Origin of the sequence: Heliomicrobium undosum (assembly GCF_009877425.1) — a bacterium.
In the GTDB taxonomy this organism is placed as follows: Bacteria; Bacillota; Desulfitobacteriia; order Heliobacteriales; family Heliobacteriaceae; genus Heliomicrobium; species Heliomicrobium undosum.
In genome coordinates, this window is record NZ_WXEY01000009.1 from 1 (window position 1) to 57,671 (window position 57,671).

General features: G+C 53.9%; 48 protein-coding genes and 1 riboswitch (1 of these 49 running past the window's edge). Of the genes, 26 read left to right on the top strand and 22 right to left on the bottom strand.

The annotated features are described in order from the left end of the window. Window positions 1-358: 358 nt before the first annotated feature. Entirely contained in the window at window positions 359-1,126 is a 768-nt protein-coding gene (locus tag GTO91_RS09795) for a GDSL-type esterase/lipase family protein (protein WP_161258481.1), read from the top strand. A gap of 64 nt (window positions 1,127-1,190) precedes the next feature. On the opposite strand, the gene GTO91_RS09800 is transcribed toward GTO91_RS09795, so the two are convergent. Then, window positions 1,191-2,390 (bottom strand): 4Fe-4S binding protein, encoded by a 1,200-nt coding sequence (locus GTO91_RS09800; RefSeq protein WP_161258484.1) that lies wholly within the window; start codon window positions 2,388-2,390, stop codon window positions 1,191-1,193. A 286-nt stretch (window positions 2,391-2,676) separates the two neighbouring features. Here GTO91_RS09800 and GTO91_RS09805 point away from each other — a divergent pair, with 286 nt between their 5' ends. Continuing rightward, a complete protein-coding gene (locus GTO91_RS09805) occupies window positions 2,677-2,835 on the top strand; it encodes a hypothetical protein (RefSeq protein WP_161258487.1) in 159 nt (52 codons plus the stop codon). Window positions 2,836-2,917: 82 nt separating this feature from the next. Here GTO91_RS09805 and GTO91_RS18130 read toward each other — a convergent pair whose 3' ends face one another. Beyond that, on the bottom strand, window positions 2,918-3,418 hold the full coding sequence (locus tag GTO91_RS18130; RefSeq protein WP_328793768.1) for an SDR family NAD(P)-dependent oxidoreductase: 501 nt from the start codon (window positions 3,416-3,418) through the stop codon (window positions 2,918-2,920). A gap of 6 nt (window positions 3,419-3,424) precedes the next feature. Between GTO91_RS18130 and GTO91_RS09815 the strand changes: the two genes are divergently transcribed. The 7 genes from GTO91_RS09815 to GTO91_RS09845 all read left to right on the top strand — a co-directional run bounded on the left by GTO91_RS09815 (window position 3,425) and on the right by GTO91_RS09845 (window position 10,791). Further along, window positions 3,425-3,658, top strand: coding sequence for a SpoVG family protein (locus tag GTO91_RS09815; protein WP_328793769.1), 234 nt, complete (start codon window positions 3,425-3,427; stop codon window positions 3,656-3,658). Between the two features lie 736 nt (window positions 3,659-4,394). Next, window positions 4,395-4,739 carry a cupin domain-containing protein gene (locus GTO91_RS09820; protein ID WP_161258493.1) on the top strand — a complete coding sequence of 115 codons (345 nt, stop codon included), beginning with the start codon at window positions 4,395-4,397 and terminating at the stop codon, window positions 4,737-4,739. Between the two features lie 167 nt (window positions 4,740-4,906). Next, the gene (locus tag GTO91_RS09825; RefSeq protein ID WP_161258495.1) at window positions 4,907-5,335 is read left to right on the top strand and encodes a MarR family winged helix-turn-helix transcriptional regulator; all 429 of its coding nucleotides are present in this window, start codon (window positions 4,907-4,909) and stop codon (window positions 5,333-5,335) included. Window positions 5,336-5,501: 166 nt separating this feature from the next. Next, on the top strand, window positions 5,502-5,915 hold the full coding sequence (locus GTO91_RS09830) for a hypothetical protein (protein WP_235919477.1): 414 nt from the start codon (window positions 5,502-5,504) through the stop codon (window positions 5,913-5,915). A gap of 146 nt (window positions 5,916-6,061) precedes the next feature. After that, window positions 6,062-8,725, top strand: a complete 2,664-nt coding sequence (locus GTO91_RS09835) for a hybrid sensor histidine kinase/response regulator (RefSeq protein ID WP_161258501.1) — start codon at window positions 6,062-6,064, stop codon at window positions 8,723-8,725. Window positions 8,726-9,055: 330 nt separating this feature from the next. After that, a complete protein-coding gene (locus GTO91_RS18645) occupies window positions 9,056-10,183 on the top strand; it encodes a HAMP domain-containing protein (RefSeq protein WP_161258505.1) in 1,128 nt (375 codons plus the stop codon). An 8-nt stretch (window positions 10,184-10,191) separates the two neighbouring features. After that, window positions 10,192-10,791, top strand: coding sequence for a methyl-accepting chemotaxis protein (locus GTO91_RS09845; protein WP_407929522.1), 600 nt, complete (start codon window positions 10,192-10,194; stop codon window positions 10,789-10,791). Between the two features lie 131 nt (window positions 10,792-10,922). On the opposite strand, the gene GTO91_RS09850 is transcribed toward GTO91_RS09845, so the two are convergent. After that, window positions 10,923-11,387 carry a pyridoxamine 5'-phosphate oxidase family protein gene (locus GTO91_RS09850; RefSeq protein ID WP_161258512.1) on the bottom strand — a complete coding sequence of 155 codons (465 nt, stop codon included), beginning with the start codon at window positions 11,385-11,387 and terminating at the stop codon, window positions 10,923-10,925. Window positions 11,388-11,563: 176 nt separating this feature from the next. Here GTO91_RS09850 and GTO91_RS09855 point away from each other — a divergent pair, with 176 nt between their 5' ends. Beyond that, on the top strand, window positions 11,564-11,974 hold the full coding sequence (locus tag GTO91_RS09855) for a GNAT family N-acetyltransferase (protein ID WP_161258515.1): 411 nt from the start codon (window positions 11,564-11,566) through the stop codon (window positions 11,972-11,974). 212 nt (window positions 11,975-12,186) lie between these two features. After that, entirely contained in the window at window positions 12,187-12,459 is a 273-nt protein-coding gene (locus GTO91_RS09860; RefSeq protein ID WP_161258518.1) for a hypothetical protein, read from the top strand. A gap of 131 nt (window positions 12,460-12,590) precedes the next feature. Here GTO91_RS09860 and GTO91_RS09865 read toward each other — a convergent pair whose 3' ends face one another. Continuing rightward, window positions 12,591-13,151 (bottom strand): nitroreductase family protein, encoded by a 561-nt coding sequence (locus GTO91_RS09865; protein WP_161258521.1) that lies wholly within the window; start codon window positions 13,149-13,151, stop codon window positions 12,591-12,593. Window positions 13,152-13,369: 218 nt separating this feature from the next. Between GTO91_RS09865 and GTO91_RS09870 the strand changes: the two genes are divergently transcribed. From GTO91_RS09870 to GTO91_RS09885, 4 genes are all read left to right on the top strand, one after another. Then, on the top strand, window positions 13,370-13,711 hold the full coding sequence (locus tag GTO91_RS09870; protein WP_161258524.1) for a PadR family transcriptional regulator: 342 nt from the start codon (window positions 13,370-13,372) through the stop codon (window positions 13,709-13,711). 11 nt (window positions 13,712-13,722) lie between these two features. Beyond that, window positions 13,723-14,199, top strand: a complete 477-nt coding sequence (locus tag GTO91_RS09875) for a permease (RefSeq protein WP_161258527.1) — start codon at window positions 13,723-13,725, stop codon at window positions 14,197-14,199. 10 nt (window positions 14,200-14,209) lie between these two features. Continuing rightward, window positions 14,210-14,731, top strand: coding sequence for a permease (locus tag GTO91_RS09880; protein ID WP_170294190.1), 522 nt, complete (start codon window positions 14,210-14,212; stop codon window positions 14,729-14,731). A 232-nt stretch (window positions 14,732-14,963) separates the two neighbouring features. Next, entirely contained in the window at window positions 14,964-16,688 is a 1,725-nt protein-coding gene (locus GTO91_RS09885; RefSeq protein ID WP_161258533.1) for a methyl-accepting chemotaxis protein, read from the top strand. Between the two features lie 253 nt (window positions 16,689-16,941). Here the strand turns inward: GTO91_RS09885 and GTO91_RS09890 are convergent, their stop codons facing one another. The 3 genes from GTO91_RS09890 to GTO91_RS09900 form a co-directional block, all read right to left on the bottom strand. After that, entirely contained in the window at window positions 16,942-18,102 is a 1,161-nt protein-coding gene (locus tag GTO91_RS09890; protein ID WP_161258536.1) for an ATP-grasp domain-containing protein, read from the bottom strand. Between the two features lie 112 nt (window positions 18,103-18,214). After that, window positions 18,215-20,155 carry a molybdopterin biosynthesis protein gene (locus tag GTO91_RS09895; RefSeq protein WP_161258538.1) on the bottom strand — a complete coding sequence of 647 codons (1,941 nt, stop codon included), beginning with the start codon at window positions 20,153-20,155 and terminating at the stop codon, window positions 18,215-18,217. Between the two features lie 19 nt (window positions 20,156-20,174). Then, window positions 20,175-21,419, bottom strand: coding sequence for a molybdopterin molybdotransferase MoeA (locus GTO91_RS09900; protein WP_161258541.1), 1,245 nt, complete (start codon window positions 21,417-21,419; stop codon window positions 20,175-20,177). Window positions 21,420-21,604: 185 nt separating this feature from the next. Between GTO91_RS09900 and GTO91_RS09905 the strand changes: the two genes are divergently transcribed. Then, entirely contained in the window at window positions 21,605-22,303 is a 699-nt protein-coding gene (locus tag GTO91_RS09905; RefSeq protein ID WP_328793770.1) for a class I SAM-dependent methyltransferase, read from the top strand. A gap of 75 nt (window positions 22,304-22,378) precedes the next feature. Here GTO91_RS09905 and GTO91_RS18415 read toward each other — a convergent pair whose 3' ends face one another. Further along, a complete protein-coding gene (locus GTO91_RS18415) occupies window positions 22,379-22,507 on the bottom strand; it encodes a hypothetical protein (protein ID WP_268894847.1) in 129 nt (42 codons plus the stop codon). A 39-nt stretch (window positions 22,508-22,546) separates the two neighbouring features. Beyond that, complete coding sequence (locus GTO91_RS18420) at window positions 22,547-22,672, bottom strand: hypothetical protein (protein ID WP_268894848.1); 126 nt, start codon at window positions 22,670-22,672, stop codon at window positions 22,547-22,549. A 221-nt stretch (window positions 22,673-22,893) separates the two neighbouring features. Here GTO91_RS18420 and GTO91_RS09910 point away from each other — a divergent pair, with 221 nt between their 5' ends. Further along, window positions 22,894-24,702: a YcdB/YcdC domain-containing protein gene (locus tag GTO91_RS09910; protein WP_161258544.1), complete on the top strand. Its 1,809-nt coding sequence runs from the start codon at window positions 22,894-22,896 to the stop codon at window positions 24,700-24,702. Between the two features lie 71 nt (window positions 24,703-24,773). On the opposite strand, the gene GTO91_RS09915 is transcribed toward GTO91_RS09910, so the two are convergent. The 3 genes from GTO91_RS09915 to GTO91_RS09925 form a co-directional block, all read right to left on the bottom strand. Next, window positions 24,774-25,934: an iron-containing alcohol dehydrogenase gene (locus GTO91_RS09915; protein ID WP_161258547.1), complete on the bottom strand. Its 1,161-nt coding sequence runs from the start codon at window positions 25,932-25,934 to the stop codon at window positions 24,774-24,776. Window positions 25,935-26,160: 226 nt separating this feature from the next. Then, the gene (locus GTO91_RS09920; RefSeq protein ID WP_161258550.1) at window positions 26,161-27,438 is read right to left on the bottom strand and encodes a hypothetical protein; all 1,278 of its coding nucleotides are present in this window, start codon (window positions 27,436-27,438) and stop codon (window positions 26,161-26,163) included. Beyond that, the gene (locus GTO91_RS09925; RefSeq protein WP_161258552.1) at window positions 27,422-33,031 is read right to left on the bottom strand and encodes a hypothetical protein; all 5,610 of its coding nucleotides are present in this window, start codon (window positions 33,029-33,031) and stop codon (window positions 27,422-27,424) included. Before GTO91_RS09925 ends, GTO91_RS09920 begins: the two co-directional genes overlap by 17 nt. 247 nt (window positions 33,032-33,278) lie before the next feature. On the opposite strand from GTO91_RS09925, the gene GTO91_RS09930 reads away from it, so the two are divergent. Continuing rightward, window positions 33,279-34,124 carry an SPFH domain-containing protein gene (locus GTO91_RS09930; RefSeq protein ID WP_161258553.1) on the top strand — a complete coding sequence of 282 codons (846 nt, stop codon included), beginning with the start codon at window positions 33,279-33,281 and terminating at the stop codon, window positions 34,122-34,124. A 10-nt stretch (window positions 34,125-34,134) separates the two neighbouring features. Then, entirely contained in the window at window positions 34,135-34,329 is a 195-nt protein-coding gene (locus tag GTO91_RS09935) for a hypothetical protein (RefSeq protein WP_161258554.1), read from the top strand. 67 nt (window positions 34,330-34,396) lie between these two features. Here the strand turns inward: GTO91_RS09935 and GTO91_RS09940 are convergent, their stop codons facing one another. Both GTO91_RS09940 and GTO91_RS09945 read right to left on the bottom strand, forming a co-directional pair. Beyond that, the gene (locus GTO91_RS09940; protein ID WP_161258555.1) at window positions 34,397-34,714 is read right to left on the bottom strand and encodes an AzlD domain-containing protein; all 318 of its coding nucleotides are present in this window, start codon (window positions 34,712-34,714) and stop codon (window positions 34,397-34,399) included. Next, on the bottom strand, window positions 34,704-35,435 hold the full coding sequence (locus GTO91_RS09945) for an AzlC family ABC transporter permease (protein WP_161258556.1): 732 nt from the start codon (window positions 35,433-35,435) through the stop codon (window positions 34,704-34,706). Before GTO91_RS09945 ends, GTO91_RS09940 begins: the two co-directional genes overlap by 11 nt. 120 nt (window positions 35,436-35,555) lie before the next feature. Here GTO91_RS09945 and pdxR point away from each other — a divergent pair, with 120 nt between their 5' ends. From pdxR to GTO91_RS09975, 6 genes are all read left to right on the top strand, one after another. Then, window positions 35,556-37,094, top strand: a complete 1,539-nt coding sequence (gene pdxR, locus GTO91_RS09950) for a MocR-like pyridoxine biosynthesis transcription factor PdxR (protein WP_328793771.1) — start codon at window positions 35,556-35,558, stop codon at window positions 37,092-37,094. Window positions 37,095-37,196: 102 nt separating this feature from the next. After that, entirely contained in the window at window positions 37,197-38,987 is a 1,791-nt protein-coding gene (locus GTO91_RS09955; protein ID WP_268894851.1) for a sensor histidine kinase, read from the top strand. Continuing rightward, the gene (locus GTO91_RS09960; protein ID WP_161258560.1) at window positions 38,947-39,672 is read left to right on the top strand and encodes a LytR/AlgR family response regulator transcription factor; all 726 of its coding nucleotides are present in this window, start codon (window positions 38,947-38,949) and stop codon (window positions 39,670-39,672) included. Before GTO91_RS09955 ends, GTO91_RS09960 begins: the two co-directional genes overlap by 41 nt. Before the next feature lie 411 nt (window positions 39,673-40,083). Continuing rightward, complete coding sequence (locus GTO91_RS09965) at window positions 40,084-40,464, top strand: DUF485 domain-containing protein (RefSeq protein ID WP_161258562.1); 381 nt, start codon at window positions 40,084-40,086, stop codon at window positions 40,462-40,464. Further along, window positions 40,461-41,990, top strand: a complete 1,530-nt coding sequence (locus GTO91_RS09970) for a solute symporter family protein (RefSeq protein ID WP_161258564.1) — start codon at window positions 40,461-40,463, stop codon at window positions 41,988-41,990. The genes GTO91_RS09965 and GTO91_RS09970 overlap by 4 nt, the downstream gene beginning before the upstream one ends. Window positions 41,991-42,236: 246 nt before the next feature. Then, a riboswitch (cyclic di-AMP (ydaO/yuaA leader) is annotated at window positions 42,237-42,374 on the top strand. A 124-nt stretch (window positions 42,375-42,498) separates the two neighbouring features. Next, complete coding sequence (locus GTO91_RS09975; RefSeq protein ID WP_328793774.1) at window positions 42,499-44,334, top strand: APC family permease; 1,836 nt, start codon at window positions 42,499-42,501, stop codon at window positions 44,332-44,334. A 199-nt stretch (window positions 44,335-44,533) separates the two neighbouring features. On the opposite strand, the gene GTO91_RS09980 is transcribed toward GTO91_RS09975, so the two are convergent. The 8 genes from GTO91_RS09980 to ygfK all read right to left on the bottom strand — a co-directional run bounded on the left by GTO91_RS09980 (window position 44,534) and on the right by ygfK (window position 55,633). Beyond that, window positions 44,534-45,196 carry an acetate uptake transporter gene (locus GTO91_RS09980; protein WP_161258567.1) on the bottom strand — a complete coding sequence of 221 codons (663 nt, stop codon included), beginning with the start codon at window positions 45,194-45,196 and terminating at the stop codon, window positions 44,534-44,536. A gap of 463 nt (window positions 45,197-45,659) precedes the next feature. Beyond that, on the bottom strand, window positions 45,660-47,273 hold the full coding sequence (locus GTO91_RS09985; protein ID WP_161258568.1) for an ABC-F family ATP-binding cassette domain-containing protein: 1,614 nt from the start codon (window positions 47,271-47,273) through the stop codon (window positions 45,660-45,662). 88 nt (window positions 47,274-47,361) lie between these two features. Next, window positions 47,362-47,667, bottom strand: a complete 306-nt coding sequence (locus tag GTO91_RS09990; RefSeq protein WP_161258569.1) for a zinc-ribbon domain containing protein — start codon at window positions 47,665-47,667, stop codon at window positions 47,362-47,364. A 451-nt stretch (window positions 47,668-48,118) separates the two neighbouring features. Further along, a complete protein-coding gene (locus GTO91_RS09995; RefSeq protein WP_161258570.1) occupies window positions 48,119-48,775 on the bottom strand; it encodes an acetate uptake transporter in 657 nt (218 codons plus the stop codon). A gap of 202 nt (window positions 48,776-48,977) precedes the next feature. Beyond that, complete coding sequence (locus GTO91_RS10000) at window positions 48,978-49,784, bottom strand: hypothetical protein (RefSeq protein WP_161258572.1); 807 nt, start codon at window positions 49,782-49,784, stop codon at window positions 48,978-48,980. A gap of 269 nt (window positions 49,785-50,053) precedes the next feature. After that, entirely contained in the window at window positions 50,054-50,683 is a 630-nt protein-coding gene (locus GTO91_RS10005; protein ID WP_170294187.1) for a gamma carbonic anhydrase family protein, read from the bottom strand. Between the two features lie 281 nt (window positions 50,684-50,964). After that, window positions 50,965-52,296 (bottom strand): putative aminohydrolase SsnA, encoded by a 1,332-nt coding sequence (ssnA, locus tag GTO91_RS10010; protein ID WP_161258573.1) that lies wholly within the window; start codon window positions 52,294-52,296, stop codon window positions 50,965-50,967. Between the two features lie 169 nt (window positions 52,297-52,465). Continuing rightward, complete coding sequence (gene ygfK / locus GTO91_RS10015; protein ID WP_161258575.1) at window positions 52,466-55,633, bottom strand: putative selenate reductase subunit YgfK; 3,168 nt, start codon at window positions 55,631-55,633, stop codon at window positions 52,466-52,468. A 359-nt stretch (window positions 55,634-55,992) separates the two neighbouring features. Between ygfK and GTO91_RS10020 the strand changes: the two genes are divergently transcribed. After that, window positions 55,993-57,671: the 5' portion of a sigma-54-dependent Fis family transcriptional regulator gene (locus GTO91_RS10020; protein WP_161258577.1), read on the top strand. 85 nt of this gene lie beyond the right edge of the window; 1,679 of the gene's 1,764 nt are visible here — the first part of the coding sequence; its start codon is at window positions 55,993-55,995; the stop codon falls past the right edge of the window.

The following is a 57,671-nucleotide window of genomic DNA, read 5'->3' on the forward strand; positions in this document are numbered from 1 at the left end:
GAAGACAACCGCGATGACCTCGACGGTTGTCTTCCTTCGTTTTCCTCGTAGTATTTTACTCGCTACCCATGAACCAGTTCACGGTGACTAACGTTTTTTGCTGTAATTCCGTCTACGTAATAGATGGAACGAAAGTCTGTGCTTTTTACATAAAGTGATAGCAGACGCCGCGTTCGCGACGTTCATCAAAGTGCCGCTGGAACAAACGGTTACTACTTGATGATAAAAAATCAGCGGTCTTTTTGTAAGCTTCCGGTGTATCCGCTTTCTACACAGAAAGCCTGCCAACCAATGCATATGGGGTCTTGACTTTGTGGGGCTCTGCCAATCAAGCGTGATTGAAAGGAAGCAGATGATTTTGAAAGGAAAACAAACAAATGACGTTATTTTTCTCTTTTTGTTGATCTGTATTTTCGGAATACTTGGTCAAGGATGGTGGCTTGGGAACGGTTTTCTTGAAAAGAACATGAATACGGATACATCCCGATTTGAAAAAACAAATGCTGACAAAGCTCCCTTTGTGATTGTAGCTATGGGGGATTCGCTGACAAAAGGAACGGGAGATTCTTCGGGCAAAGGATATGTCGGTTATCTGGTGGACCGCATACAAGAGAGCGCGAATCGAAGGGTCGCCCTCTCGAACATCGCGGTGAACGGAGAAAAGTCGGGCCAGTTGCTTGGAAAGCTAAAACACCCGTCAGTGCGTAAACAGGTGGAGGCGGCCGATGTCATCGTCATGACGATCGGAGCCAATGACCTTTTAACCGGAGAAACCATAAAAAATATAAATTTTGCTCAACTCCAAAAGAATAAGGCCGAATACGTAAGAAACCTCAGGGCTATTCTTTCTCATATTCGTTCCCAAAATACAAAAGCGAACATTTTTTATCTAGGCTTGTACAATCCCTTCAGCAACGTAGAAAATGCGGCCTTAACCTCATCGGTGATACAAAACTGGAATGCAACCAGCGCCAGGGTCTGTGCAGGTTTCCCAAAAACCGCCTTTGTTCCCACCTTTGACTTGTTTTCAGCGATGGTTAAAAACTACCTGTCGAATGACATGTTTCATCCAAATGCCCGGGGATACCGATTGATGGCCGAACGGTTGGCGCAATACATTTTGTAGATAACGATTCCTAGAGAAATACATACGCTTTTAATCATATGGGTTAGTTATGGATGCAAGCCGCTCACTGGGGGCGTTGAAAATGAGATATGTTATGGTCACCAATACTCGATTGATTCTTTTTGTTATTGCCAGATCTCGAAGAGAATTCCATCGCCTGATGAGGACAGGATGCTATACAATCACCACAAGCGAAACAATCGGGTGATAATTTTTTGCCTTCTAGCATAGGACCTGCGTGACCTGACGGACAAACGTTTGTACAGACTTTGCAGTTCGTGCATTTTTCAGGGTTAGGATGTATACGCATCCAGGCAAAACGCTCGAATAACCATGCGAGCGTGCCAAATGGGCAAGCTAAGGTGCACCATGGACGATAGATAAACAGCGATAGGAATAATACGATTAAGATAGAACCGAGAAGAATCGGTGTCCACTTGGCAGGAGCAAACACAGAAAAGGGATCAATGGAACCTATTAAATTGGTTGCCCATCCCACAGCGGCCACCGCGCTAATCATGAATACAGCGAATCGTATACCAAGAGCAAGGTTAAAGGGAATCTTTATTCCGGCTCCTATTTTTTTACCGAATCCGATCTGTTGACGAAACCGAAACAAGGTCTCTTGCAGCCCGCCAAGTTGACAACCCCATCCGCAGATAAAACGGACAGCAATGAGGCTTAAGATAAGGAATATAACGAATGCGATGAGCCGTGGAGGAAATATCGCCCCAGTCTGTCCGTACAAGACAAACGCGTCGTTGACCGTGCCCATGGGGTTGGGGTCGCTGCCCAAAACAACACCAAAAATAAGAGCAGCGAGAATATTTGCAGAAATACGGATGAATCGCCACTTCGTTTTTAAACGAGTAGCACGTTGCAACAGATAACCGGATCCAATTAAGGCGATCATCCAAAGGGCAAACTTTGTGGCGATTAGTTTCCAGTCTTTGCTTTTTTCAGTGGTGGTCAACCCGATTTCTTTTTTAATGAGGTCAGTAGTCCTTTGAGGATCGAGACCCAGTTGAGCGAGAGTAGCGGCTTCGTCCACGGGCTCCTGAATTTGTAACACTTGAAATAGTTTTTCCCGATCCAGGTGACTTTGCTGCTCTAACTCAATAATTGTAGTTTGCTCAGTGACATGAATTTCAGGTACGCCCACCTCGGCCAACGCCGGTGAAGAGTTTAACATAAGATTCAGAAATAGAAAGACTACAGGGATTAGGCGTAGAATCCTCGTACGACGGTAAAGGAAAGATTGCATGCTGGCTCCCTCCGTTTCCTTTGCATCATACGTTAAGAATACAATAGCTATGTCACATCTTCTTGTCACTATTGTTACAATTTGGTCACAAATGAACAGATTCAAGATGAGCCCAACCTAGCCGCCATGATTGCATCATGATTCAGATGATATATTTCCTCGTCAAGTCCATTCTGCATGAATGTTTTCGATGTTTTTGCTGTAACGCGAAGAATCAATCGGCCGATTCGTTTCATCGAAGTATTTCCCGGTCACTGACGCTGCTTCCGGGGAAGTCGCTAAGTAGGTGTACGTCCTGGCCATCTCTTCCGGGGAGATGGAAAACCTGCTTTTGATCGAATACATGAATTTCATCGTCTTTGACAAGTTGGGATACCTTCGGATGTCGATTTTCACGTTGGTGACCCGGACGCAGTTCACGGTGATGGGCGTATCTTTCAATTGATCGGCGAGCCAATAGGTCCTGGGCCAGCTTCGACTGATAATAGGCCTTTTCGACACTGAAATTTCCTTTTTTGAATTCAGGGTCATCGAAGTGAATTCAGGTCTGTCAGCAGAACCGGACCGATGTGGTTTGTGGCCCATACGGTTTCGATGTTCTCTTCCGAAAACACCGGTCTTTTCCTGCTGATATCAAAGTCAGCGGCGTTATGAATGAGCACATCCAGCCGATCGTATGTCGATTTGAATGTTGCGACGGCCGCCTTGATCGAGCGTTGAGAGCTCATGTCGACAACCAACAGGTCAACGTCGTGGCTATTGCTTCCCTCGCGGATCTCACGTAATGCCGCCAAGCCTCGTTCTTCGTGTCGGCAACCGATCAAAACGTGCATCCCGATTTTGGCCAGTTGAATGGCTGCTGCTTGATTAAGCGGCATGACCATTAATTGATTAGTTAAATTATTTATGTTCCATTGTGATCGTTCGTCAAAAGTTATACAATGATGGTAAGGTAGTTTTTGGCGGGAGTAGGGGAGATGTTTTGAACGAAAATTACAGAAGTAAGATTCAATCAGGTTAACCTCCATGGCGCCGTGAAAGCATTGGTCTCTGTAACGATTGACGATTCCTTTGCGGTTCACGAGATTAAAGTGATCGAAGGAAAAAATGGATTGTTTATCGCGATGCCGAGTCAGGTCTTGCCCGATGGAACGTATCAGGACATCGTCCACCCGCTTACCCAGGAAACTCGTGATTATATTTCAAACATTCTGCTCGAAGCGTTCAATTCGATGGTAGAAGAAATGAATACGATGAAACGAACGTAGTTGACCCCGGCTCGTAAGGCTGGGGTTTTTTTATTACAGCTTTCAACCTTATACATGTTTAAGGTTTTTGTTGTGCTAGTTCCAAACATGTGATAAGCTGTGAATGACATAATCCTAAGCTGCTTTGCCGCAAAGGTTAAGCACCCCTGCCCTTTAGAACTTGTTTCTAGGGGCATTTCTTTTTTTGGAACAGCTCCAGACATCAAAAAGCCTCGGGGTTTGATGATGCTTTTGAACATACATGGAAAATTGATTCGAATACCAGGTATATCGATAACCAATGGTTTTTCGATCTGAGTATCACAAGTATCGGAGATTGCCTATTTCATTATTTCTAACTCCTACGAGTAGATAGCCCTATGAAAAAACCCAGTCCAAGCCCCACAAAGATCGGCCTAATTTCAGGAGTTGCATGGAAGAACAAGTTCAGAATCAAATAAACCGTATTAATGCCTACCATCGCGAAAAAGCCTACCGCAAATCTTTTTCTTTCTTGCACATATGGATGGGCCTTGCGACTTAACCAGAATGCAAGGGCAGACGAAAAAATCGATAAAGCAAATTGGACGGGTAGGGACACAGCAATCACCTCATTGAAATGTTCTTCATCGTCCCATTCATTCGTCACAACTGTCTTGCAAACCCTGCATCAATAAAAAAATAAGAATTAACGCTTTAGGAGGTTATTGAATATTTACATCGAATGATCGTTCTATAAAAAAGCAGGAGGGTGCTTATGTCGAATCATACGATCAGCCCTAGCGTCTACCAGCAAACCGAAGAAGGATACATCACAGCAGTGGACGGCATTTCTCGAAAGACGCTCGTTTACGGCGAAAAAACGCTGCTGGCGGAATTCCGCCTACAAAAAGGCAACCCCCTCCCTCGACACAAGCACCCCCATGAACAGACTGGCTATCTGGTATCGGGAAAGCTCATTCTCATCATCGATCAGGAGGAGTTCCCGCTATCTCCCGGAGACAGTTGGTGTATCCCCGGGAATGTGGAGCATGCGGCCATTGTTCTCGAAGATTCCGTCGCCATTGAGGTGTTTTCCCCGGTAAGGGAAGACTACAAGTAAATACCGCTGTTCTTGTAAGACCTCCCAACAGGTGAATTCTTGCTGAACTCGTAAGGTTTTGACGACAAGTCCATGGTGTTTCAAGAGCTCGCCCTTTGGCAATTGACAAGGGGCAATGAACGAAATATCATTGTCTTGACAACTAAAGTCTGTGAGGGGGTACTGGCTTGGATTTTAGGCTGGACGAGTCGATCGGCTATTTATTGAATAGGACGAGCATAAGACTGAAAAATAAACTGCTCCGAAGTTTTAAGCCCTATAATATGACCCCTGAGCAATGGGCCGTTTTGAAGGGATTGAGTGAAAAAGAAGGAATTTCGCCGAAGGAAATCGCGGAACTCACTTCTAAGGATCAACCCAGCACAGTTCGAATCCTGGAAAAGTTAGAGAAAAAAGGCTTTATTACTCGCCGGGTCAATCGGGAGGATACCAGGAGTTATCTATTGTTCATTACCGCCGCAGGTCGAGAGCTAGTGGAAGAGTTGATTCCCCTGGCTAAAGAAGTGCTTGATACGGCGCTGCAGGGGATTGAGAAAGAGAAAATCGACGAATTCAAGAAGATGCTAAACGTCATATATCGTAACGTAGACGGATAGTTTTTTTTGACCAATTAATTGTCGTGACAATTAATTATGGACTGGAGTCGCATGAAGAAGAATGGGAAAGGAGCGGATCTTTGTGACCCTCGGGAGTAAAGGCAAAGGCTGGCTAAAGATTTTTCACATCCTTTTCAGTTGCGGTTGGCTGGGAGGCGCAGTGGCGATGGCGATGCTGGACTTTATTCGCGGTGACATCGTTGTCAGCGGCGATGCCCTCTATGCCGTGAATGCCAGCATGAAAATCATCGACGATTATATTGTGATTCCATCTGCCATTGGGTGCTTGGTTACCGGGTTGTTTTTCTCATGGCTAACCAATTGGGGGTTCACCAAGTTCTACTGGGTGATTGTAAAATGGGTGCTCACCGTTGTTGCCATTCTCTTCGGAACCTTTTTTATCGGTCCCTGGCTAAACGAACTGGTAGAAATTTCACGAATTGAACGTATTTTGGCGCTTCAAAACGCTGTTTATCTATCCCATTTCCAGTCCCATGCGCTTTCCAGCCTGGTCCAAATCGCTTCTATGATCTTTATGATCGTTATCTCTGTGTTGAAGCCTTGGGGCAAGCGAGGCTAAAGAAAAAAGTTGGCCAATTTGCATCAGACAAAAGCGACCTCTCCGCAGCAGGAGAGGTCGCTTTTATACTTTAGGCAGGTTATGGATTCGAGATTTTTCATACTTATGTTACAATTATTGCATAGACGAATGAAAGAAGGGTCCCTATGGACAAGCGCCGCATGAATAGTACGCAATCCATCGCCATGTTTTTTATTGCTGTGATTTTTGGCGCCCTTTATTTATTATCTGTCTACGAACAAAATCAACGAAACCAGCAGGTTTTCCTGGATGTCCGCTTAGAGAATTTTCGACATGAGGTGGAAGCGTCATTAAATGGTTACAGGGTAGCCACCAAAATCTTAGAACAAGAGGTTTTGGATAAAGAAGAAATCACCCGGTTGCTTGCTCAGGCGAATCAGAGCGCCCCTGAAGAACGTGCGGTGTATCGAAACCTGTTATTGAACAGAATGACGGGTCTATATGCGGAGTTGGAAAGGTTCCGCTTTCGGCAGCTTCATTTTCACTTGAAGGATGGCGCCAGTTTTCTTCGCATGCACAGGCCGGAACAATTTGGCGACAACCTCTTTGCGGTGCGGGATACCGTGCGCATGGCCAATACGGAGTTGCGTGAAAGCATCGGATTCGAGGAAGGAAAGATATTTAACGGCTATCGTTTTGTCTATCCGCTGTTTTATCAAGGAGAGCATGTAGGCTCTGTCGAGGTTAGCATCTCTTTTGGTTCCATTAGCGAAGTGTTAAATCAATTGTTTGGCAGCTACAGCACCTTTATCATCAAGGAGAATACCGTTAGGGAAACAGTTTTTGCCAATGAACAAGATAATTACATCGATTCAGATATCCACAAAGACTATGTCTATGACAAACAAATCCAAGAGATGCGCCTTTATAACAAGAGCAATATGTCAGTACAAGAAATTCAAGCGATCAACCATGCTATCAGCAAGGATGTCAGCGTTAAGATTGACAGCGGTGAAAGCTTTGCTCTTAAAGCGAAGGTCAATGGTCAGTTTTATGTGATTTTGTTTTTACAGATCAAAAATATAAAAGGCGATCCTATCGCGTATCTGACGAGTTATGAGAAAAACACAACCCTTAGCGCCTTGCAAGGCAATTTTGAACGAAGCGTATTGTTTACGATCATCTTATTGTTTGCCCTGGCCCTGTTTTTAAAGGCCCGATTCGATGCAGAAAAATCGAACCAAGCAAAAAGTGATTTTTTGGCGACCATGAGTCATGAGATTCGAACCCCGATGAATGCGGTGATCGCCATGAATGAATTGCTTTTTGATACCCCTTTAAATAGAGAGCAGCGGAAATATGCCAGCACTATTCGTAATTCTGCTCGTTTATTGCTCGCCATCATCGATGATATTTTGGATTTTTCCAAGTTAGAATCGGGTCGTTATGAACTGGAACAAATTCCCATCGACTTGCATGAGATGATTGGAAGTACTATAGAAATGATGGAGGTTCAAGCAGCGCAAAAAGGCTTAACGCTGAAATGTCAGATTGATCCGGCTCTGCCGGATCAGATCCTGGGTGATCCATCACGATTGCGTCAAATCATGATAAACTTGCTCTCCAACGCCGTCAAGTTTACCAACCAGGGAAGCGTGACCGTGCAAGTCAACAAAAAAGCAGCGCCTGACGGTCATGAGGTAATTCTTTTTGCTGTCACAGACACGGGCATTGGCATGTCTTCTGAGGTTCAGGAAAAGCTCTTTTCACCCTTTACCCAAGCCGACGCCACCATCACGCGCCGGTACGGAGGAACCGGATTGGGCTTGGCTATCAGTCAAAGGCTTGTGCAATTGATGGGCGGAACCATCGGGGTAGAGAGTAAAGTCGGAGAAGGCTCTACTTTTTGGGTGGAATTGCCCTTGCAGCAGATGAATGCGGGACATGAGAGTGAAGTTACAGGCACAGGAAATGCTGAAAAGGCGCTCACGCGAAGAAACATGGGAACGGCAGATGCGCCAGGAGAAGAGATTGATCCCGAAAAGTTACATATTTTATTGGTCGAAGATAATCCTGTGAATTATGAAGTGGCTCGTTTGCATTTAGAAAAGCTGGGGCTGACATCAGTGCAGTGGGCGCAAAATGGCCTGGAAGCGATAGAGATGAAGGCGCAGCAAGATTTTGCTTTGATCCTGATGGATTGTCAGATGCCCGAACTGGATGGCTATGAAGCAACCCGGCGAATTCGTTTGGAGGAAAAACATACCCATTCGACGCCGATTATCGCGATGACGGCCAATGCATTATGGGAAGACCGGCAGCGTTGTCTCCGTGCCGGCATGAATGACTATATTGCAAAACCCATTGATCGCAAGACGTTGAGAGAAGTCCTCGGTCGTTATCTTGCCTTGCCTGGCAAAGAAACGACAAAAAGGACGATAGAAGAAAGAGGCCTTCTGCCGGGGAATGGAGAGGAACAGCCGGTTGACTTTACGATTCTGGAAAGTTTCGGCTCTCCTGCAGAACGACGGGAAATTTATCAGGTCTTTCTTCATGAGACCAAAGAAGCGATCGGTAATCTGAAACAGTATTTGAAACAGGGTAATTTGAATGAGGTCTTTAAAATTGCGCATAGCATAAAGTCAGCCAGCGCCGGTGTCGGCGCAGTACGGTTAGCGCGATTGCTCAACAGTCTTGAAATGATGGGCCGTAATCCCTCCGAGGAAGATCGCTTTCCCCATTACCAAGAGTTCATTGAAGATATTCAACGTGAATTTGACCGTGTTTCAAGAGCAATCCAACAAGAAGCCCGAATGGCGACTGTGCAAAGAGGAACAACCCTGTCATAAGGCTCACATCCAGTGAGACCAAGGCCACATTGAGGGAGTAATACAAGCAGACAGCGACACCCTAACGTTGGGGAGGTCGCTTTTCCTATTTCGGCCTCAGCCCCCAAGTGTGGACAAGTTGCTTTTCCTAAATGGACTTTTCTGAAAAAATTATTTATTGAACCGTAACGGTGTGTAATGTTTTACACTCAGCGGGATACAAATTAATATTTATACAATGGTAATATTTTCATGCAGAAGGAGAAAGCAAATCAACATCGAAAATATTATAAATTGATGTTTTATTTAAAGAAACAAGCCAATTTTTGACATTCATGAGGAGGCATCATTGTGTTAAATGACCTGAAGATTGGCGTCCGTATCATGATTTTGGTTTCCATACTGCTTCTTGCCATGTCGGCTCTCGGGTTGATTGGTCTATCCGTTTTTCAGGAAACCCATGAACTAAGTAATCGCACGGTGCGATCATCGGAAGAATTGTTGCAGATGGTAGACAGTTCCCGGAAAACGCAAGTCCTCTTTAAGAAACAGGTGCAAGAATGGAAGAACATACTGCTTCGCGGCCATGACCCCACTGCCTTTCAAAAATATATGAGTAACTTTCAAAAGGAGGAAAAGGCGACCAGCGAGGAGTTGCAACGTCTCAAAGCGATGATGACCCGCTACGGTATGGATGTGTCGTCGGTGGACCAGGCGTTAGCCACCCATGGGCAGTTGGGTCTCCGATACGGGGAAGCGCTGCGAGGGTTCAATGGAGGCGACCCGGAGAGCGTGCGAGCCGTCGATAAACAGGTGAACGGCATCGATCGCGCGCCCACCGAAGCGATTGATTCGATAGTTAAGCAGATTGAAAACTTCGCTGCACAAGAGTTTTCACAAATGCAAAGCCAATCGGACGCGGCGTTGGCTCGTTTTCAACAGATTATTCTTACCGCCTTATTGATCAGCCTCATTGTCGGCGGTTCGATCGGCTGGTTCTTTGTCCGGCAAATCACCCGGCCCCTGAGTGTATTGCAAGAGAGAATCGCTGGTATTGCAGAATCGGATGGCGACTTAACGCAGCAGATCGATATTACCAGTCGTGATGAGATTGGCGTGATGGCAAACAAGTTTAACCTGCTGTTGAATAAGACGAGAAACACCATCGCCCAGGCGGCTTCTGACGCGGTTAACCTGAACGAAAAAGCGAGGCAACTCTCTTCCACGACCGACGAGGTGCATCAGACATCCGAACAGATAGCGCTGGCCGTCGACGCCATCGCCCGCGGCAATCAGGATATCGCCAATGAGATCAACCAGATACGGGATTCGCTCCATGCCATCAACGGCAATGCGCAAACAACCGCTGACGGCGTGAAACGGATTGTCAGTGAATTCTCCGACGTCAACCGTACGTTGGATGACGGTCGAGTGGTCATGCAAAAGCAAAAAGGGAAGTGCAAAAGACCATTTGCTTGACCAATGAAGTGACGGAAACGGTGACCCGGTTAAAAGAAAAAACGCAATCCATCAGTCGTATCGCCGGAATCATCCAGAATATCGCTGAACAGACGAATCTTTTAGCCTTGAACGCAGCCATCGAAGCGGCCGGCGCTGGTGAGCAGGGGAGAGGGTTTGCCGTCGTGGCCGAAGAAGTGAGGAAACTTGCCGAGTCCTCCCGCCGATCGGCGCAGGAAGTCATGATACAGATCAAAGAGATGGAACAGGTGGTTGGACAAACGACCGCCGGCATAGATGACGCGAACATGGGCACTCGTAAGCAAGCGCAAGTGGCCGAGCAAACGGAGCAGTCTTTCGAACGGATCTCCGAAAAAGTAACCGTTGTCATGAAGGATACCCAGGACACAGGTCAACGGATGTTGCAGGTGATTCAGCAGGTGGAAGGTCTCTTTGCTTCCATCCATCGGATCGCCTCGGCGGCTAACGACGCTGCTGCGTCAACGGAGGAGGTTACTGCATCGGTCGAGGAGCAGACAGCCCTTTTCGAAAACGTCGCCGTCATCGCGGAGGAATGTAAAGGGTTGGCCGTGGGCTTACAGAATACGGTAAATCGGTTCCGATACTAAGCGACGCGAAAAGACAACCGCCGGTGCCACTGCAGGCTGGTGGAAAAAAGAGCATCGCGAAAGGCATCAAGGGCAGTCGAGAAGGCGGCCCTTTTTGCATGCAATCCAACGATGGAAGGATTTCTTATTTGCTATCTCTGGGCCTTTCCTGTTATGTGCTCAATGTCTATTTTGACCACGCGCGTTTTATCTCCAGATTGCTTAATGTACTTTTTACCATTTTCTACGTAATCCAAGGAATATTTTTTGACGAGCGCCAATAATCCATGCTCTTTTTCGTGATCATGAACGATCTTCGCTCTTCCAAAGACAATAACGCTTTCGTAGTTGGTATCAAATGAGCTTGATAACAGTTCTGTATCGCCGACGACACAAAAAGAAACCTTGCTTTCATTTTGAATATTGTCAAGTTTTTGGCCTGTTAGGGCAGAGTGAAAATATATGCAGCCATTTTCATAAACATAATTTAATGGTACGCCATAAGGATATCCGTCGGCGCTGATCGTTGAAAGAATTCCGATTTGGCCTTTCACAAGGATTTGCGCGCAATCTTCCGATGATATTTGCTTATCGCTTCTACGCATTTCAGTAAACATTTTGCTCATCCCTTCGCTTTAATAACTTACATGATAACATAAAGGCGGAAATAATGAAAAAGCAGGGGGGGGTAAATTCTGAGGGCCGGTTGCTCCGCCTGACTTGTCAGACACAAGTGAAGGCTGTATAGTAATAACATGAAGAGACTTAAATAACATAAACAGAGGGAGATATTATGGAACTCAAATTTGAAGATTATTTAATCAGTACTGATAAGACGCTTTTGCACCATGAGACGATTTATCAGTTCTTGGCATCGTCATATTGGGCGAATAAAAGATCTATTGAAGCGATCAACAAATCAATTGAAACATCGCTTTGTTTCGGCGTTTATCATGGAAACAGGCAAATTGGATTTGCTCGAATCGTTTCAGATTTTGCCACGATGTACTGGTTAGCAGATGTCATGATCGATGAAGAGTACCGTGGCCTAGGTATTGGAAAAAAACTAATAGAAACAATCCTTGCTAGTGAAGAATTGAAAGGTCTAAATGGGATTTTAGGAACACTTGATGCACATAGATTATATGAACAATTTGGATTTGTCAAAAACGCTGATAGATTCATGGTCAGAAGACCTATATAGCAGCAGTATTATTGAGAGCCTGTATCTCAACCGGCTCAAATAACAGTCTAGGTCAAATACCTGGGCTGTTTTGTTATTTACGGGGTTGCCTTGATAAAGGGGTTAGGTATGTTCGCAAAATAATCCTACATTACAGCAATATCCGCTCTGTCGATATATTCTAGATAAGAAGTAAAATGATTGTAATAACTTTTGCGTAAGGGGGCCGGTCTATGGTATTTCAAGAACTCGCCTCTGAAGGTTGTAATGTCGGCTTTATGGTGAACCATTTGACTGTTGAGCAGTTTGACAGATATGCCAGGGTATGGATATGCAAGTGCCATATCACCATGAGAAAAAATATGCCCAAGTCCGCCTTTACAAAGCACTTTTATCAGTTGTGGAGTAAAGCGAAAAGGATCGATGAAAACATCTTTGACCAGTTGCTTTACATCATTCAAGGGGTCGCAGCCGCAGAAAGCTATTCAAATCAAAGCGTTGGGTAAGTCAAAAAAAAGACACAAGTGGACTACGTCCGCCCTGTGTCTTTTTTTATTGGCGGAAATAACGAAAAGCTTGGCGGTAACATCGAGAATGCCCACGCTTTTCGTTCTATTGACGGTTGGACTTGCTGACATCACTGGATGTAATAGACTGGATTCGCCTTTCTTTCCGGCGCGGTCTGATTTTCTTTCATCTTATAGCCGAGTACGATGGCATAGAGCGGCCGATAGTGTTCTGGGATTTCCATTTGACGAATCCACCGCTCGCCTGTTTCCCCCTCGAAAAGATGAATGACCGATTGCGTCCAGCATGAACCGACACCGAGGGATTCGGCAGCCAACAGCATGTTTTGGGTGGCTGCGGCGCAGTCCACATGGGGCAGCATTGCCCTTGTGTCCCCACTGATGAAAACAGCGCATGGCGCATTGTGAAACACATGAAAATCTGGACTTGTTGCAAACCGCTTGAAATGCGGATGTTCAGATTTGGCGAAAAACGCCTTGGCATCCTGATTGATCTTATTCATGATTTGCTTGTTCTGGACGACAGTAAAATGCCAAGGCTGTTGATTCGCGGCGCTTGGCGCATACATCCCTGCTTCAATGATGGCGCCCAGAGCCTCTTCTTGAATAGGGTCTTCTTTAAATGACCGCGTGCTTCTTCGATGCTTAATGACCGATAAGGCGCTGTTCAATGCTGTTCCCTCACAATCAACAATATCTTTCAGGTTAGGGTAGCCATTAAAAAAGGAGATTATGCCGATTGCTCGCTTGGTTCAACGGTTTACCTGTTCCAGTACTTCCTTGAAAAGTGGTCTTTATAAGCTACCGCTATGCCCTTGACAAGGTCATCGCGACAACACATACTGTAAGTAACATATAGATATCATCTACATAAAAGGAGGTAGGGCTTTTGGCTAAAGTAAACTATGGACGTCACTTACCAGCCTTTATTTTGTTGTTTCTGGCCCAAGAACCGGCCTATGGACTCACATTGCTGAAACAACTAGAACAGCGGTTGCCCCATAATAACGCTGACAGCGCTGCCGTATACCGGGCGTTGCAGGAGTTGGAGAAGAGCGAAGCCGTCGAATCCTATTGGGACACGTCAGATCCGGGTCCCGCAAAGAAATGGTATAAAATATCGCCCCAAGGATTCCGTATCTTAGATGACTTCAAAAAGGATATTGAGCAGCGGAAGAGCAATATCGAGTTCTTTTTGAGCGAATACGCCAAATTATTCTCGAAAGAATGAAGGTGGGATATATGACGACAATTGTACTTTATACGATAGCATTGTGCTTGGCAGCCCTTTCATGGCGCAAAGACAAAAGCAAAACCATGGTTGCGTTAAGGAAGGCATGGACCAGCTTTTTGAAACTCCTTCCCGACGTGCTGGTCATCATGCTGCTCGTCGGCATTTCTTTAGCTGTTTTAAAACCGGAAATCATTTCGAGATTTATTGGAGACAGTTCCGGGCTGTATGGGATCATTGTCGCCTTGCTCGTTGGTTCGATCACGATGGTCCCCAGTTTCGTCGCCTTTCCCTTAGCCGCGGCGTTGCTCCAGGGAGGCGCAGGCTATACGCAGGTTGCAGCGTTTGTTTCTACATTGATGGCGGTAGGCATTATCACCCTGCCGGCGGAAGTCAAATATTTTAACAAACCGATCGCCTTGCTGCGAAACGCCTTCGCCTTTATCATTGCTGTTTTGTTTACGATAGTAATCGGGTGGGTGATGTGAGGTGGAAACCATGAAACAATACAGGTGGAGCTTCGCCCTTTTTCTACTTATTGTCCTTTTGTACCTATTTGATCAGCAACTCGGCAGGGACGCTTTTTTCATCACCTATGATAATTTGGAACAGATGCTTGCCTTGGTGCCGCCCATCTTCATCCTAATGGGACTTTTGGACGTATGGATTCCCAAAGAGACATTAATCCGGTATATGGGTCCTGGTTCAAGCTATAGAGGGTTAGCCATTGCCTTCCTACTCGGCACTGCGGCTGCAGGTCCGCTCTATGTGGCATTCCCCCTTGCGATCCTGCTCTTAAAAAAAGGCGCCCGCCTGGCGAATGTGGTGTTCTTTTTGGGCGTTTGGTCGAGCACGAAGCTTCCCATCGTCTTGTTCGAAATCGCTTCCTTCGGTTTGACCTTCACCGTTATCCACATCGGGATCAGCATTCCAGCCTATTTGGCAACAGCCTACCTGATAGAAAAAATGGTCTCCGACACAGAACTTAGAGGTATCATTCAAAAAGCGGAAGTGGCATAGACGCTTATTTCCTTTGGCTAGGCTGCAGCACTGTGGCCATGAGTCTCATTCATGAGGCTCCTTTTTTTTAGAGAGTAGCATGAGAAAGAAGCGTCTCTGCCGACAATTTATATTAATCATTATTTCGATACCTTACATATGGAAATTTAACTAGATTTTTGCATATGCCACTTGAAAAAGGGAATAAATGCTGTAAAATAAATGAGAATACGGGCAGGGGGTATGATATGGCGTGCGTTTCTGGGATAGTCTGATCGTCAAGATCGCGATTTACATCATGCTCGGTAGTGGAATAGTGGCGGCGCCCTTTATCACTTATATCGGCTCAAAGCAAACTGAGGAGATACGGAAGCAAGCGGTCAATAAAGCGAAAACGATGGCCGACATTGTTGCCGTATACCGAAATACGCATCAGCAGTTCAGCGATAAGCTGCATATGCCATCCATTGAAGTACTATTGGCCATGTCTAAAAAGTTTAACGTATTGCCTGAGAATGATGTCACCTTTCATATCACCTCTGCGACAGAACTGTTGATAAACCCTGAAAACAAGCCAACCGAATGGGATGAAAAAGCGATGGGGCAGTTTGTGCAAGCAGCCGACAACAAAGAGCGGGCTGAGCAGCAGGATTTTTTAGAGTTTCAGCGCATGGAGAATCGAGAGGTTCTTCTCTACGCTCGTCCGATCTATACCACTCCCGGCTGTTTGAACTGCCACCCGAAAAACAAAGTGAACGAAATTGCCGGCATTCAGACTGTCTCGGTAGATATGTCGAGATCAAACGCCAAAGCGGCAGCCTTGTACTGGGAGCTGGGGTTTTTAGGGATTATGCTTCCTTTGGCCATTACAGGATTGCTGGCGATCATCTTCCGCTTTCAGTTGCTGCTGCCGATACGCCGGCAGATTCTTACGATGGAACAGGTGGCTTCGGGTGATCTGAGAATCGCCCGAGAGGCCAATCCTTTTTCCGGGGAAGTGGGCCAGTTGGCCCAGGCTTTCCGCGCTATGACATTACGCTTGTCCCAATTGATCGAACAGATTCAAAAACACTCCGTTCAGATCATGGGCACGTCGGATGTGCTTGTCTCTACCAGCAAGCATTCGACCAGAGCAGCTGAAGAGGTCATGAAAAGCGCGCGGGAACTGGCCTGCGGGGCCACGCAGACAGCCAGCCAGGTGGAACAGGGGAGCGGACATGCCCACGATCTGGCCCATATCCTGCGCGAGGTCTCCGACGGCGCGGCAAAAGCGGTTCTATCAGCCAAAACAACCGTCGAAGACGCTGAAAAAGGGCAGGCTGATCTGGAACTTGTCAAGGGGAGCATGGATGCGATCCAGCAGGCCGTGAACAATGCAGCGGAACGGGTGGCTTCATTAAAGACACGCTCGCTGGCGATCGATGAGGTGATTGCCATCATCGTAGGAATCTCCGATCAAACGAACCTTCTCGCCTTGAACGCTGCCATTGAAGCGGCTAGAGCCGGTGAGCATGGCCGGGGCTTTGCTGTTGTCGCCGATGAGGTGAGAAGACTGGCGGAACAAGCAAAAGGGTCTTCCGAGGAGGTTCGGCGCTTAATCGTCGGTATTCGTCAAGAAATTGATATCGTCACCGAGCAGACACAGAACGGTTCACGTGAAGTCGACTCCGGTTATCAGGTTGTTCAAAAGGCCTCTCAATCGTTCAATACGATTGAGGCCAATACGCGCCTGCTGGCGATAGAGATCGAGCGGGTGGCGGAAGCAGCGCGCGAAATCACCGGGAAGGGCGATGAGATCGCTAAAAACTTCATCACCATCGATGAGATTGCGCGCAAGAACTCGGAAGATACACAGGCGACAGCCCTTTCCATCGAACGGCAGTTAGCGCTTATCGAAGAGTTGGCGACGACGGCAGACACATTGAAACAGGTCGCCCACAACTTGGAGGAGACAGCCAGCCAGTTTGTTTTGCCATAATAAAAAGCCACCCTTTGCGGAGTGGCTGGGAGGCAAGTTCGCCGGTTTCGGTTCAACGATTGTTCAGATAGTCTTCTTCGGGATGTTGGCGCTAGGGGCGCCGGTTGCCTTATTGCCAGCGTCTGATTTCGTGACCGTTTTTCCTGTCGTGATCCCGGTGCCGACTGTGGTTGGCGTTTGTGTTGGCTTTCGTTTATCGTCAGACATCCTATCACCTTGTTTCTTCATGATGTTTTTGTTTGCTCTTGGCAGGTCAGGCCATCGCCTGTATATACCTGATAGCCTCCCGGATTCGCGCCAATTCGCCGGAGCGGACCAGATAGGCGTAGTCGCCCATGGCCACCCGGAAGACGGGGTCGATGGCGCCATGGTGGCAGACGAGGTCCCCCAGTTGCCGCAGCACATCGGCATGGGGGTGGACATAAGGTTTGCCCCTTTTCCGGCTGATGAAGGCGCAGTGGTATTTTCGGTCATAGCGGGCGGTAAACCGGTTGTGGACGATCACGTTCGCCCACTGGGCGTAGATATCGATGTCATTAGCATAATTGAACATGTCCAGTGTAAAGCCGCCCGGCGGGCGCATGTTCACTTCCAGGGCGATAATGCGGTCATCGGCGGTCCGGAAAAACTCAAAGTGAAAGAAGCGCTCCCGCACATCGAAGGCGCGCAATGTCCGCAGGCCGGCCGCTTGCAGGTCGGCGGGGATTTCTCTCAGGGAGTAGAAGGAGACGTGGAGATCGTCGTTGACGGCTTCCATGACGCCCTGGTTGTACACATGGGAGGTAAAGAAGACGGGATGACCCTCCCGGTCGGTGAGGCCGTCAAAGGAGCAGATCGTTCCTTGGACGAATTCCTCTAAAAAATAGTCCACTGGCGGTTTATCGGAAAAAAACCGCGCAAGGTCGGTGTCGTCATTCAAGCGGAATGTTTTTGCCGCGCCGACGCCAGTGTCCGGTTTCACCACCACCGGGTAGCCGACCTCGTCGATCAATCTTTTTGCCGATTCCAGCGTCGGGATGAGACCGCCGCGGGCGACAGGGATGCCGGCAGATTGGAAGACTTTTTTCATCTCCGACTTGCGTTTGATCCGGGCGATATCCTTGTAATGGATGCCGAAAACGTTGAAGTCAGTGCGCAGGCGCGCCTCTGAAGCCAGCCAGTGTTCGTTCAGCGATTCGATGCGGTCGATCTTGCCATAACGATGGGTGAAATAGCCGCATGCCCGCAGGAGTTGGTCGTAATCCTCCATGTTATGGGCCTGATGATAGTCTGTGAGGGCAAAACGCAGTTCCGGTCGCAGTCGTTCATAGGACTCGTCGGCCACAGCCAGCACCGTCACGCCCAACTCCTTCAGCCGGATGCAGAAGCGGTAGTAGTTCGGAGGGAAATGGGGCGACAGAAAGACGATGTTCAAGCCAACAACCTCCAATCACCAGTGATCATTCCCTCCAGCGGCGTCGGATAGTACGCTCGTTGTAAAATAGCACCGCCGGGAGCGCTGTTCACAGGCCGCCCGGCGGTTTGAGTCAGTTAACCGATATCATTTCTCCGGCCTCGCGAAGATCATAACCGCCGAGGCGCTCTACCTCCAGGCGAAACTCTTCTGACTTGAGGATATCGATGATCTCTGGCAGACAATCATCGTCTGGCGCAAAGTTCAACAGCAGATCATATTGTTCCTTCGCGACAGGGATGAAATCCAACCCGAGCGCCTGCGCGGCTGCCTGTACGCCGAGGCCGGCGTCGGCTGTGCCGGCGGCGACGGAGGCCGCCACCGCCATGTGGGTGCCCACCTCTTTGTCGTAGCCGGTGATCACACTAACGGAAATTCCCGCTTTACCGAGCTCATAATCAAGCAGCATCCGCGTTCCCGAACCGCGCTGCCGGTTGACGTAGGTGAGTTCCGGTCGAGCGAGGTCGCTTAACCGGGTGATGCCTTTCGGGTTGCCAGGCAGGACAAGCAGGCCCTGCTCGCGCATGGCCAGATGGATCAGACATCCCTGCAAGCCAGGCAGATACTTTTTGACGAAGGGAACGTTGTAACAGCCCGACTGCTCGTCCAGCAGGTGGATGCCGGCCATGTGCGCCTCATTGTTGCGGATGGCCATGATTCCGCCCATGCTGCCCACGTTGGCGCAGGAGAGGGCGACATTTTCCATCCGGCGCCGCAGGAACAGGCCGAGCAGTTCCAGGGCGAGATCATGGCTGCCGACAGACAATATGGTGCGCGCCGGCCGGCGCTTGCGCAGCAGTGTCACCGGCATCGAAAGGCCGGCAGGGAGGCCAGTGCTGCCCCGCTCGATGCGAATGACGCCTTGCGCCTTTGTTAGCGACGAGATCATCCCGGCACCCCGGTTCAGGGGCGCGGCGATCCGCTTGCCTTGAACATCGCCGATGGAGACGCGGATGTATTCCTCCATGCCGATTGTCGATGCGACTGCCTTGGACAAAGCGGCCTCGACCTGAGGCGTCTCGTAAGGGGGGAGTTTATGCCTGGCCAGGAGGATGTCCCGGACGAACAGTTCCGCCGTCAACATGGCGGAAACGGGGTAGCCAGGTAATCCGATCACCGGCTTGCCTTGACAAACGGCCAGAACCACCGGCTTGCCCGGCTTGATGGCGACGCCGTGGACGAGCACTTCGCCGATGGCGGACAGGACAGCAGCGGTATAGTCTTCCCGGCCGGCCGACGTGCCTGCATTGATGATCACCATATCGCTTTCAGCCAAGCTTTCTATGAGGGTTTCCTCGATGGCCTGCCGGTTGTCTCTGACAATAGACTTCCGGGCCGGCTGGCCACCCCATTCGGTCACCGCCGCCGCGAGCATGTGGGAATTCACATCAAGGATGGCGCCGGGTTGCAGTTCCTCCCGGGTCGCAACAATCTCGTCGCCTGTCGGAATCACGGCAACCTTCGGTCTTTTGACCACTTCCACCGTGTCCAACCCGGCGGCCAGCAACGCGGCAATGTCCACTGGCGCGATGACATGGTGTTCCGCGATGACCAGTTCCCCGGCCACGATGTCCTCGCCGATGATCCGGACATGCTGCCAGGGTGCGGCGGCAGCGATGATCTCCGCTGTCCCTTCAGAGATGTGGACGTCTTCGATCATGATCACCGCGTTGGTTCCGGCGGGCATCGCATCGCCCGTATCAACAGCATAGCAGCCCCCAGGCGTGAAGGGACTGCCGGGCGGCAGCAGGGTCAACCCTTTCGGCGCCGTCTCCTGGGCGCCGTAGGTGTCAGAGGCATAGACGGCGATACCGTCCATGGCGGAGCCGTTGTAATGCGGCACCGATTGCTTCGCATAGACCGTACCGGCTGTCACGCGTCCGAGTGATGCCGTTACCGGCAAGTGTTCAACAGGGGGGCGTTCAAAATAGCCGATTTCTTTCAGTGTATTACGCCACAGCGCCTGCGCCTCGTCCCGCTGCAGGCAATTCAGGTAGGCTTTATTGCTGCCCATGCTTGCGCACCATCCCTCTTTAATCGGCGTCATAGAGAAGGAGCACCTCAACGGCTTCCCCTTCGTATACACCGCTCTTGTCGGCCGGGATGTGCATGATGCCATCCGATTCGGCCATCAACCGGATCAGGCCCGACTTTCCGAAGATCGGCGCCGCCTTGTTGTTTGCCCCTTCTTTAATAAGCCGGACGCCGATGAAATCGTCGCGACCCGGAGAGGAGGCCACATTGCGGTTGAGGCGGGCTGTAACGCGCGTGCGCTGGAAGGTGTTTTTTTGGCCGGAGAGCAGGCGCACAGCCGGCTTGACCAACTGATCGCTCACCGTCATCGCGGCGACAGGATGGCCCGGCAACCCGAAGATGGGTGTCCCTTCGACCATCCCGAAGATGGTCGGTTTTCCCGGTTTGATGGCGATCCCGTGAAACAAGACACCGGGGGCGCCGAGGCCGTCGATGGCCTTGACAGTGAAATCTCGTGCCCCTACGGAACTGCCGCCGGAGATGACGACCATGTGATGGGTGACCGCTGCCTCGGCAAGCGCCCTGTAGAACTGTTCGAAACTGTCTCGGACGATACCCATGCGCGTCACTTGGCAACCCCATCCGGTGAAGAGGGCGCCTAAAGCGTAAGAATTGACATCCCGGATTTGACCGGCTTTGACGGGAACATCGATATCGACCAGTTCATCACCGGTGGAAATGATGGCGACTTTCACAGGTTGGCGCACCGGCACGTAGGTGACGCCACTGGCGGCGAGAACGCCGATGTGGGCCGGCGTAATTTTTTGTCCCCGGCGGAGAATGATCGAACCGTAGGCAATGTCTTCCCCTTTGACGACGACATTTTCACCGGGCGCGATCATTTTGGAGATTAAAAGTGAATGGGGATCAGGCTGCTCGGCATACTCCAGCATCACCACCGCGTCGGCCCCCGCCGGCAGCATGCCGCCCGTCGGGATCGTCGCCGCTTGGCCAGGGCGCAGTTCGATATCCGTGGGTTGCCCCATGAGCACCTCGCCGACGATAGTGAACAGTGATGGCGCGGCTTCGCTGGCGCCAAAGGTGTCGGCGCTGCGCACGGCAAAACCGTCGACCGTGGATCGGCTGAAAGGGGGGAGGTTCTCTATGGCCGCTATATCCGTTGCTGCCACCCTTCCCAAGGCATCGACAAGAGATACTTGCTCAAAAGCCACAATGGCGCCGGTCAGTTCTTTGGCGATTATCTCTTGGGCCTCGCGAAGGGGGATGCACTGGAAAAAGTCCATGGTGAATTCCTCTTTTCTGCGTAGGGTTGCATCAACTGGTCTTATGTGGGCTTATACAACGAAAGATCATGATTTATTTCGAGAAATGCCGTGCAATCCCCTGCTTGGCTTTGCCGTATACCCTGGGTAAGCGTTACTTGGTCCGTTTCCGTGTTATAATTTTGAAGATGAGAGGAGTGAAATCGGTGGACGCTTCCAAGAAAAAGGTGCAAACGAAGTTTGACGACACCGCTGGGCGGTATGACAGTCAACGGAAACAGTTGATCCCCTGTTTTGACGATTTCTATGGTATCGCTGTTTCGATTGCGGAGACGGAAAAGGAATCTCCGAAGATCCTCGATATCGGCGCAGGAACGGGGTTGCTGGCATCGTTCTTTATGGACAAGTACCCGAACGCCCAGTTCACGCTGATCGATATATCGGAGAAAATGCTGGATGTGGCGAAAGAGCGGTTCTGCGATAATCCCAATGTGACCTATCTGGTCGGCGACTATGCGAAATACCCCTTTTCGGAGAAGTTCGACCTCGTCATTTCGTCTCTGTCGATTCATCATCTGACCGACCCGGAGAAGGTTGCTTTGTACCGGACGATCTATGAACTCCTGAACGAAAAGGGGATATTCGTCAACGCCGACCAGGTGCTGGGAAGCACTCCCTACCTCGATAACATGTATGTGGACGACTGGAAGCGGAAAGTGGAAGCCAGCGGGTTGAGTCCCGAAGCCATCAAGGCGGCCTATGAGAGACTGAGTTTGGATATCTTTGCGCCTTTGCAGGCTCAGTTGAATTGGTTGAGGCAGGCGGGCTTTGTCGATGGCGATTGTGTATATAAATATTTTAACTTTGTCGTCCTCTTCGGCAGGAAAGATAGTACTGCGGCTTGACATGAAAAAAGCCCGCCTGTAGCGCAGCAGGCGGGCTTTTTTCATGTCTTTCGTGAAGCGGCATGATCTTGATCTTTAAGCCCCGTAACCGTATCCGAAACCGAAACCGGTGCCCAGAATGGCGATGATGATGATCAGGATGGCCAGGGCGACGATGCTATTCCCGAAGTAATAGCCAGTTCCGCAACCGCAAGCGTTGCCCATAAAAGGACCCCCTTTCGTCAAAATTGTGCAAAGGCGGGGTTAGTCGCGAACGTAGCCGAAGCCCACAATACTGGGATAGAAAGCGCCAATGATGATCAGGGCGATGACAAGACCGGCCACGACCCCAAAACCGGAACCGAAGAATCCGCCGTAAGCAGCACCCATACGGAAAGACCTCCTTTCATGGTATCTACCAACAGGTTATGGCAAACTATGGAATTGGTTACTCGCCGAGACGAGACTTTTAGCCGGAAGGGGGGGCGTTGCCGCCGGCGTAAAGTCATTTATTCATGGCGAATAGAGGAATAAAAGGGGGAGAAATAGAAACATTTTTTGCTAGTTTATTTCGATTCGGAATGAGGAACGCCCCATGATTCCGATAAGCTTTGGAAAAGAAGGTGATGACACTGCGACTTCGACTCCCCATTGTGTTGACTGTAGAGCCACCGATGTGGTCGTCCAAACGATTCGTTTCTGCTCTATCAACGGTAGGACTCTTTATCACGCTCTTTCTCCCTGCGGATGCCTTCGCCTCGGCTGCTGACGATGTCGCCGCGCGGTTGGATGCTGGCCCCCGAAGGAGCCTTGAACAGTTGCGCCAAATCGTGCCGGAGATCAAATCAATGCCCTTACAGAAGGATGATGTGGAAGATCAACTGGGGCTCATTACCATCCATGGCGCTGCGGAAGCCTCCGATCTGTACATAACCTTCAGCCTTGATCAATGGACGGGGAAGATTCATTTCTATCAGCGCGCTTACAGCAAAGAGCCAAACAAGCAAGGCAAATCACAGCCCATGTCACGGCGTGAGATAAGGGAAAAGTGTGTTGCCTATGCGACAAGCCTCTTGGGAGGGGATTGGGCGCAGTATCGCGGTGATGGTCCGCTTATGTTTCGTCAAGTTGATGATGCTGCTTCGTATACCCTGAATTTGCCGCGCGATTTGAACGGCGGCGGGATGATAGACGATGGATGCGTGGTTTCCGTCGACGAGCAGGGAACGCTCATCTCTTTTTTCCGTCCCAAGGAAACGCCGCGTGACCCGGGGGATTATTATCCTTCCACGGTGAACTGGATCGCAAAGGACCAAGCCGTTGCCCGATTACGACGTGAATCTCCGATGCGATTGATGTATGTGGAACGGTTGCCGGTGACCGTGGATGAGCAAGGAAATACCATCTCGTCCCGCCCGGCTTTGATCTATGCGCCAACCCGGATTGACCCGATCGACGGGGAGACAGGCTTATTTACGTATGATCCGTTCCTGGATCGGTGGGGGGTTTTTCCCAAATGGTTTGCTACGCCGATGCATGTCGGTTACTGGACGACCATCATGCCGCCTGCGGAAACATTGGTTCAAGTAAAAGGAGGAGGGGCGCCGTCTGTTGTGGCTAACCTGGATGAGTCGGCGGCCTGGATCTCCCAATACATGGGTGTCGATATGACGGGAAAGTCGCTCGATAAGGATCGCAGCAGATGGTTCATGTACGCCTCCGTCGAGGAACGAAGGGAGGAACGATATTCGTCCTGGTCAGTGGAAAATATCATCAATATCCGCATTTCCAAGGATACCGGCAGGATTACGTATTTTTCATATAAGGAAAATGGCTATCAACGCCAAGAACCGGAAGCGGATATCGGTCCCGAGGCCGCTCAAGCTACGGCGATCGCTTTTATCCAACAGTTTCTTCCCCCTGGCGACCATGCCATGCTCATAAAAGCTCACCCCGTGGCCAATCAAATGCCTGAACCCGACGATATTCCTGAGTGGGTGAATCGGAGAGATATGACCGGTTGGATCCAGAGCGACCCGCCGTCATACGTGTTCCAATTTATCCGGCTCTACCAGGGGATACCGGTGAAAGAGCAGTACTTCCAGGTGTCCCTCGATGGGCGAGACGGACGGATAACCCGCTTTGAAATGCCGAAATCAATGTCGATCGATACAGCCCTTCCCGATAGCGATCAGGCGATTGCGCCGGAGAAGGCGATGGATGTTCTATTGGCCGATGTGCCTTTCAGCAGAACCTACTACTATCCAGTATATAGAAACATATTTACCAAGTACACCTACCGTCCGGTGTACAGGTTAAGCAGTGTCGGAATGGACACCTTTTGGGAGGGGCCTTTGTACGTCGATGCCTTCACCGGGAATTTGGTGAGTTTTCCCAAGGTCCTGAAGGATGGGAAATGAACGAAGCCCTGTTCTCTCTGTCAGAGAACAGGGCTTTATCATCATCAGTTCAATGGAGGATTTCGGCGACGCTACAGCAGCGCCCGCAACATCGCCTCCAACTCGGCCTGGGTCGCCCGGCGGGGATTGGTGAGACCGCAGACATCCTGCTGGGCGTTTGCCGCCAGGGTGGGGATATGCCGCTCTTCGAACCCCTTTAATTCGCTGAGACGCGTCGGCAGTTTCAATTCGCGCTGCAGCCGTTGGATGGCGCCGATGGCGGCGAGGCCGGCCTCCATCGGGGGGAGCATTGTGGTCGCGGCGCCCATCGCCTCGGCGATGCGGGCGAATTTGGCCGGCGCCGACGGCAGGTTGTAGGCGCAGACTGCCGGTAGCAGGAGGGCGTTGCAGAGACCGTGGGGCAGGTTGTAGAAACCGCCCAGTTGATGGGCCAGGGCATGGACATAGCCGAGACTGGCGTTGTTGAAGGAGATGCCGGCCAGGTATTCGGCGTAGGTCATCATCACCCGCGCCTCCAGATCGTTCCCGTTATAGAAGGCCCGCGGCAGGTATCCGGCGACCAGTTCGATCGCCTTTAAGGCCTTGCAGTCTGTCACCGGTGTGGCCTGTGTGGACACATACGCTTCAATCGCATGGGTCAGCGCGTCCATCCCGGTGGCCGCCGTCAGTCCCGGCGGCATCCCGGTCATCAGGGCGGCGTCGTTGACGGCGATCAGGGGCGTCACATGCCAATCGTCGATGGCCATCTTCACATGGCGTTGCTCGTCCGTGATGACGCAGAAGCGGGTCACCTCGCTGCCCGTGCCAGCGGTCGTATTGACGGCGACGAGCGGGGCGGCCGGGTGCTTCGACTTGTTTGAGCCCACATAATCGGTGATCCGGCCTCCGTTTGTAGCGAGTAGGGCCACGGCCTTGGCGCAGTCATGGGGAGAGCCGCCACCGAAGGAAACGAGGAAATCGCAGCCATTGTCCCGGTACGATTGCAAACCTTGCTCCACATTTTCGACAGTAGGGTTCGGCTTGACGTCAGTATAAAGGACGTGGAGGATGTTCAGATTGTCCAGAACGCTGGTCAGCTTTTTCACCAACCCCGTGTCCGCCAGCACCCGATCGCTGATGATCAAGGCCTTGCGCACGCGCATGGGCCGGATGTACTCGGCGATCTCATCCAGGCAGTCGACGCCGACGATGCTGACCGGCGGCATGAAATAGCGGTATACCTGTTTATTCATTGTCCGTCTTCCTTTCCGCCGCTCGGCATCGTAATTTGTAATAATCTTCACATTCTTTGCGGAGAGGCGATTTCCCTGTCAAAGGAGAGAGGTTGGCAAGAAAGAGCGGCAAAGTTGCAAGAAAAGATAATGACGAATGAAGAAAGGAAGCCCACCGGCGCCGAAGAGACTGCCGAGGGCTTCCTTTGTCATCGTTGGCTTATTTCGCAAAGATATCGCTTCCGTTTTAGAGTAAATTGTCCAGCCGTTGAATTGTCGACAATAACTCTTCAAAGACGGCTCGGGTTAACGGAACGTAGTGGGCCAGTTGGTTGCGTGCCTTGCGGAGGATATCCACACTGGCTTCTAGAGCATTTTTGTCGACGCCGGGGAAATAGGCTTGGGGCGCCCGGATGACGCAGAGCAGGTGACCGAACTGGGTGATTGGACCGTCGGGCGTGGATTGCAGGTCTCCCCGATCCTGATCGGCGAAGTGGATCCACTGTTCACCGAAGAGCCGAGTCAGGGAGCGGCAGAGGTCGAAACGCACGGCGTCGATGACAGGGAAGAGAAAGCGGGCCTGTCCGCGCCAAATCCGCTGGTCCAGTTCCTGGCGAAGGCCAACCAGGGCAGCTGCGGCGGCGTGCAGTTCCATGCCCCGTTCCGGCGTGTAGACGATGGCGCCGGCGCGCCATAGGGCTTCAAATTCTTTCGGTGGGGCGCCCAGGTTGCGCATGCGGCTCGGGTAACTGAGCCGCGTTGCTTTGACAGCCCCCAGTTTTTCCAGTTGCGATGGGTTCCAGCCGAGATCCCTGCCGTATTCGGTCAGGACTCCCCATTCATCCCTCTCGCAGGCAATACATTGTGTCAGGAGACGTTCGAGCAGTTGCGGGTCACCGCCGGACAACTCTGTCCAGACAGCTTCCGCCCAATGCCAGTTTGCTTCACTGCTTTCACGTAAAGCGGTTCGCAACAGATAGGTCAGTTCCAGTTGGGAGAGGGGGTTCCAGAAGCGGCGGACGGCTAATCGCACGTCTGCCGGCGGCGTGAAGGCCGATTCGCCGTGAATGGGGAAGAGCAGGACGCGGCGGGCCACATCGGACGGCGCGCCGTGAGCTGCGTCATTCCATCCGCTGATAAAACGCCCCCAGAGCGCCTGTTCCTCGGGAGGGAGGCCCTCCAAACCGGTGATGACGGTCAGAGAGGGCCAATCGTCGCTGTAAATCAGTTCCCGGGGGCCGAGACGTCCATTGGTTTTGCGGGAAGGCCAACGCAGGCTATCAGCCAGCAAGGTCGCCGGTGAACGGCCTTTCGCGTTTGCCGGGTTGATCCAGTATTCGTGGATATTAGTGTAGGGGATCTGGTCGCAGATGGCTTCACTGAGTCGTTGCACCGCCTCCGGTGGGCAGTAGCGCGGGAAGAGCAGAAAAACGCTCCGGGGCGCCAGAAGATCATCGGCGATGTTGCGGCACCACTTCTCTACACCGGGCATGCGCCACCAGGCGAAATCACTGCCATAGTTCATCGTTAGCCACCATGTTGGCGATGATCGGTTCGACGAGGATCCGGTCTTGTTGCGTTTCGATGACAGCGAGGCGCTTCAGGCAGTCCATGTGGCCCAGGACGGTGTCCAGTTCCAGATTCCTTTCGTCTGCCAACAACTCGACCACCTCGTTTTCCCCGGCTTCGCCGAAATCGATGATGAACTGGAGCGTCTCCCGCGCCTCCCGGAAGCTGATCAGACCGGTTTCCTGTAGAAACGCGCGTGCAAAGGTGCGGTCTTTCTGAAGCTGTTGCTCCAATTCGGGCAAAAAGTGACGCGGATCCAGGTTTTCGAATGATTTTCGTTCGGTGCGATCGACGATGATGTTGAGGAGCTGCTTGAGCAGCCAGGGCCATCCGCCGGTGGACTGTAGGACCCGTTCTCCCACAGGGCTGCTGTTCATCATGCCGTATTCATGGAGGAAACGGCAGATCATCTCGGCATCCCAGCGAGAGGCCGAGACGAGAGCGTTGGCGCGGTTTTCCAGTTCGAGCCGGCTGTTCCGGGGAAGGCGGCACCAGTCAAGGATTTCACTGTCGTCAAAGGAGATGAAGAAGTAGACGGAGCGGTCGCGCGCGCGGCGGTAGTCGAGCAGTTTATGGTGCAACTCGTTGAGGCTGGCGACGATGCTCGCGCCGGCAGCCGTCAGTTGAGAGGACCGGCCATGGAAGACTAGTCGTCCGGAGCGGTTGCCGCGGACCTGGGTTTGGAGGTAGGCGATGATCCGGTTCATGGACAGGCAATCAGCCGGCAACGGCAGATAGGAACTCTTCAAGAGGAGATTGTCCTCGGGAGGGACGGCGACACGCTGCAATGCCGATTCCAAATGTTCGTAGCCGAGCGCAGGTGAGGCGAAGATGAGACCGAGGCCTGCCTGTTTTTTCAGAAGGTAGCCTTCCTGGGCGAAGGTGAGGGGGCTCCAGGCGCACTCAGTTCGGTCTAGGCAGGGGCGCATCGACTGGACTGAGAAGGCAGCCGGCGCGGGCCGATCGATGAACTGGCAGAGGCGTTGCTCGATCTCGTCGTTCGTCCCCAGCGCCCGGGCGATGTTGGCATTTCGCAAACGGTAAATGCCTTTTTCCGGGTTTTTCACAAGCACGCCCAAGCCGACCAGTTCGTCAAGAAGGGAGCGCGCATGGTCATCGTTGATGTCCTTGAAGCCTTCTTTCCACCAGTGCCGGGCCATATCCAGGATCTGCCGGTAGGTGTAGACCTTCCGGTAGCCGTCGCGAACGTCCATCTGGTCATAGATCATGGCATAGACAAGCACCTCGTAACGCTTGTCAAGGCCGACGGTCCACTCGAAGCGGTCGTTCATCTCTTTGCGCAGGTCCGGTTTGCGGTAGACCGCCTCGACGGACTCCATGGTGACCTTGTGGTAGGGACGCCCTGTCAACCGGCGGTTTGCGTATTCGTGCCGGAGCAATTCCTTGCAGAAGAGTTGGATAAGAGCGGGATGGTAATTGGTATAGGCCAGGATGCGGTAGACCACATCACTGTCGGCGAACTTGAAGCCAAGTGTCTTGAAGGGTTCTTCGATCAGCGCCCGTGCGGCTTTACCCTCCAGGGGTCCGATGTTGACCTTTTGCAAATGGGCGAAGGGATGGTTTGACAGACCGGTGTATCGCTGGACGCTATGGAGGCCCGAGAGGACCACCTTGAATCGCCGTTCCGTGTCTTCCATGATCTTTTTCAATTGATGAAGCGTCTCAAAGTTCTTTTCCGCATCGGCGGTGAGGAAATTGTCAGCTTCATCGAGGAGCACCAGGATGCGCAGTTCCGGGTTGCTTTCAAACTGGCGGAGCATGGCGTCGTGAATCCTGTCCGCTGTATCGAGAACGGTCGATTTGATCAGATTGTTGCGCACCAGCCAGGCGTGCAGATGAGACCAAACATGGTGGGTTTGCTGGTTGCCTCCAGGCTCACCGAGGCTTTTGATATCGTCAAAAAATACATACTGCTGTTTTTTGGGGTCGGAAAAAACCTTTTCCACTCGGCGCTGGATGGCCGATTTGCCTAGTTGGCGTCCACCGAAGAGGATGGCTGCGCCCGTCGGTTCCATGAGGCTGCGGATGATGCTCTTGCGACCTTTGAACATCTCTGTCGGCACGTTCCCGGCGCCGAAGGGGGTGTAGGGGTTGGCGTAACCGAAGGCGAGGGCGCAGTGGACCGCAGCAGGCAGGCGGTTTTCTTTCTGTGTGGCCAGGAAACAGAGGAGGAGTTCGTCGATCAGCATGGCTGTCAGTTCATTGGCGCGGCAGTGCTGCGCCCATTCATTGCGCTGACGCAGTCCCATGCGACCTAGGTAGAGGATGATCGGGCAATTGGCGCTGATATTGACGTGCTCCAGGATCTGACTGATTGTCTCTGCGCCGGGCCGCTCCCAGAGGAGGACAATTTTGTAACTGCCCTGGCGGAGGGAGCCGAATTCCGGCAACGGAGAGACTTCACCGCCGCTCATTTGAGCCGCCAGATGGCAGTAATGCCTGTCTCTGTCTTCTACAGTCACCTGAGGGGCCAAGAAACCGAGATACTGAAGGATATTGCCAGTCAGTTCAGCCACCTTGGGGTCTTTGAGGGTGGGGGTGGTGCCAAATTGCTTCAATTCCCGGAAGGCGCTAAGGGCTATCTCGATCTCTTTGCGACGTGGGGTGGGCAGGTTTTTGACTTCGTTCAGTCCGGCCACAGGATTGCCCCGGGCCAGATCGCGGTGGACGGAGACGGATTTTTGGTCCTGCAGGACGCTGGAGAGGCTTTGGAAGACATCAAGGAAGCGCGATAGGTCGTCTCCGCTTCGAGGTTCTTCATCGAGAAGATACTCGTCAGCTTTGCCGTAGCGAAGCACGTTTTCCACCTGTGCGAGGTACTCATCGGCCAGGGCGAGGTCGCTCTGTTCCAGAGCAGCGGCGGCTTTTTCCAGGAAGGGCGAAGCCTGAGCGCCTCGATCCGGATCTGCGGCGTCGACTTCTTCCCGGAGCCGGTTCAGTTCGACAGACAGGCTCTGCACACGGAAGCTGCGCAGTTCAGCCAAACGATTCGACAGGTCGTTTAGCTTATCATTCAGGATGTTGTAGCGGAAGCTCCGCGAGTTTTCTAGGGAAAGCAGTTCCCCTTCCATCTCGGAACGTTCGTTTTCCATGAGCACATGATCGATGGTGTCTTGTTCCAGGGCCTGGCGAAGGTCCTGGCATTTTCGGCGAAAGGCGTCCCGTTCCTCACGCAGCGCCTCTTCATAGCGATGGCGTCCTTCTTCACAGACTTGGGGATCACGCTGTTCCGATCGCTCCAGGATCAGCTTGGCGGCAAAGAAATCGCCCTGGACCAGTTGGTCCTCAAAGGAATCCGTCAGGGTGCGGCCTTCCCGGATCGAATGAGCCAATTCCAGCGCGGCGATGGGTGAAATCTCGCCGGGAAGCTCGTTTTCTTCAGAAACGGGAACCTGTCGCAGGAGCAACAGCGGTTCAAGCAGGTCTGCGGCAAAGATGGATTGGATGCCGGCGCCGTCTGCCAGGTCGGCGGAGATGCCGCCGTTAGAGATCCAGCCGGCCAAAGCGGACAGGACATCACGCGCTTTGTTCGCCACAATCGAAAGAGAAGATAAGGGAGGGGAAGCGCTGATTTTTCGTTTCAACCAAGGATCAACCGTTTTCCAGATGTCCAAGTAATTGCAGCAGAATGTTTCAATGCGGTTGTTGGACCACTCGGGGCTCTGTCTCGCTTTATCGAGTTGGGTGGATGCTTCGACCCATTCGGCAAGCAACAGCCGGAGCTTGTCCAGTTCGGCGATGAGGCGCTTTTGGGCTTTACCTTCAATCTGCCGGGTCAGGCGGTCTGAAGGGGGAAGAGCGTCGTCACGTTGAATCAGGTCCTCAATCGCTCGTTTGTCATAGAGGGTTTCCTGAAGGTAGGCGCGTACCTCTTTCCAACGGGCCTGGCTGTTTGCGGCAACCAGCCGGGCCATCCGGCCAAGGGGATGTCTTTGCGAACTGATGTGGCGGAGCGAGAAGGTGGCCTGGGCGAAGGGTAATGTGGCGTGTTCGGCTGCGGACAGCCAGTCGGCGGTGGCTTGCGCTTGCTCGGCGGCCTTTTTCTCAAGAGCCCGCAGGTCTGCTGCCGATTTGCCCCCCACGCGGAAGAGCGGTTGGCCGAAGGATGAAAACTCGGCGATCAACTTGTGGAGTTGTCCAAGCGGTTCTGGCGCCGTGTGTTCTCCAAAGAACCAGTTGCCGGCGACGGTTGTGTCGGGTGCAAGCAACGCAGGGACGGATGCGCTCAGGGTGATCCAGAGGTGCGCTTCCAGTTCCGGGAGGTTCCAGGGGGAACGGGTCAGTTCCAATACGGGGTGATGGTGACCGTAGATAAGCGGGTTGAAGTGTACGATGGCATCATTGCCGCTGCGCGTGCAATAGCGAGAAAGGAAGGCTGTTTTCACCACCCACGGCGGCGGCGCCTTTTCACCGGTTGTACCGTGGGCGAGCCAGAAGGCGAGGGCGAAGCGGTCATCGCGCAAGGCTTCCCGGAGGACCGGCAGGACTACCGATTCACTGGTTTTGTCCGAAGGGGAGGGAACTTCTAATGCCTCTGTGGAATTCAAGGTGTCAGTGGGTTCCGCGGCGCCGATCAAGTCCTGGGCGTTAGCCGGTTCCGAGGTGTCGGCAAAGTCAACAGGGTCAACCAGTTCGGAAGTTTCCGCCAAGTCCGGGCTGTCAACCAGTTCCGAGGCGTCATCACTGTCGACGGAATCCGCCAGTTCGAAAGCTTCGACCAAGTCCGGGCCGCCGGCAGTCTCCAAGGTGTCGCCGCAATCGAAGGTGTCGACTGGAACGGGAGTCTCAACCGAGTCGATATCGTCAGCCGTTTTGGAGGCGTCCGCCAAGTCAGAGTCATCAGGCACGAAATCAGCGGTCGGCTCCTTGGGAATAACTGTTTCTGTGGTATCAGCCGAATTGAGAGCGTCAGGAAGTTCGGAGGCATAATTCGGTGCGCAAAGAGGTTCCGGTACATCGACGCTGTTGAGGGGAGCCAGCGAGTCTGAGGCTTTCGTCGTCAATTTAACGCATGGCAGGAACTCGTTACCAGCGCCAGCGGAAAGGCCGGGCGCGGGGGCCAGCGGGGATAGGCTTTCCGCGAACTGAATGATATTGGACTCAGAGGCATCCTGTGCTTTCCGTCGTTCTTTTTCCTCCCTACGGGTGCCCGCAGGCTTATGGCGCAGTTCCCGGTATGCATCCAAATGGTGCTGAAGGTTATCGATTGCGTCGAGCCAGAGGTCAACCCATTTCTGGTCAATCGTTTCCGGATTGTCGGCAGACCAGTTCTGCCAATGCTCGATCTCATGGTAAGCCAATTCTTCGCCATACTGTTGTAGCAACGAGAGCAGACGATTGTTCACTTGCGCTCTCAAGGCTTGTTCGTGATACATCCTCTGTCGTTCTAACCCTTTTGCTTCAATTAAGGTTTGCAACTGATCCAGCAAGGGCGGGAGAAAGTCCCACAGGCGGTCATCCGCCTGGACGGAAGTCAATTGTTCGATAAGACCCTCAAAGGTTGCCAGCAGCGGTGGATGGTTGGACAAAAAATGCGCCTCCTTTTCCTGAAGATTCATGGCGAACACCCGCATCCCGGGATAGAGAGTTCCTGAAGGCAAAGGAAGGAACAATCAAATTCGCAATTTCGACAATATTAAGGTGAATTCCTGTTCTTTAAAATGATGAATATTGTCACAAGAAAAGTAGATGAAGGATTTTACTTACAATTGACCTATTCGTATCAAAGTGATATCATGATTACATCAAAACAATATTTTGAGGAGGGTTTATCCTATGACCGAGCGCAACGCCTGGAAGATCAACGGATTTGTGGCCTTGTTGGTTCTCGTCGCTTTGTTCTTTGGTTCCCTGATCCTATTTGCCGCAGAGGCGATCCTTACCGGGATCATCACAACTCTGCTGTTCCTCATCTTCGCTTCGGGATTCCGCATCGTCCAACCCAATGAGGCGAAGGCGGTCATCTTTTTCGGCCGCTACATGGGCAGCATCCGTGAAAACGGCATCTGGCTCACGGTCCCCTTTTCGACCTATAAGAAAGTGTCCTTGAAGGTGAGAAACTTCAACAGCGCCAAGTTGAAGGTCAATGACGTGGAAGGAAACCCTATCGAAATCGCAGCTGTGATCGTCTTCAAAGTGGTCAACTCGGCAAAAGCCATCTTCGAGGTGGACAATTACGAGAAATTCGTGGAGATCCAGGCCGAGACAGCGTTGCGCCATGTGGCCACCAAATACCCCTATGACGATTTCCAGGGAAATGCGGCGTCACTGCGCGGCAATACGGAAGAGGTGGCCGCCGAGATCGCCAAGGAGCTGCAGACCCGGTTGGCTGTGGCCGGCGTAGAAGTCATGGAGGCGCGGCTGACCCACCTGGCTTACGCCACGGAGATCGCCAGCGCCATGTTGCAGCGCCAGCAGGCTTCGGCCATCCTCGCCGCCAGGCAGATGATCGTCGAGGGCGCCGTCGGAATGGCCCAGATGGCGATCGATAAACTCACTCAGGACGGCACAGTGGAACTGGACGATGAGCGCAAGGTCGCCATGATCAATAACCTGCTGGTGACCATCGTGTCGGATAGGTCGGCGCAGCCGGTGGTCAACACCGGCAGCCTCTACCAATAGGTGAATCACAGTGCCGCCGAAAAAGAGCTTTCCTCTTCGTATCGATCCTGCTTTGTATCAGGCTCTTGAACGCTGGGCGGCCGATGAACTGCGAAGCGTCAACGCCCACATGGAGTTTCTGTTGAGGGAAGCCGTAAAAAAAGCGGGCCGCGTGCCGAAGGAAGAAGGGCCTTCCAAGAAGGAAGGGGAAGAGGGACAAGCCTAACAAAGTGCAATAGAACGAACGCAATAAAAAGAAAGAGGCTGCCGGACAAGATCCGGGCAGCCTCTTCTTACACACTCCACCACCGCAACGAAAACATGACCATCATCGACAACCCCAGCGTGGCCGTGACGTTGCGCGTCTTGTAGGCGACCAAAGCAGCCACGATGCCTGCCAACAGGTAATCGTTTTGAAGAGAAATGTCTACCCTTCCCGCCGGCATGACTAGAGCGGGCACGATCAGGATGGTCAGCACCGCCGTGGGAACGTATTTGAGCCACTTTTCCAGCCAGGGGGGCATAAACCGGAAGAGACCCAGGGCGCCGAAGCGCGTCAAAAAGGTGACAGCGGCCATGCCGGCGATGATCAGAAAGATGTCACTGCGCATCAGTCTTCCTCCCTTCTAGGTAAGCGCCTGCCGCGCTGGCTGTCAGGCAAGCGAGGATGATGTACCACTTCCCGGGAAGCAGCGAAGCGCCGAGCAGCGCCATGACAGCGGCGATGGCGCAGACCTTTTGCTGCACATCGTCGGTGAGGCGGGGGATGAGCAGGACCAGGAAGGTGGCCGGCATGGCGAAGTCCAGCCCCCAAGCCAAGGGGTCGGGGAGTCGGCTGCCCAGTACGACCCCGGCGGCTGTAGAACCGATCCAGGTGAGGTACATGGTGGCGCTTGCCCCCAGTTGGTACGCGGCGCTGTAGTGGCTGTTCAGCATCCGTCCCACTGTGACGGCGTAAGACTCATCGACCAATCCGAAGGAGAGCAGCGCCTGCATCGGCAGAGGCAGGCGGGACATGTGTGGCGCCAGGGAAGCGCCCATCAATAGGTGACGCAGGTTGACGAGCAGTGTCGTCAGCACGATGACGCCCCAGCCGGTGATCCCGGCGCCGATCATGGACATGGCGACGAACTGGGATGCGCCGGCGAAGACGAGCACCGACATCATCACCGTTTCTAGGGGCGTCAGCCCGGCTGTAAGCCCCATGACGCCGCAGGTGATGCCGAAGGGGATGATGCCCACCAGAATGGGCAGGGTATCCCGGACCGCTAGGGCAAATTCGCTGGCTGACAGGTCGACGTGGCGCAAGGCAAGTGTTTTTCCGTTCTCCATCCGATGGCCCTCCCCAAAGTTTTTATTGGTATTCATTCTAGCCGGCAGGAAATAGAGGTTAAATATCCAATTAGCTAAATAGCGGCTATAATTGGATACCAAATGAGGAGGCAAGGGGAAGTGGACGCATCCAATTGGTTTTCCGACGTAAAATTGGATCCCCGATCAGCAGAGCCCCTGTACCAGCAGATCGCCGACATGATTATGTATAAAATCCTCCACCATGTCCTGCCGCCGGGGACGAAGTTGCCCCCGGAACGGGAACTGGCCGCCCTTTTCGATGTGAGCCGCACGACGGCCATCAACGCCTACCGGTTGTTAGAACGGCAAGGATGGGTCAAGACGCGCGTCGGCAGCGGCACCTATGTGGAACGCCATGCCGTCGAGAGCAACGGAAACAGCGGGAACAAGGGCAATGCCGGTCAGATGCCATGGACAGAGTTGTTTGCCGCCCGCCCGCAGTCCCCCCTTTCGACGATCCTGCGCGACCTGGTCGCTGCGCCGCTGGCGGAGGACAATATCGCCCTGGCTGCCGGCATGGCCGATCCTGCGACCTTTCCTATCGAGTCGATGCAGCGGCTTTTTGCGGAGCGCGCCGGTACAGCGGCCCCCATTGATTTCGGGCATATCCCAACGGAAGGTTACAACCCCCTTCGTCATGCCATCGCCACGGGTTTGGCGGCCAAGGGAATCGCTGCCACAGCCGACCAGGTGATGACCTTTTCCGGTTCCCAGAACGGGCTCTACCTGCTCGCGCGTGTCATGCTGGAGCCGGGTGATTACGTCGTTGTCGAAGCGCCCACCTTTATCGGCGCCGTCCAGGTCTTCCAGGGCGCCGGCGCGCGCCTGCTTTCCCTTCCCGTCAGTGAGGGGCTCAATCTGGCGCTGTTAGAGGATTACCTGATCCGCTACCGCCCAAAATTTTTTTACATCAACCCAACCTTTCACAACCCAACAGGACGGGTCCTTTCTGAAAGGGAACGCCATGATCTTATTGAACTGGCGGCCCGCTATCGACTCGTCATCGTCGAAGACGACGCCTACGGCGAACTGTTCTACCATCATCCGCCGCCGTTGCCGCTAAAGGCGCTCGATTCCTACGGCGGCGTGGTCTATCTGAACACCTTTTCTAAACTGCTTTTTCCAGGCCTCCGCATCGGCTACCTGGCCGCATCGCCTACGTTGATCAACCGGCTGGCCATGGAAAAACAGTACATCGATCTGCATACAAGCAACATCAGCCAGTGGCTGCTCCATGTCTACCTGGAGAGCGGCCAACTGCCCCTCCACGCGAGCCGTGTCAGGTCTATCTATAAAAAACGCCGGGACGCCCTCGCCCAGGCGCTCCGGCATTACTGCGGCGCCGATCTATCTTTTTCCATCCCCGACGGCGGTTTTTACCTCTGGTGCCGGATCGAACGGCCGGTGACCGCCCGGGATCTGCTTCACGAGGCGATCAAAGGGGGCGTCTCCTTCGTTCCCGGCGACGCCTTTTACACGACACCCGAATCAGGGGAGCGTGAGTTCAGGTTCTGCTTTACCTCCCACCCCGAAACCGTTCTTTGGGAAGGGGCGAGGCGGATCGGCGATACGCTGAGGCGAATGACCAAGGCCCGGCGGCCCGCTCACAGTGCGGTTGCGGTGCAGCCGATCATCTAAACACACCCTGTCAAGGAGTCTCGACAGGGCGCTGTTAGCGGAAGGGAGGGACAGAAGCTGAGCATCCCTTTGACATTTTTCTTGCTGCAACGGGCGGCGCTTTTGCTTGTCGTTCTTTTTCTCTGTCTTCGCCTTCGTTTTTTTCGCTCTCTCATCCAGCGTCGACTGGTCGGAGAGCGGAAAGTTTACATGGTCATATGGTTTAGCCTGCTGGCTCTGTTAGGGACCCAGGCTGGCGCTGTGATCACCAATGTCCCGGCGCAGGCTTCTGCAGTGTCGTCCGACCTGGCTTTGGGGTTGACAAACGTTCCGCTCATCTCGCTTTTCCCTTTGTGGGCGGATCAGGCAGCGGTTACAATGGCGGGAATGAGCGTCATCGGCGCAGGGCTTGTCGGCGGATTGCCGGTAGGGCTCGCTGTCGGGGCGATCGCCGGATTGCATCTGCTTGTGCTTGGCGGCCTGTTGGCGAAAGTCAACGCCGTCACGATGGTTCTCACGGGATGGCTGACAGGGTGGCTGGCGCACCGCAGCGGCGAATCGCTCCTGTCGGGGCGACCGGCCTTTGCCGTAAGCCTGCTGTTTTCCCTCCTGGCCGGTGTGGTCGTGGTGATGGGCCAGCAAATGGGCGAAGCGCCGGTTCCCTTGCCGGCGCAGATCATGCTTCCTTCCGCGCTCGTCAACGCGCTGGCTGCCGCCGTCTTCATGGAGATGCTCCGGACAGCCTCGCGGGAGGTGGAGGAGGTGGCCTTGGAGACGGAGAAGGCGCTCAAATTGACCGAGTTCACCTTGTCCCAACTGCAGCAGGGACTCAATGCCGAGACAGGCCGAAATATCGCCGAAGCCTTCATTACCGAGTTGAAAACTCTTGCCGTGACCATCACCGACAACAAATACGTTCTGGTCCATGTGGGCATTGGCGAGGAGGAGTATCCCCATGGGCGGCTTGTTCACACGCAAGGCGCGCTTAAAGCGCTGGAAACGGGCAAGCTGCAGGTCGTCTACCGCCATGAGCCTTATAAGCATGCGTACCTTGATAAGATCCTGCGCGCCGCCGTCGTCATCCCCTTCAGTTGCGCGGGCCAGGTGATTGGACTGCTGAAACTCTATTTCTACCGCTCTCAGGACATTCGACCCTACGAGATCGGTCTTGCTCAGGGATTGGGGAAACTCATCTCTTACCAACTGAGCCTCCTGGAGACGGAAAAAAAGAGCCTTTTGCTCAAAGACGCGGAACTGCGCATGCTGCAAGCCCAGATTAACCCTCACTTTCTTTTCAACTCCCTTAACGCCATCGTGTCGCTGATCCGGACAAACCCAAGCCTGGCGCGCAAGATGATGCTACAACTGGCCGAATTCATGCGGATGAACCTGAAGATGATGGACAGGCCCCTCGTTTCCCTGGAAGAGGAGTTGCGGCACATCAAGGCGTATATCGATATTGTTCAACTGCGTTTTGCCGATCGCATGACCATCCGGATTGATGCAGAACCGGGATTAAATCACTTTCGCATCCCGCCGTCGACCCTCCAGCCGCTGGTGGAAAACAGCATCCAGCACGGGTTGAAGGACTGCTCCGAGGGCGGTTGCATCGCCTTGACCATCGTTCGCCACGATGACGGGGTTCAGATCCGGGTAACCGACAATGGAGCAGGGATTCCCGAATCCCTGCTCAGCCGCCTTGCCCGCCAACAGGTGCCCAGCCAGAAGGGCAACGGCATCGGCGTCCACAATGTAAGCCAGCGGCTGGCTTCCCTGTTAGGGGTGAACTCCCAACTGGTCTTCGCCAATCTGCCTGAGGGCGGTTGTGAGGTGCGCTTCTTCCTGCCGGAACCGAAGGAGGGGAGTGACAACGATGAAAGTGATGATCGCCGAGGACGAGTTGCTCTCTCGTGAAGAACTGGCGCACCTGCTGGGTCAGATCGAGGACATAGAACTCTGTCCGAGCGCCCGCAACGGCAAAGAACTGTTGCGTTTACAGAAAGAGCATCAACCCCAGCTTATCTTTTTAGATATTGAGATGCCGGAAATGAACGGCGTCGAGGCGGCCCGTCAACTGGCTGAGTCGAGTCCGCCCCCGTTGATCATCTTTACCACAGCCTACGAACAGTACGCACTGGAAGCCTTCGGCCTGCGCGCCCTCGACTACCTGCTCAAACCCGTCGATGAGGAGCGCCTCTCCGAGTCGCTGCAACGGGCGCGGGAACGATTGCAGGAATTGGCGCCGCAGACCGTGCCCAAGGCGCCGATCAGCAACCTTCTCCTGGAAGAGGGAGACAAGCTGGTCGTCGTCAAACCGGACCGGATCTTTTTTGCGGAGAAAGAGGAACGGCGGGTCGTCATCCATTGCGACCGCGGCCGTTTTGAGACGCGACTGACCATGCAGGAATTGCAGGACAAGCTGGCCGGCCATCCCTTCGTCCGCTGCCACCGCAGCTTTCTGGTCAACCTTGATTTTGTGGACGAGATCGAGCCCTGGCAGAACGGCACGTACAACATCCTGCTCAAAGGGCTTGGCGGCGTGAAAGTCCCTGTCAGCCGCGCGGCGGCAAAAGAGGTGCTCCAGCGTTTAGAACGGTGAGCATGAGCGTCCCATGAAAGTGTCTTTGGAACGATGCAGTGAACGGTGAAGCCGCTATGTAACGGTGAAGTCGAGAGGCTTCACCGTTTGCCGTTTACACCGCTCCTGACGCACTTCAGGCGGGGAAATCGACCGCTTAGGCACAGAGAAGAAAAAGTATTTGAAATTTTCAGAAAAATAACATACCATAAGACCAGACCCGCCGCCCGGAAAGGAAGGGGGGAGCGGTCATCGGCCCAGCGGGCTGACGAGGCGGCGACGATTACCCGGACGGAGGTTCATCCCTAAACGATGAGAGCACCGGGGTTACCGGCTATGCCCCGCAGAAAGCGAAACAGCCGAGCGGCTCGAAGAAGCGCTCGCGCCAGCGCTCTCAGGGACAACAAGCCAAAATGAGAGGAGAGACGACCGATGGGGCAACCGGTTATCACTACTGCGCAGGAAGCCCATTGGAAGGGTCCGGAGAAACCCCGGGACACGGAAACGCGTTGGGTGGAAATCAGCGAAAGCGCTGAGTTTCGCGGTTTGATGGCGGCTAAGGCGAGGTTTTTGATCCCAGCTATCTTATTTTCCTTTGTCTATTACTTCGCCTTGCCGCTCAGCGTGGGTTATTTCCCCCACATCATGAAAAAGCAGGTCATCGGTTCTATCAACCTGGCCTATCTATTCGCCCTTTCCCAGTTCTTTGTCGCTTGGGCGGTGGCTTTCATCTATGCCCGGGTGGCCGAAAACAGCTTTGACGTCACCGTCAACCGGATCAAAGAAAAACTGCGGGGGAGGGGCAATCCATGAAGTGGATCACCTACAGCTTATTCGCGCTGATCGTCTCGATCACCGTCGGCATCACCTACTGGGCGGCCCGGCGCACCAAATCGGCCTCTGAGTTTTATGCGGCCGGGCGCTCGCTGAGCGGCGTGCAAAACGGTTTCGCCATCGCCGGCGACTACATGAGCGCCGCCTCCTTCCTCGGCATCGCCGGTCTGATCGCACTCAACGGCTATGACGGGTTCATGTACTCCGTCGGTTGGCTCGTCGCCTACATCTCGGTGCTGCTGATCGTGGCCGAGCCGCTGCGCAACTCCGGAAAATACACGATGGCCGACGTGTTGGCCTATCGTTTAAAACCGAAGCCGGTCCGCACCGCTGCCGCGGTGAGCACACTCACCATCTCCACCTTCTATCTGATTGCCCAGATGGTTGGCGCGGGCAGCCTGATTCAACTGCTGGTGGGCATCCCCTATGAGACGGCAATCATCATCGTCGGTGTCATGATGGTCCTCTATGTGGCCTTCGGCGGCATGCTGGCGACCACTTGGGTGCAGATCGTCAAGGCGGGCCTCTTGATGGCCGGCGCCATCATGCTGGCCATGATGGTCCTAGCGAAGTTCAGCTTCAACCCTGTCGCTTTCTTCGACGCCATCTCAGCCAAACATGGGCAACAGTTTCTCGAACCGGGACTGCTCTATAAAGACCCCATCGAACTGATCTCACTGGGTATGGCTCTCGTCCTGGGAACAGCCGGCATGCCACACATCCTGATGCGTTTTTACACCGTGCCGACGGCAAAAACGGCCCGCATCTCCGTCATCTGGGCGATGGTGCTCATCGGTGTCTTCTACATCATGACGACCTTCCTCGGTTTCGGCGCCTCCCTGTTCCTCGATAAGGCGACCATCACGTCAGCTGACAAGGGCGGCAACATGGCGGCGCCGCTGCTCGCCCAGTACCTTGGCGGCGGAGCGGGCACTGCCGGCGGAGAGGCGATGCTGGCCTTCATCGTGGCTGTAGCCTTCGCCACCATCCTGGCTGTTGTCGCCGGTCTGACCCTGGCGGCGTCAAGCGCCTTCGCCCATGACTTCTACGTCAACGTCCTCAAGGGTGGCAAGGTCGATGAGGCCTCTCAGGTGAAAGTCGCCCGTATGGCCACCTTCGGCGTCGGCGCTGTGGCCATCCTGTTGGGCTTGTTGTCAAAAGGGCAAAACGTAGCCCATCTGGTGGCGCTTGCCTTCGCCGTCGCCTCAGCGGCCAACGTGCCTGTCGTCATCTACTCGGTCTTCTGGAAGAAGTTCAACACTGGCGGGGCCGTCACGGGGATCGTCGTGGGCTTGCTCTCCACCCTGGCTCTGGTTGCCGTCAGCCCTAACTACTTCCCGGCCAAAGAAGCCCTCTTTCCCTGGAAGAACCCCGGTATCATCAGTATCCCACTTGGATTCCTCGCCGCCTATGTGGGTAGCCTTCTCTTTGCGGAACCAGAAGCAGAGGCGAAGTTTGAGGAACTCTATGTGAGGGCGAACACCGGAATTGGCGCTGAGAGCTGAGATAAAGTTAAATCAAACAGCCCCTGCGATCAAACAGTTCTGTTTAATCGCGGGGGCTGTTTTTTATGGTCGCTCTGACTGGAATAAAGGGATACTCTTAAAAAACGTAGATTCATGAAGATAAATAAAGGTGAATTAAGGCCTGGCAGGATAAAGGGCATAGGACGGTCAAGGGGACTCTGTCTCTGTGCATTTGTCAGAGATATGGCTTTTGCCTAATCGGCCTAGTGGATCTATACTTCATTCAGTTAAATAAGGCCGAGTTTCGACTGAGTCGAAAGCGGGGGAACCGTTTTTATGGGGCTAATATCTCTCGTCAAGAAAGAAGGATGTGCTCACCGTCCTGCCCGTCAGCTAACCTCGTAGGCTGTTGAGACGCATCAGTAGAGTTATTTCCGTGAAATAGCCTGCGTTAAGGCAGCCAGCATTCGGGTTGCCTTTTATGTTTTGGAATAAACTAGTCTCAGCTTTTGCGACCCGTCTTAACAATATGGGGGAGGAAACTTCCGTGGTTCAGCGATCCCTAAAACGGCTCTTGTTCGGAAGACCCTTGCACAACCGGGAGTTATCCCATGAAAAATTGCCCAATTGGAAGGCCTTGCCCATCTTCTCCTCCGATGCCCTTTCATCGATTGCCTATGGTCCCGAACAAGTGATTTTGGCGCTCACCGCAGCCAGCGCATTGACCTACGGTTTCGTGCCGTATGTCTCTATCGGCATCCTACTGTTGTTGGCCGTCGTCACCCTATCCTATGTCCAGGTGGCGCGGGCTAACCCAGGCGGCGGCGGTTCCTATTCGGTAGCAAAAGGAAACCTAGGTGAAATCCCCGCCTTGATCGCGGCAGGTTCGTTGATCGCCGACTACTGTCTCACCGTCGCCGTTTCGATATCGTCCGGCACCGATGCCCTGGTGTCGGCCTTCCCTCAGTTGAATCCGATTCGGCTTGGCATCGATCTCTTTGTCCTCTTTGGTATCTTGATGATCATCAACTTGCGAGGCGTCCGGGAATCAGCCAATGCCTTCGTCTATCCCACTTACGCCTTTATCTTCGGCATTGCCGCGCTTATCGTCACGGGTGTCTATCATGCCGTCACGGGCACCCATCCGGTGCTGCCTCCCGAATCCTTAGGAAAACAATGGACGGCAGGCATGTTGTTCGTCCTATTGCGGGCATTTTCCAATGGCTGTAGCTCCATGACCGGGATCGAGGCGATTTCCAACGGGGTGCCTAACTTTAGAGAACCGGAGGCGGAGAACGCGAGGGTCACGACCTATGCGATGTCTCTAATCCTGGGAATCATGTTTGCGGGGATCTCTTTTCTTATGATGCATTTTCACATCTTACCGATGGAGAATGTAACCGGTCTCTCGCAAATCGCCGAGTTGACGGTGGGCCGAAGCTGGGCCTATTACTACATCCAGTTTACGACCATGATTATCCTCTACCTGGCGGCGAATACGGCCTACAACGGTCTCCCGCCCCTGTTGTCCCTGCTCGCCATCGACGGATATATGCCTCGATACCTGTCGGCCCGAGGTGACCGGCTGGCTTTCACCAACGGGATTATCTTCCTTACCCTCGCGGCGGCTGTGCTCATCGTTCTCTACCACGGCAATACAGAGCACCTGATCTCCCTATACGCCATCGGTGTTTTCTTGTCGTTCACCATCGCCCAAAGCGGGATGGTTATTCACTGGCAAAAAGACAGAAGCTCTGGTTGGCGGAGCCGAGCGGCGATCAATGGCATCGGGGCGTTCATTACCGGCATCGTCGTCATCGTAATCGCTGTGTCGAAGTTCATCCATGGGGCATGGATAATCCTCGTTTTCATCCCTGCGGCCATCTATGTCTTTAAGAAGATCAAGAATCACTATCTCGCCGTCAGCGACCAACTGGGCATGGAATGGGTGAAAATCGGCAAACCGGAGCCGGAGCGAAAACACATCGTGATCGTCCCGATTGCCGGTGTCAACCGGGTGGTGCAGAACACGATCGAGTATGCGAAGATCCTCAAGGCGGAGGTGCATGCCGTCTATATCGGGACAGACGCCGCCCAGACGGAAAAGGTGCTGGAGCGTTGGGAACGGTGGAAACCGGGTGTTGAATTGAGGACCATCGAATCGCCCTACCGAACGATCATCACGCCGCTTGTGCGGTATATCGATCGGATAAAGCATAAAGGCAATCCCCAGGATTTCATCACCATACTGATTCCTGAGTTTGAAACGAAAGCATGGTGGCATCGCGTCCTTCATAACCAAACAGGCTGGATGTTGCGAACGGTCCTTTTGCTGTACAGGGATGTCGTTGTGTCCACAGTACCCTTCAAGTTAATCAAGTAAATGAGCCACGAAAAAAGGCCCCTTTTGCAACGCAGTAAAAGGGGGCTAAGTATTCCATACTATCGAGGGTCCCAATCCGGAGTCAGTGCAGCTTGCGTTAGGGCAACCGCATGTCCACCCGCATCTCACCGCCAGTGTAAAGGGGGTTGGCAGTTTTGGTCGGAAGTGGGGAGGAGGGGCGCCCTGCGCCGAGAACCTTTTAGCTGGCCTGGCGTGTTTTCTGCCGGGCGGCTTCGGTGATAGCCGGTCCTTTTCGGATCAGGCCGAGGGGCGCGCCAATGGGAAGGACGACGCGGCCGAAGAAGGTGTTCAGGAAGATGGCGCCGCAGCCGTAAAAACCGAGCATGGAGATCGCGAATTCGGACCAACCGGCGACCAGGTGAAGGTCGACAAGTTGGAAGGCCGTCAAGGTGAGCGAAGCGAACAGCACGTTGATCAGCACCAGGATCGCTGCAAAGACCTTGTTGGTTTCAAAAGAAGCGATCATGATGAAGAAGGAAAAAATACCGTAGCCGAGGAAGGCCCAACCGAGTTGAACGCCGCTGAAGGAAGCCTTAAACTCAGGCCCCATCCAACCGAGGGTGATGGCCCAGGAGGTGGCGACGCCAAACCAGAACAAACCGTAGGACGTCAAGACTGTGGCGCCGAAGTAGTTGTTCTTTTTGAAATCATACATGCCGGCAATAAACTGGGCCAAGGCGCCGAGGAAGATGGCCCAGGGGAAGATGCCGGAGACGCCAGTGGTCCAGCCGAGCTTCTGGCTTGATGCGACCAGCGTGACCATGGCGAGGCCGAAGACGCCAAGGGCGGTCGGATCGGCAACAGTGATTTTCGTCTCAATGGATTTCGCTTCGTTCGACAATGGATCTGCCTCCTAAAAACTGCAAAAATTGCGTATTGGGACAATTTTCTGATTCTTTAGAGTACACCGTAATTTTTGTAGACATGAGTCTCATACATGATGTGGAACTGCTTGACTCTCGACCTCCTTATGTCGCAAGTACTACCTATTTTAATTGGAATCCTGGAAAAAGACAAGTCTGAATTGTGCAAATATGCGAACAATTTTACGCGGTTGTTGTTTATCTGACGAGACAGGGTATCCCGGAAAAAAAGCATCCTCTTTTTGGGAAGAGGAATACGAAAAAGCAGGTTTCTTCGTCTGTTAAGGGAATGGGTGATAAGTAGATGTACATGAGCGGCGGCTGTAGTGAAAAGCACTCGTTCCTCACGGGGCTGCCCATAGATTGAAGAAAAAACACCGCGTTCAGGTTGTAGACCTGAACGCGGTGTTTTTTCTAATTCACAGCGCGCCTAATGAATCATTATACAGCGCCCTGGACATCCTTCTGCGACGCCTGGTACTCCAGGTACTCGTCGAAGGTCATCAGCTTGTCGATGAGACCATCGGGGGTCAGTTCAATGACGCGGTTGGCGATGGTCTGGGTGAACTGGTGGTCCTGGGAGACGAAAAGCAAAGTCCCCTCGAAGCTCATCAGGCCGTTGTTCAAGGCGGTAATCGATTCCAGGTCCAGGTGGTTCGTCGGCTCGTCCATGATCAGCACGTTGGCGCCGCTGAGCATCATCCGTGAGAGCATGCAGCGCACCTTCTCGCCGCCGGAGAGGACGGAGACTTTTTTCAACGTCTCGTCGCCAGAGAAGAGCATGCGGCCGAGGAAGCCCCGAACAAACCCTTCGTCCTGATCTTTCGAGTACTGGCGCAGCCAGTCGATCAGGTTCAGATCGCCGTCGGTGAAGTAGGCCGAGTTATCCTTGGGGAAGTAGGCCTGGGAGGTGGTGATGCCCCACTTGAACTCGCCGCTGTCGGCTTCCAACTCGCCCATGAGGATCTGGAAGAGGGTTGTCTTGGCCAGACCGTTGGCGCCGACGAAGGCGATCTTGTCTCCCTTGTTGATAGTGAAGGAGACGTTGTTGAGGACTTTTTCGCCGTCGATCGTCTTCGTCAGTCCCGAGACGGTGATCAGGTCGTTGCCGGCTTCCCGGTCCGGTTTGAAGACGATGTAAGGGTATTTACGGTTCGACGGCTTGATGTCGTCGAGGGTGATCTTGTCGAGCAGCTTTTTCCGCGACGTGGCCTGTTTGGACTTGGAAGCGTTGGCGCTGAAGCGGCGGATGAACTGCTCCAGTTCCTTGATCTTCTCTTCCTTCTTCTTGTTGGCGTTGCGGGCCATCTGCAGAGCCAACTGGCTCGACTCGTACCAGAAGTCGTAGTTGCCCACATAGAGTTGGATCTTGCCGAAGTCGATGTCAGCGATGTGGGTGCAAACCTGGTTCAAGAAGTGCCGGTCGTGGGAGACGACGATGACGATGCCCTTGTACTCGGCCAGGAAGTTTTCCAGCCAGCCGATGGAGTCGAGGTCCAGGTGGTTCGTCGGTTCGTCAAGGAGGAGGATGTGGGGGTTGCCGAAGAGCGCCTGGGCGAGGAGGACCCGCAGCTTGGCGTTGGCTTCCAGTTCCTTCATCTGTCTGTCATGCAGTTCGTTCGGGACGCCCAGACCGGTGAGCAGGCTGGCGGCTTCCGATTCGGCGTCCCAGCCGTTCATTTCAGCAAACTCGCCTTCCAGTTCGGCGGCGCGCATGCCGTCTTCCTCAGTGAAATCGGCTTTTGCGTAGATGGCGTCTTTTTCCTCCATCACTTCATAGAGGCGGGCATGGCCCATGATCACTGTCTTGATGACGTCGTACTCGTCAAACTCGAAGTGGTTCTGTTTCAACACGGCGATGCGCTCGCCGGGGGTGACGACCACTTCACCGCTCGAAGGCTCAAGCTCACCGGAGAGGATCTTCAGGAAGGTGGACTTGCCGGCGCCGTTGGCCCCGATGAGGCCATAGGTGTTGCCGGGCGTAAATTTGATGTTGACGTCTTCGAACAAGGCGCGCTTGCCGAAACGCAATGTGAGGTTCTGTGTACTGATCATTTCGGACACCTAACCTTTTTCGTTTATTGGGTGTACACCGCAAAAAACTCCCCAGGCAAAGCCTGGGGAGTTGCGTAGTGCCGATGGCTTACCAGTTGGAACGACGGGAGCTGAAGCAGTCCCGGCAGTAAACCGGCTTGTCGCCGCGGGGCTGGAAGGGAACGGTGGTTTCGACGCCGCAGCCGGAGCAAACAGCGGGGAACATCTGGCGCTCTTCACGACGGCCAAAGCCGCTGTTGTTGTTGCGCTGCTGGCCACGACGGGCGGCGCGGCAGGAAGGGCAACGGCCAGGTTCGTTGGTGAAACCTTTTTCAGCGAAGAACTCTTGTTCCGACGCGGTGAAAGCAAATTCGGAGCCGCAGTCTTTGCAGGTCAGGTACTTGTCTTGAAACATGAGAAAATCCTCCTCGATATTTTTTGCCCGGCGCTAGGGAAGCGACAGAACTCCTTGACTTCCCGAGCCGGAGGCTATCGAGGAAGGGGATATCGTCTGCTCCTAATGGTTACGAGCAGTTCCTAGTATAACCTGAAAACGGAAAAAATACAACAAAGGAATCAGGAATTAGGGGGAGGAAATTTTTCCGATCAGGAATCTTGCGCTCTTGTATTTCAGCCCGCCATGAAGCGGTTAGATAAAGTCGCAATCCGACACTCTACTTCCCTGGGGGTGGGCATTATTCCCGTTTGCTTGTACACTGGTTCTCGGACATGCATGTATCATAGCCCAGTTTAGCTGATGCAGCAATAGGGAAGGCTGCGTAGAGGATAGAGGCTTGAATTGAAGTGCAGAGAAGCCCGGCAAAAACTGCCGGGCTTTCGCATTGCTTATTTATTATGCTTCCTAATTAGGCGGGACGGCGGCTGTTGATGACCTTCACATTGGCGGGACCTTTTTTGATCAGGCCCAGGGGGGCGCCGAGGGGGAGGATGGTCCGCCCGAAGAAGTTGTTCAGGAAGAAGGCGCCGGCAGCGTAAAATCCGAGGATGGAGATGGAAAATTCGGACCAGCCGGCCACGGCATGGAGGTCGATCACCTGGAAGGCCGTCAGGGCGAGGGACAGGAGCAGCACGTTGATCAACACCAGGATGGCGGCGAAGACCTTGTTGGTCTCAAAAGAAGCGATCATGATGAAGAGGGAGAAGATGAAGTACCCCAAAAAGCCCCAACCGAGTTGGACGCTGCTGAAAGCGGCCTTGAATTCGGGGCCCAGCCAGCCGAGGGTGATCGCCCAGGACATGGCGACAGAGAACCAGAAGAGGCCGTAAGCGGTGAGGACGGTGGCGCCGAAGTAGTTGTTCTTTTTGAAGTCAAAGATGCCGGCGATCACCTGAGCAAAGGCGCCGAGGAAGAAGGCCCAGGGAACGAGAGCGGAGACGCCGCTGGTCCAGCCCAGCTTCTGCGTCGAGGCCACAAAGGTGACCATGGCCAGGCCGAAGACGCCGAGGGCAGTCGGATCGGCAACGGTGATTTTTGCTTCAACGTGCTTGGTTTCGGTGGACATCGTTAGCCTCCTGTCAGGATTTTTATGTTGTTCGTGAAAACAAACACTTGCTTGATTGTAAAGGAAAAAGGGGCGCAAGGCAAGGGGGATTTGAACCGTGAGCGACATAAAAAGCTGAGTCGCAAGGGCAAATGAAAAAAGGGTTCTGTCAAAAGGTTAAACAGAACCCAGTCGTTTATTCGTTTCGGTATTGGGGCGGGTGTTATAGACCTGATGACTCTGCCTCTAGCCCTGTCAACTGCTCCCCCAGCGTTGGCGTGACAGATGGGGAAACATACAGGCACTGCATCTGGCGACCGTTGTGAAACAGCACATAGCGGGTATCCGTCCTGTTTTGGGACAGTCTACCGACAAGGCGTTGCGTCTCCTCGTATTCCGCCTCCAGGGGATTGCGTTCCTCATCGGCGGTGTACCAGATAGCCACGTCCGGCCCGCCTTCTGTGCGCAGCCAGTAGTCGATGGCAAACAATTCGTGGTCGTTGATAAACAGCCAGCCCGCTCGGCGAACCGCCAGGGAGGTGACGATGCCGTCAGCGTTGAGTGTAGCGATGACGATGCGGCCGATGCCCAGTTGCTGGTTCAGGTTGCGCAGTTCGCTGATGGAGTGACCGTTCCAGGTCCGCTCGCTCAGCAGATGGCCGTAGTCGAAGGCCCACTCGGTCAAAAATTTCTTGTGGAGAATGTCCCGCCGCAGCGTGGCGTAGCGGCCCATGGCATAGAGCAGCGTGACGCTGAAGGCCATGAAGGTGGCCGAGGTCACCCAGCCGTTTGCGCGGGCGACGGCGTTGGGAACGGCTTGGGTCAGCAGCAGTTCCGATCCCAGATAGGCGATAGGGAAGAAACCTGCGCCGATGCAGAGAGCGGAGAGCCGTACCCAGACAATGTTTTGTCGCAGGAATCCCTGCTCCACCAATTTGCCTGCCAACAGATCGCTGTAGTGCCAGACTCCAGCGAAGAGGGCGTACCAAATGGTGATTTCCCAGTAGTTGTTCCATGGGAACAGGCCCATCCATCATCACCTGCCGAAGCTAAATTTAACGATTGTTTAAGATATTAGACAAGATTGTAGAAAGTCCTGTCTAAGGTTGAATATATCAATAAATTATTTTAATCACATATGTAATGTCAAAAATCGAAAGGGTATTAACAGATGAATAGGAAATGTGCGTAAAAAAAGTAAAAAACCCAGCGCCTTTTTTGCCGGGTTTTAGCGAGATTTCATCCTTCTTTATGCAGACGGTATATAGACACGATATAGACAGGATATAGAAGGGTGCTTTAGTCTACAGGATCTAAGATGATGTCCTGAAAGTGACTGGCGTATTCTTGCGAGCGTATCTCTGTGGCAGATTTATAGAGCGCTTTGCGATCGTGGAAGGGTCCTTCGATGCCAAAGGCTGTTCTGGCGAAACCAAGACGCCGGATCGCTTCGGCCATCTCTTCCTTTTGGTTGGGGCTGTACAACTGTACGGGATCGCCGATGGCGACGGCATATGGCGGAACAAAGTAACCGTCTGGGATCACTGTATTGGCGTGGACAAGGGCGCCAACGGCGATGACGGCGCCAGAGCCAATCTTTGCCCCTTGAAGAACCGTCGCGCCGGTGGCAATGTATGAGCAGGGGGCAACGGCGCAACCGAGTAGCGTAGCATGGGGACCGATGAACACATGGTCTCCGATGAGGACCGGTTGGTCTGTATCAGCGGAGCGATTCCCGCGCAACACCGCATTTTCACTGATGATCGCATACTCGCCGATTTCTACCATCGATGTTTCGGCAGTGACAATGGCGCCGAAGAGGATTCTCCCGTGGGGACCCACCAGCACCTTGCCCACAAGGGTGGAGGTGGGGGAGACATAGGCCGTCGGGTTTACAATAGGTTCATGATCGCGGTGTCGGATAAGCAAAAGGATGCGCCTCCCACGTTTGGTATCTGTATGTTTGATTCGCCGATTTTTTCGTCATTCCTACTCCGGAGGCAGCGAAAGGACGCAACCCCTTTGCGCCCTTCAAAAATGATTTGGGGGACTTTTTACAAGGTGACACGACGAGACTTTGTTCAGTATCCGATAACGAGAAGCTCAAAGCATAGCATCTTAAGGCTTTTTGGGGCGTAGGAGAATAAATAGCGACTTGTTAAGAAAACGAAGAACGACACCAGTCTAAAAACCTGGTGTCGTTCCCCTTCTCAATCGGCCAAGCTGTCCATCCGCTCCCAGAGCCGATTGGCTGCTATTTTCGCTTTCTCGTAGATTGTTTGAACGTCCTTCACAAACTCCCGGTTTTCCAGCACGATCTTCCCGTTGACGATGACTGTCTTCACATCCCTCGAATCCATGCCGAAGGCGATGTGTCCGGCCATGTTGTCCGCTACGAAAGGGGTAGGCGAGTCATAGTCGACGATCGTGAGGTCGGCCTTATATCCCTTTTCCACCTTGCCGAAGCGGGCGCCGAAGTAGCGTTCGAGCAGGTCGTTGCCGTTGTAGAGGAATTTGAGGAAGCTGTCCGGCCAGAGGGGGCCGCCGGCGTCGCGGTGTTTGAAGAAGGCAAACTTGAACTCCTCGAACATGTCGCTGCCGATTCCGTCGGTGCCGAGGGCGAAGTTTTGGTACTGAGGGATCTTGTGATTGTATCCCACGTTGTTGTTCATGTTGGAACGGGCGTTGTGGGCCAGGTAGGCGTTGTTTTCGTTGATCAGGCGCACATCCTCGTCAGAGAGGTGGACGCCGTGGACGAGGAGCGCCTTGTCGTTGATCAGGCCGAAGTTGTGGAGGCGGGCGACGATGTCCTTTCCGTAGTGATGGTGGGAGTGAGACACGTCGTAACGGTCTTCAGCCACATGGACGTGGATGCCCCGACCGGTCTCCTTGACCGCTTCGGCCATCAGCCGGAGCGCCTCGTCGGGCATCGTCACCGGCGCGTGACCGCCGATCATGGCTTCGACCAGGTAGTGGCCGTTGCCGGCCTGCCGGTCCTTTTCACAGAGTTTGGCGAAGGCGATGTTCTCTTCGACGCCGGCTTCCACCTCTTTGAGCCCGCTGTTGCGGTCTGTCGTCTCATAGCAGGTGATGCCCCGGAGGCCCACCTCTTCAAAAGCGGTTTTGAGCACCGAGAGGGAACCGCCGATGAAGTTGGGCGAGGCGTGGTGGTCGATGACGGCGGTTGTGCCGCAGCGGATGGCTTCGAGGGAGCAGACGAGGCCGCTGTAGTAGAGGATCTCCTCGTCGATGGCCCGGTCGAGGCGCCACCAGAGGTTTTTCAAGACGGAGATGAAGTCGGGACTCGGTTTGATGCGGGCCAGGATCCCACGGGACAGGCCCGAGTAGAAGTGATTATGGCTGCAGACGATGCCGGGCATAACGAGGGCGCCCTTGACATCGATAACCCGTTTGGCGTCATAGGTTCCGGAAAGATTCGAGCCGACGGCCATGATCTCCGTTCCGTAGATGTAGATGTCCATGCCCGTCCGCACGCTCGGCGGTTGGAACTCGACGATAGTGGCGTTTTTTAGCAGGATCACGGGTCGTGTCCTCCTTACATGCTTGCTTGTATCAGCGCTTTGCTGCTGTGCAATGGTGATATGTTAATTAAGATGTAAAACGACTATTGGCTGAAAGCAACTGTTGTAGGTCAGCGCAACGGTTAAGGGTCTTCGCTGCTGATTCATTACTGCTACAGATTCACTGCGGTTACTGTTCAACGGGTCCAAAGAGGGAAGTGCGTTTCGCATAGAGGGCGGCGAAAATCCCGGCCATGCGGTCCAGGGTGGCGTCGCTATCCCCGTCGTCAACCCGGAAGCCGCCCGCTTCCAAGGGGAAAGTACGCACCGCATCCTTTACCCGTACATAGACGGTATCGTTTTCCACGAAGAAACCGGGGTTGCGACTGGTCTCAAAATCCTGCCGCAGGCTGAAGAGGGTCGGTTTGTCCGTATAGGGCCGACCGTCCCAGGGACAGAAGGTGGCGCAGTTGCCGCATTCGTTGCAGTAGGCGTCTAGGTGAACGATCTGAAAGCGGTTGCGGAATCCTATTGCGGAACCAAGATCGGTGCCTCCAATCGCCACGGCGATGTTGGCCCGGTTTGGGCAGACCTCGACACACTTATTGCAGACGCTGCTGCATTCGAGACAACGGCGATATTCCGTGTCACCCACGGCGGGATCCACCTCGGGGCCGGCTTCGACCGGCACATCCGATTGGGCGATGAGGCCCTGTTTTTTGGCGGTGATCGTTTTGACGGTCTCATCATCAACAGGGGAGGGGGTAAGGATTGCGCGTTTCCAGGCGGGATCTTCCGCCCGGCAGATGGCGTCGGCAGCCTTACGACCGTCTGCGATGCATTTGACGATGGAGGAGGGGCCCCGCGAAGCGTCGCCCACGAGGTAGACGCCGCCCAGGGCTGTGGCGCAGGTGGCCTTGTTCGTTTGCGCCGCGCCGGTTGCTGCTTCAACCAGACCCAACTGTGCGAGTAAGCCCATATCCACCGTTTCCCCGATGGCGGTGATCAGCGTATCCACCGAGAGCGCCCGTACCTCGTCTGTTTTTTCAGGGCGACGCCGGCCGCTGGCGTCAGGGGCGCCGAGCTTCATCACCCGGCAGAGGAGCTTGCCGTCGCTGTCAACGCCCTCCGGGTTCATTAAGAAAAGGAATTCCACGCCGTCGGCCAGGGCGAGTTCGTATTCCTCCCGGTAGGCCGGCATCTCTTTTTCCGTCCGCCGGTAGATGACAGTCGCCTTTTCCACGCCGGGAAGCTTTAAGGCCGTGCGGGCGGCGTCCATGGCCGTGTTGCCGGCGCCGACGACAGCCACCTGCTTGCCTAGGTTCAACGATACGGAGTCACGGTTGAACTGCTCCAGGAAAGCGAGGGCGGACATCATCAGGGGCAGGCTAGCCGAAACCCCACGGATGGGGAACTCCTTTTCCGCCCCGGCGCCGACGGCCACGACGACATAGGTATAGCCCATCGATTGCAGCGAAGCGGGTGTTAGCGAAGGCGAGGCGTTGAAGACAAACTTGACGCCATGTTCTTCGATGAAGCGGACATCGGCGTCGATCGCCTCGTCGCTGATGCGAAAGCGCGGGATGACGTGGCGCACGGTCCCGCCGGCTGATTCGCGCCGTTCATAGACGGTCACGTCGAAACCTTCCCGGGCTAAGAAGTAGGCCGAGGCCAATCCGGCGGGGCCGGCGCCCATGACGGCCACCTTGGCCGCCTGCCGCTTTGTCGGGGCAACCCATTTTTTCTTATATTCGGCAAAGCCTTTTTTCACAGCGATCCGTTTCATTTCCCGGATCAGCACACAGCCCTCATAGTCCAGGCGGGTGCAGTGGTACTGGCAGGCATGGTCGCAGATGTGGCCGGTGATCGACGGCAGGGCATTCTTCTCGTAGATCAGCGCCAGCGCCTCGGCGTAGCGTCGCTGCCCCACGAGGCGGATATAGGCGGGGATGTCCTGGTGGATCGGGCAGGCCGCTTGGCAGGGGGCCTCGGCGCAGTCGAAGAGGGGCAGTTCAGAGGGCACTGATGCCTTCGCGTCGCCGCGGAAGCTCTTTTTGAAGAAATCTGCGTCCAGGGCTTTGGCCGCGAGGGCTGCCACCTTCGCGGTGTCGATCTTGGGCTGCTCCCAGCCTTCGAGGGCCTCAAGCTTGGCGGCCATAGCGCTCATGCGGGCGTAACCGCCCGGCTTGAGCAACTCCGTCGCCGCCGTGATCGGGCGGATGCCGGTGGCGAAGACCTCCGCCACGTTATGCTCGCTGATCCCGGCGGAGAAGGAGATGGGCAATTCCCCAGCAAATTCGTCGCAGATTTTGGCGGCTAGGTTGATCGAGAGCGGAAAGAGCGCCCGGCCGGACATGTACATCTCGCCGCCGGGAAGGCTGTTCTTGAAGTTGACAGAACCGAGGGTGTTCGTCAGCTTGACGCCGAAGAAGCGACCATGGGCGGCGGCCAGGGCTTTCAGCCGCTTCAACATGGGGATGGCGTCTTTGTATTGCAGGTCATGGTCGAAGGATGCCGGGGAGAGAGCGACATAATCGAAGCCGAGGGTGTCCAGGATGGTCCGGACGACAGGATAGGTGAGCAGTGTGGGGTTTAACTTGACATAGGTCTCCAGTTTTTTCTCCGTCAGCATATAGGCGCAGATCTTTTCGATCTCTTCCGGCGGGCAACCGTGCATCGTCGAGAGGGTGACCGACTTGCAGATCTGCGGGGAGATCCGCTCCGGCAGCGATTGCAGCGCCGGGAGGCGGTGTTCCAGGCCGGTGCCGTTTAGGAAAGATCCTTCTTTCAGCAAATCGGACAGAGCCTTGAGCGTTTCCGTGAAAACGGGATGGCAGGAGGCATCCATCAAGCCATTTATGTAAGCGTCCATGCGCGGCGATTGGATACCGGCCAGATTGTAACCGACACTCATGTTGAAGATGAAAGAGCGCTCTTTCCCGATCCGCAGTTCGAACACTTCTTCGATCAGATGCAACAAAACCCAGGCTTTGATATATTCGGCGTACGCCTTTTCGACGGTGTACTCGGAGGACCACTCCGTATTGAACCCCTCGTCTTCGGCGTCGATGCAGGGCTTGTCGACGGGCGGCTCTTTTTCCTGCACCGTTTTCAATTCGATGAAACGGCTGCCGGCCAGGTAGGATGTGGCGATATTCTGGGCCAACTGGGTATGCGGCCCGGCCGCCGGTCCCAAGGGGGTCTCACAGGCTTCCCCGAAGAGACGAATTTGCTGATTCCCGCTTTTACGGAAAAAGTGGGCTTCCGGCAACGCAAAGACGGAACGATCTGCCGCGTATTCTTCGAAGGCTCGGCAAACCAGTTCTGTAAACGGAATCGGTCGCATGATGTCGCCCAAGGGGATTCCCTCCTTCAAAATTTGCGCCAATGATCTATTTATGTATGCAAAAATTATACCAAGATCATCGACTCCGGCGACAGGCGCAAATGAAAAAAGAGAAATCCTTTTTTCAAGTATGCCGTTGGCGCGTTTTTTGCATGGATCTTTGATTCGTAAGCAAGAAAGATCGCCCCCTTTGCGAGAGATCACGGATACATGGGATTGCTGCGGATTGTGGGAACCAGTGCAGGAAAAAAGGGCCTCCAGGTCTAATAGATAGGGATAATTCATCGTGCTCGTGATTGCAGGTTCGCAGATGGCCGCTGAACAGGCAATCGAATGGATGGGGTAGGAACAGGCCGAGCGGGGGTGAGAGGATGCACCGGTTGCGCGATATAGAAGAGACGGTCCAGCAGACGGCGGAAGCCATCGCCGAGGCGCTGATGATCGAGGTGGAGATCGCCGATCCCGATTTGGTGCGTGTCGCCGGCACCGGCCGCTACCGGGAGGGCCGCGGACGCGTCTTGGAGGACGGTTTCGTCTACCGGCACATCCTGCGAACCGGAGAGGCTGTGATCATCGACCAGCCGGGCCATCACGAACTCTGCCAGCCTTGTTTACGACGGGGTGATTGTTCCGAGACAGCCGAGGTGGCGGTGCCCATCAAAGTCAATGACGAGACGATCGGCGTCATCGGGCTGATCGGATTTGACGGGCAGCAGGGCAAGCGCCTGCTCGGCCGTCAGGACTCGCTTCTTCGCTTTTTGGAGAAGATGGCTGACCTGATCGCCGGAAAGACGGCGGAAAACGCGCAGAACCGGCAGAGAGAATCGCTCGTCCGCCAACTGGAAACGGTGCTCAATCTCCTCCACGACGGTATCCTCGTCGTGGGCGCCAATAAGGTGGTCACCCACCATAACGAGTTGGCCGCCTCGATGACCGATTTGACCGCTCATTCCCTCATCGCCCTGCCCCAGATCATGGACGACAAAAAGTTATGGAAGGCCGTCGAAAAGGGAAAGAGCTTCTCCGGCCAGGTGAAGGGGCGGCGGGTGGCGGCCCACTGGTACTGTGACGCCATGCCGATCATCCGGGAAGACGCCGTCGACGGCGCCATCATCATCTTGAAGGATGTTCAGGAGATCAAGCGTCTCGTCAACGACACGACGGTCAGCGACATCGCCACCGAGTTCTCACAGATCATCGGCAGCAGCGCCAAAATCCGTGAGCTCAAGTCCCTGGCCTGCAAAGTCGCGTCCAGCAATTCGACCTTGTTGATCCAGGGCGAGAGCGGGACCGGCAAGGAACTGCTGGCCCGGGCGATCCACCAGTCTAGCGGCCGCAGCCAAAACGCCTTTATCGCCATCAACTGCGGCGCCATTCCGGAGACGCTGCTGGAGAGCGAACTCTTCGGCTACGAGGAAGGCTCCTTCACAGGGGCGAAGCGGGGCGGCAAGCTCGGCAAGTTCGAGTTGGCCAACAACGGGACCCTCTTTCTCGACGAGATCGGTGACATGCCCCTGCACTTGCAGGTCAAGCTCCTGCGCGTCCTCCAGGAGCGGCGGGTCGAGCGGGTCGGCAGCGCCCGTTCCATCCCTGTCGATGTGCGCATCATCGCCGCCACGCACCGGAACCTGGAGAAGATGGTCGCCGCCGGGGAGTTTCGCGAGGATCTCTATTACCGCCTGAACGTGATCCCCTTGACCATCCCGCCTGTACGGGAGCGGCGGGAGGATATACCTCTGCTGATCGACCATTACCTGGAGCACTACTGCCAGGTGCTGAACAAGCAGGTGAACCGGTTGGCCACCGATGCGGCGTCGCTCTTGCACCGATATCCCTGGCCGGGAAACGTGCGGGAACTGGCAAACGTGGTCGAATACGCCGTCACCATGGCCACCGGCGGGTTGATCAGCCTGAAGGATCTGCCCAAACGGATCCGGACCGAAGAACCGGTAAAAGTCCAGGACGACTGCCTCAACCTGAAGGCGCTGGAGCGCGAAGCCATCACCAAAGCGTTGGAGGCCGCCGCTGTGGAGGGGTGCAAGGATGACGC

Coding starts and splice junctions, on each gene's coding strand:
- GTO91_RS09800 (WP_161258484.1), bottom strand. CDS start 2,390: ATGCAATCTTTCCTTTACCGTCGTACGAGGATTCTACGCCTAATCCCT.
- GTO91_RS18130 (WP_328793768.1), bottom strand. CDS start 3,418: ATGGAGGTTAACCTGATTGAATCTTACTTCTGTAATTTTCGTTCAAAA.
- GTO91_RS09820 (WP_161258493.1), top strand. CDS start 4,395: ATGTCGAATCATACGATCAGCCCTAGCGTCTACCAGCAAACCGAAGAA.
- GTO91_RS09830 (WP_235919477.1), top strand. CDS start 5,502: ATGGCGATGCTGGACTTTATTCGCGGTGACATCGTTGTCAGCGGCGAT.
- GTO91_RS09835 (WP_161258501.1), top strand. CDS start 6,062: ATGGACAAGCGCCGCATGAATAGTACGCAATCCATCGCCATGTTTTTT.
- GTO91_RS09850 (WP_161258512.1), bottom strand. CDS start 11,387: ATGTTTACTGAAATGCGTAGAAGCGATAAGCAAATATCATCGGAAGAT.
- GTO91_RS09855 (WP_161258515.1), top strand. CDS start 11,564: ATGGAACTCAAATTTGAAGATTATTTAATCAGTACTGATAAGACGCTT.
- GTO91_RS09860 (WP_161258518.1), top strand. CDS start 12,187: ATGGTATTTCAAGAACTCGCCTCTGAAGGTTGTAATGTCGGCTTTATG.
- GTO91_RS09875 (WP_161258527.1), top strand. CDS start 13,723: ATGACGACAATTGTACTTTATACGATAGCATTGTGCTTGGCAGCCCTT.
- GTO91_RS09880 (WP_170294190.1), top strand. CDS start 14,210: ATGAAACAATACAGGTGGAGCTTCGCCCTTTTTCTACTTATTGTCCTT.
- GTO91_RS09895 (WP_161258538.1), bottom strand. CDS start 20,155: ATGGGCAGCAATAAAGCCTACCTGAATTGCCTGCAGCGGGACGAGGCG.
- GTO91_RS09900 (WP_161258541.1), bottom strand. CDS start 21,419: ATGGACTTTTTCCAGTGCATCCCCCTTCGCGAGGCCCAAGAGATAATC.
- GTO91_RS18415 (WP_268894847.1), bottom strand. CDS start 22,507: ATGGGCAACGCTTGCGGTTGCGGAACTGGCTATTACTTCGGGAATAGC.
- GTO91_RS18420 (WP_268894848.1), bottom strand. CDS start 22,672: ATGGGTGCTGCTTACGGCGGATTCTTCGGTTCCGGTTTTGGGGTCGTG.
- GTO91_RS09915 (WP_161258547.1), bottom strand. CDS start 25,934: ATGAATAAACAGGTATACCGCTATTTCATGCCGCCGGTCAGCATCGTC.
- GTO91_RS09920 (WP_161258550.1), bottom strand. CDS start 27,438: ATGAACTATGGCAGTGATTTCGCCTGGTGGCGCATGCCCGGTGTAGAG.
- GTO91_RS09930 (WP_161258553.1), top strand. CDS start 33,279: ATGACCGAGCGCAACGCCTGGAAGATCAACGGATTTGTGGCCTTGTTG.
- GTO91_RS09940 (WP_161258555.1), bottom strand. CDS start 34,714: ATGCGCAGTGACATCTTTCTGATCATCGCCGGCATGGCCGCTGTCACC.
- GTO91_RS09945 (WP_161258556.1), bottom strand. CDS start 35,435: ATGGAGAACGGAAAAACACTTGCCTTGCGCCACGTCGACCTGTCAGCC.
- GTO91_RS09960 (WP_161258560.1), top strand. CDS start 38,947: ATGAAAGTGATGATCGCCGAGGACGAGTTGCTCTCTCGTGAAGAACTG.
- GTO91_RS09965 (WP_161258562.1), top strand. CDS start 40,084: ATGGGGCAACCGGTTATCACTACTGCGCAGGAAGCCCATTGGAAGGGT.
- GTO91_RS09970 (WP_161258564.1), top strand. CDS start 40,461: ATGAAGTGGATCACCTACAGCTTATTCGCGCTGATCGTCTCGATCACC.
- GTO91_RS09985 (WP_161258568.1), bottom strand. CDS start 47,273: ATGATCAGTACACAGAACCTCACATTGCGTTTCGGCAAGCGCGCCTTG.
- GTO91_RS09990 (WP_161258569.1), bottom strand. CDS start 47,667: ATGTTTCAAGACAAGTACCTGACCTGCAAAGACTGCGGCTCCGAATTT.
- GTO91_RS09995 (WP_161258570.1), bottom strand. CDS start 48,775: ATGTCCACCGAAACCAAGCACGTTGAAGCAAAAATCACCGTTGCCGAT.
- GTO91_RS10000 (WP_161258572.1), bottom strand. CDS start 49,784: ATGGGCCTGTTCCCATGGAACAACTACTGGGAAATCACCATTTGGTAC.